Genomic DNA, 56091 nt, shown 5'->3' with positions numbered 1-56091 from the left:
CGGTCCGTACAGAGTCCATGCCCACTCCATGCCCAGGCCATAGACCTTGGTAGTGCCGCCTTCTACGACAGCAAGCTTCTTAGCGATGTCCAGCAACTTGTCGTAGGTGATCGGTTCGGTGTCGCTGAGGTATGGGACGTCGGCCTTATCGAAGAGCGCCGTGTTGTACCAGAGCGCGTTGTCCTGGCTCCAGTCCTTGACGATTCCGTAGATCGGTCCTTGGCCGCTCTTCTTGCCATCCCAGCGGAACGCATCGTTCACGGGCTGCAAATCGCCCTCGTGGAGAACGTCACTCTTCTTCAGGTACGGTGTCAGATCGGTGGCGAGCCCACGAGCGTTGAAGTTGGCGCTGCCGACGGCATTGCCAAAGGTGATGTCGGGCGGGTTCCCGGAGGCGAGCATCGTGTTCAGTCTCGCCTGGTCGTACAGGACGACGTTGATCTTGATCCCCGGGTTCTCCGCCTCGAACGCAGTGATCTGCTCTTTGCTGAGGTCGTTTGCCGAGACCATGACATCGAGCGTCGTCTTCCCCGAACCGTTGCCGGCGGCGCCGCCGGCGGTGCAACCGGCGAGCAGCGCAGACGCCCCGACAAAGGCGCCCAGGACGAGGGCACCTCGCCGGAGTCTCCGTGCGTGTGTGGACATGTCTACCTCCTTGTGAACATGGCGTGGCCACATGAAGCCACCCTTGGTGAAGGACACGATACATCCAATCCGGAACAGTTGCTACATTTTCATCAGGGACCATTTCAGATGAGGTGACGCGCCGGAGGCACCTCCAGATGGGTAGGATCGCGAACATGACTGGACCACGAAAAGCGGGGGTCCGAGGGCCGTATGCGAAGTCAGCACAGCGCTCTAGCGACATTCTCGACGCCGCGACGACCGTATTCGCCACGCACGGGTATCACGGCGGTTCCCTGCGTGACATCGCGCGCCAACTGGACGTGGGCCTGACCAGCATCGTTCATCACTTCGGAAGCAAGGATGAACTTCTTGTCGCCGTTCTCGAGCGGTCTGATCGAACGACGTCCGGCAACGAGGAGTTTGACTTCGATGCCGTATGTACGGCTCGCGGGGTCGTTCCAGCCACCCTCGAACGAGTGAGGTCTAGCGTAGAGCGACCTGAACTCCTCAGGCTCTTTGCGATCCTCGCCGCGGAGTCTTCTGCCCCCAGCCACCCGGCACATGAGTGGTTCGTGGACCGGTACCAACGCAAGGCGAAGGAGCTCGCGGAGGCATTCTCGTACGACCAGGCGACTGGCCGCATCGTTCCCGAACGGAACGCACAGCTACTGGCTCAACTCTTACTCGCGACATGGGACGGCGTTCAGCTGCAGTGGCTCATCAACCCGGCAGTCGACATGGAGCAGGCCATGAGGCTGTTCTTCGAGTCGGCGCTGCCGGAGGCAATGCCCGCTGTCGATGTCACCCCTGTGATGACAACCACGCGTGACGGGAACCACATCGACTGACGAGTCGATCACCAACGGAGGGCGCGAACCTGCAGGACTGCCGCCCTACCGCGCCACAGCGCGGCGGTTGTCGTCGACGGTGGTGGCGATTCGGTTGATCGGCTGCCGCCCCGCAGTGTTGCGCAACGCGTCATTTCACGATTTCGATGCGGCTGGCCGAGCTTGGATCCGCGGGCACTAGCAGGGCGTCCCGCCCGAGCTCGCGGCCGCAGCGAGCTTCTCGGGTATCTGCACATCGTCGGTCAGCCTCACGAACTCCATTTCACATCATGCGGCGATAGGTCAGCGCGCCTGGCGCACAGACTGCGCCTCTGCAGCCTCGCGTCCCGCTGTGATCGAAGTACACCGAGCCGCGGCAATCACCGGTGAAACCGGTACTCGGCCGTACGCGGATCCAAAAGCGATTCCGTTCGCGTCCCCGACGATGTCGGGAGATCTCGTCAAGATGAGTCCATGGCACGAACCCCGGCGATCCGCTTCGCCTTCCGCATCAGTTGTGGGGAGAACGCGGGCCTCGGCATCGGCCAGTACAGGGTGTGGTGTCACGCCGACGACACGTACATCGCGGACGCCGGGGTGACGTCGTGGAAAGTGTCGTTGCATGGTGACGTGGCATGGCGGATGGCAGAGACGAGCGAAAGCCACCGATCCGATCAGACTCGCCTTCCGCGCAGCACGGACCGAGCGCCGTGGAAGTTCACACCTACCGTTTTCGAGGACGGGCAGCGGCTCGCGTTCGTAGTGGCTGCTACGCGTGGATCCCTGCGCCGTCACGATGCGCCCGAACGGTACGAAACGATCGAGGTGCGGGACAGGTGGGACGAGCTGACAAAAGCCAATGTCTGGATGACACAACCAGGTGTATCCGTGCCGGCGTCAGACTTGCGCGTCGGACCAGTGCTTGACCTTGCCAACGGCAATCGCGTATGGGTCACACCCGGCCGCGAGCCGATCGAAGCGATCACCCCGGAGCCGCCCCCAACCAGCGGAATCGTCGAACCGCAGGTCCCCGAGAAGGATGGTGTCACGGCGCCCGGCGTGATCCTGCGCGGACTCAACGTGCGCTACTAGAGCCTGATCCACAACCGTGGTGGCGTCCCGTCCCAGTGGATCTTTCTCGAGGCCATGCGCGACCGGGACGCGCCCGGCGATATGTTGCTTATAAGCAACGGTAGCTCTACTGTTGTTCAGATGAGCGTGAATGCAGCTTCTCTGGTGTCAGAGATCCGAGCGCGCAGGGAGCTGTCGATGAACACCCTTGCGATGCTGGCTGGCGTGCCCGCTTCAACGATTAGTCGCATCGAGTCCGGGAAGATCGACCCCACACTCTCCATGCTCGATCGGATCGCCGATGCAGTTGGGTACTCGTTGGCGCCGGCTTTGGCCGAGTCGGGCGGCGATGAACCGTTCGCGAGGGCATTGCGGAAACTCGAAGAGGTCGATGCGAACGAGAGGCGCGCGCTGATCACACGCTTCCCGGCTGTCGCTCTTCTGGCTCCGGTGGCGCGCCGGACGGGAGCTGTTCGAGTCGACGTCCAGCGAGGGCTGAAGGAACTGCTGTCCCTCCTCGAGCACAGTGACCAAGAGGTCGTTGTGTCATCGCTGGAAGCGCTAAGCGACGAGACCGATGTCGCACGGTCATTCGTACCCGTGGTGTATGTGACCGACCCGTCAGCCGTTTCCGTGCTTTCCGCGGCGTCACCGTCATCTCCCCAAGTCGCGTTCCTCCTCCCAATCACTGACAACGTCCGGAGGTTTGCGCGGGTAACACCGAACGGTGCGATGGTTACACCGGAGTGGGGACTGCTCGACGCGCTGGCGTCACCAGGGCGTCAAGCAGACGTTGCGCGATCAGCGCTCGACGCTTTGATTGACGCTGCGGCGGCCGCATGAATATGAATCCGCCGCCACTGACACCGCGGTCCGTCGGTGATGCCCGGTATGGCGCCGCGGCCTCAAGACGACTGCTGATCGACACGATCCACGCACTGGCGGAGTTCGGGCCTTCTGTGACTGTCGTGGGCGCTCACGCGGTGCATGTGTGGGTGGAGCGTGCATGGGGTGCGGTAGAGATGGAGGCGACCCGGGATGGCGACGTCGTCCTCGACTCTGTGTTTGTCGCCGAGTCCCCGAAGCTGCTTGAGCTGATGGAGGGCATAGGCACCGCACCCGCCCTACCCGACCGACCCGGCGTGTACGGCTATGTGTCGGAGTCCGAACTTCCATTCGCCGAGCGTGTGACGATGGGCCTGATCGTCCCGGAAGCCTATGCCGGCGCAGGTCGACGCGCCGCACGGATACCGGGACAATCGGGCGCAGCGTCCCGTGCTGTCGGCCTGGAACTCGCGCTGTGGGACCGACACCTCACGACTTTCGCGACCGTCGATGACCCTCCACACAGCGCCGAGGCCTACGTCGCCGGTCCGGCAGCGTTGCTGATCGCGAAGGCGCACAAGGTCCACGAACGCGCACTCCAAGTCCACACGAGACCTGACCGGCTGCGCCCGAAAGACTCCGGCGACATCGCCCTCCTCATGATGGTCGCCTCACCCTTCGATGTCGCCGACACCCTCGCCACGAACATCGAGGACCACCCAGAGATCGAGCAAGCAGTGTCCGATGGCGCCCGCTACCTCATCGAGCGCTATCAGCCGAAAGACTCAATCGTCCGGTTCCATGCCGCCGACGCACTCGCCGCCAGATTCGACGAGGCCACGGTGCACGAGGCGGTCGACACGTGGATCACGGCCTTCTCACAAAGCTGGCTCGGTCGATGACACGACGAGACAGTCCCCAAGACGGTGCGGCATGAGCTCGCCAGTCCTCAGAGTTCGGTATCAGATCGCGGATCACGTTCCCGGAATCACGGTTGTCTGCCCGGGCTACGAACAGACAGCGTGGCGCGGAGAGGACCTGGCCTCCGACTTGCTGCAACGCCACCTCGCTTCTTTCGCTTTGAGCTACACCGAGTACGCAGCGATCGACGGTGATACCGCGGGCAGATCACTGAGTCGCGCCGCACGAATCGTGTACAACACCGACAAGTACCAGCGCCGCGGCGAGTTCGGCGAACTGATTCTGCACGCCATCGCACGCGACTTTTTCGGTGCGCAACCCGCGGTAAGCAAGATCTACTACAAAGACAGCGCGAACGACACGGTGAAGGGCTTCGACAGCGTGCACATCGTCGAGATCGAGGGCGAGGTGAGTCTCTGGCTGGGCGAGTCGAAGTACTACTCCGACCTCACCCGCGCAATACGCGACGTGACCGCCGAACTCACGCTCCACTTTGAGTCCGGCTTCTTGAAGCGCGAGTTCATCGCCATCACCAACAAGCTCGATCCGAACTGGCCGCACACCGCGACAGTCGCCCAGCTCCTCGACTCGGCGAACAGTCTGGACGAGATCATCGACTCGATCGTCGTCCCCGTGCTGGTGACATACGAGAGCCCCACTGTGAACGGACACGATGTCGTAGACGAGGAGTATCTTCGCGGACTGAGAGAAGAGGCGGATGACGCGTTGAAGCGGTTCGGCGAGCAGCTGAATCTACCCGTGCGGCTCACGATCCAACTAGTTCTCCTGCCCCTGAATGACAAAGCTGCATTGACGGAAATCTTCCACAGAAAGCTGAAGGCATGGCAGGAAGTGTGACGACCGCGACGGCGGGCGCCGGCGACGAGGTCTTCCACGAACTTCAAGAGATCGCTCGCCTCACGCGGTATCCGGATCAGGAGGGAGAGGGCCGCGACCGGCTCATCCGGTTCCTGGATCAGTATTCAGGTGTGTCCGCGGAACTTCCCATCGTCGACTCCCTCTGCGCACGCTTCGGTCTGTATCCCTACATGTCGCCTGTAGCGCTGCCCGACGAGGCAAGCGCGCTCGCGCTCGAATACCATTCCCCTCAGTCGCTTGCGAAGCTAGGTTTCACGTTCCACGCCCAGCAACAGCGCATCTACCAACGCCTCATGGACGGACATAGTGTCGTGCTTTCTGCGCCGACCTCCTTCGGCAAGTCCGTGATCGTCGACGCGCTCGTTGCCTCCCAGAAGTGGCAGAACATCGTCCTGCTCGTCCCGACGATCGCCCTCCTAGATGAGATCAGACGACGACTGTCGCACCTTGGCACCGGCTATACGATCGTGACCCACCCGGCGCAGGAGTGGGGTCAGCGGAATGTCTTCGTGATGACTCAGGAGCGATTCCTCGAGCTCCCCGAGTCCCCGCCAGTCGGATTGTTCGTCATTGACGAGTTCTACAAGCTCGGCTCTGCCGAGAAGGAAGGCACCCGCCGCTCACTTCTCAACATCGCCTGGAGCCAACTACGCGCCACCGGTGCGCAGTACTACCTCACGGGCCCCAACATCGACTCGCTGCATGAGGACGTGGACTCCGATCTGCGAGAGAACCTCGTCACGACCGATTTCAAGACCGTCGTCGTCGAACTCGAAGATCGCTCGCACATCGAAGAAGGCGTCGCACAGCTCGAGGATCTCAAGACGCTGCTCACCGCGGAAAGCGAAGAGCAGAACCTCGTCTTCGTCGGGAGTCCTCAGAAGGTGGCCAACCTCACCAGCGAGGTCGTCGGCGTGAAGCGCGGTGACCTGGTCGACCAGCTCGCGGTGTGGGTCGCGGAAAACTATCACCCCGATTGGTACGTCGTTCACGCTCTGCGCCGAGGGATCGGTGTACACACGGGTCTGCTTCCCCGCAGTCTGCAGCGAGCCACCGTGCGCCTGTTTCAGCGCGGGGACATCGGACTACTGATCTGCACGTCCACACTTATCGAGGGCGTGAACACGGTTGCCAAGAACGTCATAATCTTCGAGAAGGCGATCGATCGCAAACCCCTGGACTTCTTCACTTTCAGCAACATCCGTGGCCGCGCGGGAAGGATGTTCCAGCATTTCGTCGGCCACGTCATCACGTATTCCAAGCCACCGGACGACTCTGCAACCGAGGTGGACATACCCATCGAGACGCAGTCGTCTCTCGCAGCCCTCTCGACCTTGATCCAACTGCACGAAGACGATCTGAGCGAAGAGTCCCGTGAACGTCTGGCCGCTGTTCTCGAGCAGAAGGTATTGAGTCTCGACACTATTCGGAAGAACAAGGGCCTGGATCCCGAGCGTCTGGTCGAAACTGCATCTGAGATCGTCAGGATGAGCGCCGATCAGCGCGACCTGTTGGCGTGGACCGGTGTGCCGTCGGCGGCGCAAGCCCGCCAGGTGCTCGAGCTTGGATTCGACAGCCTGCTCCAGTCACACCAGCGTCGCGGTATGAACTTCAACATGCTCTGGGGAAGGCTCCAGGCAGCACGCGTCTCTGGAGGCGACATCCGCGAGATGGTCGAGCGTCAACTTCCCTATGCGCGTCCGGGGCAGACGCCTAGCGATGTTGTCGACGATGTCTTGAGATTCCAGAGAAACTGGATGGGCTTCACCATTCCCGCGATGCTCCGAGGGGTTCAATCCGTGCAGTCGGAAGTCCTGGGCGAGCATGGCCTCGCCCGTGGGAACTATGAGTACTTCTTGCGAGAGGTAGAGGGTCTCTACCTGCCAAACAACCTAGCTGACCTTGAAGAGTACGGGCTCCCACTTCCACTCGCGAAGAAGCTTGTCCAGTACGGGCTGAGGGGTGATGATCTACCCGCGATACTGGTATCGCTCCAGACCGTCGCCGCCAGTGAGGGCACACGTCGCGCACTGAGCGAAGTCGAGCTCTGGTTCCTCGATGATGTCGTGGGGGGCCTGCTTCAAGAAACACAGCCGCAGACATCTGGCAGCAATCCATAAGTAGCTCGATGCCGCCCTAGCGGGATGAAGGCATTTGCTACAGCCGTTTCGCTAGCGGTATGGCTACCACGGTTCGACACGATCAGCGGCCAGGACTGCGTGCACACGAAGACTCGATCCGCCTCCCGTTCGCTGAGCTCGTCTCGCAGCTGCGAGACATCCTCGGCGTGCGTGTGGTCGCCTACATCGGTGGTGTGAAGTCGTCGCGGTCGGTGTCGACGTGGGCCGAGGGCGCAAGCACGCCAGGCGAAGCGGACCAGCAGCGACTACGTAACGCGTTCTACGCCGCGTCCCTGCTACGCGAGAGCTATGACGCAAACCCCGCGCTGAACGACCAAGCGCCGGCGCAGGTGTTGCGCGAGGGCGACCAGATGAAGGCGGCACGCGATGTGATCACCGCGGCGAAGTCGTTCGCGCACATCGGATGACGCAACCCGATCTCGAGATCGAGCCCTCCGACGATCTGGGCGACGTCTGGCGGGTCGGCTTCGGTTCCAACATGTGGGCGTGGACGCCCTGGAATTACGCCGACGACGCTGGCCGCTTCAGTGGTCGGTGGGACGACCAGAGCGGCGAGTTCCGGACGCTCTACACCGCCGACAGCCTCCTGGGCTGCTTCCTCGAACTGCTGGCGCAGTTCCGGCCCAGTCGATCCCTGCTCAACGAGCTCGACCAGATCGAAGATGACGACGGCAGCGTGGCGAACTTCCACGAGGCCGCCATCGGGGCAGTGGGATACCGGTGGGTCGGTTCAGCTCGGCAGACCGGTCGCTACTGCTACATCACCCACTCGCGAACCATCGCAGCCCTCATCGCGCACTACCCGTTCGCTGATCACTGCCTCGCAGCAAGCGACGTCGACTCTGCCCTGCTAAAGGAAGCGCGTGACCGCGAGCTGACGCGTTCGATCGCACGATGGCTGTTCAACCTGGGTGCGTCTCTTAGCGTGGTGTCAATTCCCGCGGGGTCCTCGAGGTTGTTGACGTAGATGGGTCATCGTGGGAGACCCAGTCTGTTTCCGCCAAGAAGCAAAGAAGAGATCCCACGATGACCCACACCCAGTCTGCCCTGACGACCCTGATCGCAGAAGTTCTTGCCGACCCCAACGTTGCCCATTCGGACGTGTTCCGTCGGATGCTGCAGGCCGGGCTACAGGATTTGATCGACGCGGAAGCGACTGTGCGAATCGACGCTGCGCCGCATGAGCGTTCGCCGGAGCGGACCACGCGCCGCAACGGGACGCGCCCGAAGGTGCTCGCGACCCCGGCCGGGGAAGTCGACCTTCAGATCCCGAAGCTGCGGGAGGGGTCATTCTTCCCGAGCTTGCTCAACCCGCGCCGCCGGGTCGACAAGGCGCTCTACGCGGTGATCTGCCAAGCGTGATCGACGGGGTCTCCACGAGGAAGGTTGAGCAGCTGGTCCGGGCCCTGGGCAACGACACCGGCATCAGCCGGTCCACGGTCTCGCGGATCTGCGGCGAGATCGACGAGTCGGTACAGGAGTTCCTACACCGACGAATCGACCACACCTGGTTCCCCTATCTGTTCCTGGATGCCACCTACCTCGACGTCCGCGTCCGCGGCCACGTCGTCGTCTCCCAAGCCCTCGTGGTCGCCACCGGCGTCAGCGGTAAGGGACGTCGCGAGATCCTCGGGATGGCGCTCGGTGACGCCGAGACCACCGACTTCTGGACCGAGTTCCTCCGTAGCCTCCGTGAGCGAGGGCTGAAGGTCGCCACCGACGCCGACGCGTTGGGCGTAACCCTGGTCACCAGTGACGCGCACGCCGGCATCAAAGCCGCCGTCAAGGCGATCCTGCCTGGATCCGGGTGGCAGAGATGCCGCGTGCATTTCGCGCGGAACGTCACCCAGAAACTCGGTTCGGCCCGCTCGAAGCCGGTCAACGCGCTGATCTCCACGATCTGCGCGCAGACCAGTCCCGAAGCCGTGACCGCCCAGTATCACCAAGTCGCCGACAGCCTCCGCTCCTCGTTCCCCGAGATCACCACGATGCTCGAGGCCGCCGAGCCCGACCTGACGGGCTTCTCCGTGCTGCCACGGGAACACTGGCAGAAGGTCTGGTCCAACAACCCGATCGAGCGCCTCAACCGGGAGATCAAACGCCGCGCCGACGTCGTGCAGATCTTCCCCGACCGCGACAGCGTGACCCGACTCATCGGCGCCGTCCTCCAAGAGCAGCACGAGGAATGGCAATACGGCGAACGCCGCTACTTCTCCGACACGTCGATGCGCAAACTCGTGCACACCCTCAACGCGCACGCCGAACCCGCACGCCCCGACCTACTGCTCACCGCCTGAGTGACACCACGAGATGGGACTTGACCTTCAACCTCAGCGACAACGGAGATGACCTCGTCGACGGTGTGCGGTTCAACTCCCGTCACGGTGATGAGATCCGCGTGTGGGCAGTGTTCGAGCGCCCGAACGACCCGCCACGCAGCCCCAAACTCGAGCTCACCAGCGAGCCAACACGGGTGACCCCCAAACTCGCTGAGCTGCAGGAGGCGTTCCGCCGGTTCGGTCTGCATTGGGATGAGAGCTGACCGCGGACACCTTACGCCGAGATGCCGGCTGCCGACTCTGCACGAAGCTTCGCCCGGTTCGGACGTGGCGGAAACCCGTGATCTGCAAGGTCGGAACCGGACGTTGGAGATGGATCGAGGCCCCTACCGTGGGAAAGTGACTATTCGTCAAACAAGCAGATCAGCGCCTCTAAAATGAGACGCTGACCTGGGCTTCTGGCGGTGACGGTGGGATTTGAACCCACGGTAGGGGGTTACCCTACACAACTTTTCGAGAGTTGCACCTTCGGCCGCTCGGACACGTCACCGCCGTCAAGTGTACGTGACGATTCCGCACGCCGCCAACCGGACGCCCACGCGGCGACGGCCGACGCGGCACCGCCGTAACCAGTTGTTATAGGCAACTAAACATCGTAGACTCGAGACATGTCGGCATCGGCATCCACCGTCATCTTGACGGCGCTCACGCGATTGGCCACCCAGTGGTCGTCGCCGCAGGTGCAGGCGCAGTATGCGCGATCGGCCGGCATCCGCATCGATCCCGGCGACATCCCCACGCTGTACGTGCTCGGCATGCAGGGCAGCCGTCGCGCCGCATCGCTTGCCGACGAGCTCGGGCTGACCCGCCCCACGATGAGCAAGAAGCTGCAGCGCCTCGAAGCGGCCGGCTTCATCGCCCGCTCCCCCGATCCCGCCGACGGCCGCGCGGCCACCGTCTCGCTGTCCGAGTCGGGAGAGGCCGCATACGATGCGCTCGTCGCGCGAGGACTGGCCGCGACCGACGACGCGCTGCGCGAGTGGGCGCCGGCCGACCGCGCACTTTTGGCCGACCTGATCGACAGATTCGTCATCGACATGGGCGTCGAGGTTCCCGTCATCCGCAGAACCACTGCGGACGCACCACGCGGCGCACGCCGCTCCCACAAGGAGGAATGAGCCATGGCTCGCACCTACGTCGTCACCGGATCGGCTTCGGGCATCGGAGCCGCCACCGCCACGCTTCTGCGCGATCGCGGCGAGCGCGTCATCGGCATCGACCTGCGCAACGCAGACGTCGAAGCCGACCTGTCCACACGAGAAGGGCGGGTGGATGCCGCGGCCCGCGCCACAGAGCTCGCCGACGGAGCGATCGACGCGGTCATCGCCTGCGCGGGAATCGCCGCACCGATCGCCGCCACGATCTCTGTCAACTACTTCGGCGTCGTCGAACTGCTCGAGGCCCTGCTGCCGGCCCTGCAGAAATCCGACGCACCGCGTGCGGCCGTCGTCTCGTCGATGGCCTCGCTGCAGCAGAATTCACCCGAGATGGTCGAGGCTGCCCTCGCCGGCGACGAGCTCACAGCCCGTGAGATCGCGCAGAAGCTCGCCGATCAGGGCCCGCAGATCGGCTACCTGGTCTACCCGTCCAGCAAGCGGGCGCTCAGCCGGTGGGTGCGTCGCGCCTCGATCTCCGACGACTTCGCCGGCCACGGCATCCCATTGAACGCCGTCGCCCCCGGCACGGTGCTCACGCCCATGACCGCCAAGCTGCTGTCGACCCCGGAGGGGGTCAAGATGGTCGATGACAGCGTTCCGATGCCGCTGAACTCCCACCAGCCGCCGGAGTCGATCGCGAACCTGCTGATCTGGCTCACCAGCGTCGAGAACACGCACATGGCGGGCCAGGTCATCTACGACGACGGCGGCGCCGACGCAACGCTGCGCGGCGACGACATCTGGTCGTGGAACGACGGCAGGTAGGCGCCCGCCGCGCGGTCGAGGGCGGCCCCGACCCCCTCGCCCGCGCGATACGCTGACGCCGGAGGTCGATCGCATGGCGGCACGTGTTCTGATCGTGGGCGCCGGATTCGGCGGGCTCGAAGTGGCGGCGAGCCTGTCGGAGCGCTTCGGCGACGACATCGAAGTCACCCTCATCGACCGGTCCGAGCATTTCGTGTTCGGCTTCGCCAAGCTCGATGTGCTGTTCGGCAAACGCACCGTCGACAGTGTGACGCACCCGTACGGGCGCATCGCCAAGCCCGGCGTGCGGTTCGTGCGCACCGAGATCCGCGCCATCGACCCCGGGGCACGGCGGGTGACGACGGATGCCGGTGTCTTCGATGCCGATCACCTGGTCATCGCCCTCGGTGCCGACCTGGACCCGGCATCCACCCCCGGTCTCGCCGAGCACGGCCTCGAGTTCTACTCGAACGCCGGCGCTTTCGCCGCCCGCGACGCGCTGGCGGCGTTCACCGGCGGAAGAGTGGTCATCGGTGTGGCTGCGACCCCGTTCAAGTGTCCGCCGGCGCCGAGCGAGACCGCGCTGCTGCTGCACGAGTACCTGACCGCGCGCGGCCTGCGCGCGGCATCCGAGATCGACCTCGTGATGCCCCTGCCGTCGCCGGTGCCGCCGGTTCCCACCGCCTCTGATGCGCTGCTGCGCGAGTTCGCCGAGCGCGGCATCCGGTGGCACCCGAACCGGGCCATCTCGCGCGTCGATGCCCATGAGATCGTGTTCGAGGATGCCGCGACCCTGCCGTTCGACCTGTTCCTGGGCGTGCCGCGCCACGTCGCGCCGCCGGTGCTCGTCGAGGCTGGGCTGGCCGAGAACGGCTGGGTTGCCTCCGACCCGGTGACGCTGCAGACCGGCCACCCTGACGTGTACGCGATCGGCGATGCCGCCGATACCGGTTCCCCCAAGGCGGGCGCTTTCGCCGAGGGGCAGGCGGCGGTCGTCGCCGATCGGATCGCCGCGCGCATCGCTCACGCCGACAGCACCCGTGAATACGACGGCGGCGGCGCGTGCTACGTCGAGTTCGGCGGACATCGCGCGGCCCGCGTGGGAGTGACCTTCGCGGGCGGCACCTTCGACGACGCCAGTGAGAGCCTGGCCTCGGTGAAGGACGACTACCGCGTCTCGCGCATCCAACGCTGGATCGGGGACCCCGTTCCCGCATCGTGAGCGACCGCCGCCCGTCAAGGGATGTCGCAGCTCGGGCATAGCCTCGAAGCATGGTCACAAAGCGCTCCACCGCCTCCCCGTATCGCTGCACGGAGTGCGGGTGGACGACGCTGAAGTGGGTCGGCCGGTGCGGCGAGTGCCAACAGTGGGGCACGGTCGTCGAATCCACCGAGTCCACGGGCATCGCCGCGCGCAAGGTCTCGCCGCTGGCCCCGTCCGCCGGCCGCAGCGCGCAGCCCATCACGATGATCGACATCGCTGCGACGCCGCGGCGCACGAGCGGCATCGCCGAGTTCGATCGCGTGCTCGGCGGTGGTGTGGTCCCGGGCGCGGCGATCCTGCTGTCAGGCGAGCCGGGTGTGGGCAAGTCGACGCTGCTGCTCGAGGTGGCCGCGCAGTCGGCGCGGGCGGGCCGCCGCGTGCTCTATGCGAGCGGTGAAGAGTCCACAGCGCAGGTGCGCCTGCGCGCCGAGCGCACGGGCGCGCTGCACGACGAACTGTTCCTGGCCAGCGAGACCGACCTGGCCACGATCCTCGGTCACATCGACGAGGTCGAGCCCGACCTGCTGATCGTCGACTCGGTGCAGACGGTGTCTTCGGCGTTGTCCGACGGGCTGGCCGGGCACCCCAGCCAGGTGCGCGAGGTCGCGGCGACCCTGATCCGCGTCGCGAAGGAGCGGTCGCTGCCGGTGGTCATCGTGGGGCACGTCACGAAGGACGGGTCGATCGCGGGCCCCCGCATCCTCGAGCACCTCGTCGACGTCGTGTGCCACTTCGAGGGCGACCGGCAGACGTCGCTGCGCTTCCTGCGCACCCTGAAGAACCGCTTCGGTCCCACCGATGAGGTCGGATGCTTCGACATGACCGGAGCAGGGATCGAAGAGGTCCCCGACCCCAGCAGGCTGTTCCTCGGCAGCGGCAAGCCGGTCGCCGGCACGTGCATCACGATCGCCCTCGAGGGTCGGCGCGCCCTGCCGGTCGAGGTGCAGGCGCTGACCGTCGCCGCCTCCGGCCCCAACCCGCGCCGGGTGGTCAGCGGCGTCGACGCATCACGTGTGGCCATGATCCTGGCGCTGCTGGAGAAGCGCGCCGGCGTCGAACTGTCGAAGCAGGATGTCTACGTCTCCACGGTGGGCGGCGTGCGCCTGATCGAGCCCGGCGCCGACCTCGCGATCGCGATCGCCATCGCCACGGCCCGCACCGAGAAGGCCGTGCGCCACGACGTCGCCGCGATCGGCGAGCTGAGCCTGTCGGGCGAGATCCGCCCGGTCGCCCAGGCCGCACAGCGGCGGCACGAAGCGGCGCGCCTGGGCTACCGCACCGTCATCGACGAGCGGGCCGAGTCGATCAGCAGCGCGTTGCGCACCTTGAAGGCGACGGCGATGGCCGCGGCATCCACCGACGGCGTGCCGCAGTTCTGAGCCCGTTCTGCGTCTCAGGCGTCCAGCGCCGCGATGATGTCGGCCGGCGACGCCTGCATCGGGTGGGGGCCGGCGATGTCGAAGAACACGGTCGTGATCTGGTCGACATGCGCACCCAGGAACGCGCGCAGCCAGGCCGCCGAGTGCAGTCCGACCGCCGGCGGCAGCGTTTCGGGCTTGTGCACGGCGTCGCTGAACAGCAGCAGTGCGACATCCCCCGAGTCGGGGTCGCGATACGTCCACACCTCGCCCGCATCGCGCGGATCGTCACGGGCGCCTGCGCGCATGAGTGGCACCACGGTCGGGCCATGCCGCAGCGCGAACGCGACGGCGGCGATGTCCTGGGTCTGCAGCGCATCCGCCAGCTGGGTGTTGCGGAACTCGAGCTGCTTCTTCTTGGCGCGTTTCTTGCCGGATGCCACGTCTCCAGCGTAGTCGGCGCGCACGGCGCCACGAAGAGAGGACCCTCTCGAATCGCTCATTGGGGACTGGGCGACTCGAGAGGGTCCGAAGCGTCGTGCTCGCGGTTGGGGGCCTGCTGGGGACAGGACCACTGGCTGCTGGGGACAGCTTCACCGCGTAACCGCACGACGTGTACTTCAAGTGTACGAGCCATGGCGCCCTATCCGCTGTCCCCTCTTCGGGGGACATCAGACCACTTGTCATCCTGAAGGCTGCAGCGCGTCAGTGCAGCTGGAACAGCGCGTCGTCGACGGCATCGATGCCGCCCACCGACACGCTCAGGTGGTAGGTCGCTCCGCCGCCGGGCGCCTTCGGCCGGTCCTTCGCCTGACAGGTCGCCACGCTCGATCGCGAGCGGTCCCAGACGATCGGCTGGGCGCTTGCGACCTTCTGGCCGGCAGCGAGGATCACGTACATGTCGCTCGGTTCGCTCTGGCAGTCCGTCGAGCGCCACCACGTGTCGCTGCCACTGGTGATGGTGAACACCTGGGCGCTCGTGCCGACGTTGAGCATGCAGGCTGTCGAGCCGGTGTTGGTCAGCTGGACCGACAGTTTCGGGTCAGTGCCCGACGGGTAGCTGGTCTTGTCGGTCACGGCCTTCACCGCGATGTCGGCGGTGGCGCACGGCGCTGCCGACGCGCCGGGGCTGGGGGCCGCCGGGCTCGATGCTCCGGGCGTGGGCGACGCCGATGCGCCGGGCGTGGGCGATGTCGAGGCGTCGGGTGTGGCCACCGGCGTCTGCGGTGCGCTGGAGACCGCCGGCACGACCGGGTCGGCAGGCTTCTGCTGGCCGACCTGTGCGGCCGGCGTCGCGCCGGCCTGCCACGGGCGGGCGATCAGCAGCCAGACCACGGCGACCACGACCAGCAGCACGAGCAGCAGGGCGAGCCGACGCCGACGATAGACGGCGGGCGAATGGCGGCGTCCTGACGTACTCACCCTGTCAGGGTAGGTCGAGCGCTGTCTCCGTTCGCGTACGGCGCGCCAAGATCCAGCGCGGTCACAGGTGCTTGAGCATGCGGGTGTTGCCGAGCGTGTTGGGCTTGACGTGGGCGAGGTCGAGGAACTCGGCCATGCCGGCGTCGGGGCTGCGCAGCAGCTGCGTGTACACATCGGCATCGACCACGTGCTCGCCGATCGGGGCGAAACCGTGCCGACGGAAGAACGAGACCTCGAAGGTCAGGCAGAACAGGCGCGCGAGCCCCAGTTCGATCGCCCGCGCCTCGAGCACCTCGACGATCCGGCCGCCGATGCCCTGGTGCAGGCGATCGTCGCGCACCAGAAGCGTCCGGACCTCGCCGATGTCGCGCCAGATCACGTGCAGCGCACCGCATCCGATGACCTCGCCGTCCAGCTCTGCCACGACGAATTCCTGCACCGCTTCGTACAGCGCCACCGGCTCTTTGCCGAGCAGGATGCGACGATCCACGAGCGGCTCGAGCAGCTGCTGGATGGCTGCCACGTCGGCGGTGCGTGCGGAGCGGATCACGATGTCGGTCACCGCTCCAGACTACGACGCGGGATGCTGTGAACCGTCGATGCCCCGCCCCCAGGGATGGGGACGGGGCATCGGCACATCACGGCTGGATCAGCCGGCGATGATGTCGGGGGTGGCCGAGATCTCTCCCTGCGCCGTGACACCGACAGCGACCTTCTCGCCGCGCGGACCGTGTTCGAACACGAACTCGCCGCCCACGGCATCCACCTTCACGTGGTCGCCGGAATTGAGCTCGCCGTGCAGAATCCGCTCACTGAGCTGGTCTTCGATCTCGCGCTGCATGGCACGGCGCAGCGGCCGCGCGCCCAGCGTCGGATCGAAGCCGATCTCGATCAGCTTGTCCTTGGCCGAGTCGCTCAGCTCGACGGTCATGTCACGGTCGAGCAGGCGCTCGGCCAGACGCTTCGTGAACAGACCGACGATCTGACGCAGTTCGTCCTTGTTCAGCTGCGGGAAGACGATGATGTCGTCGACACGGTTGAGGAACTCGGGCTTGAAGTGGCGCTTGAGCTCTTCGTCGACCTTGCCCTTCATCCGCTCGTAGCTGGTGACCGAGTCACCCTCGACCTGGAAGCCGACCGGACCACCGGCGATCGCCGACGAACCGAGGTTGGTCGTCATGATGATCACGGTGTTCTTGAAGTCGACCAGGCGACCCTGACCGTCGGTCAGACGCCCTTCTTCGAGGATCTGCAGCAGCGAGTTGAAGATGTCGGGGTGGGCCTTCTCGATCTCGTCGAACAGCACGACCGAGAACGGCTTGCGGCGCACCTTCTCGGTGAGCTGGCCGCCCTCTTCGAACCCGACGAACCCGGGAGGGGCACCGAACAGTCGCGACACCGTGTGCTTCTCACCGAACTCGCTCATGTCGAGCGAGATCAGCGCACCCTCATCGTCGAACAGGAACTCGGCGAGCGCCTTGGCCAGCTCGGTCTTGCCGACGCCGGTGGGGCCGGCGAAGATGAACGAGCCCGACGGACGCTTGGGGTCCTTCAGACCCGCGCGCTGACGGCGGATCGTGCGGCTCAGGGCCGCGATCGCCTCGTCCTGGCCGATGACGCGCTGGTGCAGCGCCTTCTCCATGAAGACGAGTCGGCTGGACTCCTCTTCGGTGAGCTTGAAGACCGGGATGCCGGTGGCCTGCGCCAGCACTTCGGCGATCAGGCCTTCGTCCACGACGGCGGGGGTTGCGACATCCCCGCTGCGCCACTGCTTCTCCAGGCGCAGGCGCTCGGCCAGCAGCGACTTCTCCTCGTCGCGCAGCGAAGCGGCCTTCTCGAAGTCCTGCTCCTCGCTGGCGGCCTCCTTGCGCGTGCGCACGTCGGCGATCTTGTCGTCGAGCTCACGCAGCTCGGGGGGGCTCGACAGGATCGACAGGCGCAAGCGGGCGCCGGCCTCGTCGATCAGGTCGATGGCCTTGTCGGGAAGGAAGCGATCCGACACGTAACGGTCCGACAGGTTCGCCGCCGCGACGATCGCGCCGTCGGTGATCTGCACCTTGTGGTGCGCCTCGTAGCGGTCGCGCAGACCCTTCAGGATGTTGATGGCGTGCGGAAGGCTCGGCTCGGCCACCTGAATGGGCTGGAAACGACGCTCCAGCGCAGCATCCTTCTCGAAGTGCTTGCGGTACTCGTCCAGCGTCGTGGCGCCGATGGTCTGCAGCTCACCGCGGGCCAGCAGAGGCTTCAGGATGCTGGCGGCATCGATCGCGCCTTCGGCGGCACCCGCGCCCACCAGCGTGTGGATCTCGTCGATGAACACGATGATGTCGCCACGGGTGCGGATCTCTTTCGTCACCTTCTTCAGGCGCTCTTCGAAGTCACCGCGATAGCGGGACCCGGCGATGAGTGAGCCGAGGTCGAGCGAGTAGAGCTGCTTGTCCTTCAGCGTCTCGGGCACGTCGCCCTTGACGATCGCCTGGGCCAGGCCCTCGACGACCGCCGTCTTGCCGACGCCGGGCTCCCCGATCAGCACCGGGTTGTTCTTGGAGCGACGAGACAGGATCTGCATGACCCGCTCGATCTCTTTCTCGCGTCCGATGACCGGGTCGAGCTTGTTGTCGCGCGCAGCCTGTGTGAGGTTGCGACCGAACTGGTCGAGCACTTGGGAGCCTCCCTGTGCACCCACCGCGCTCTCGTGCGCGGCTCCCGACACCGCCGCCGGCTCCTTGCCCTGATAACCGGACAGAAGCTGGATGACCTGCTGACGCACCTTGTTGAGGTCTGCACCCAGCTTGACGAGCACCTGGGCTGCCACGCCCTCGCCCTCGCGGATGAGACCGAGCAGGATGTGCTCGGTGCCGATGTAGTTGTGTCCCAGCTGCAGCGCTTCACGCAGGCTCAGCTCGAGAACCTTCTTCGCGCGCGGCGTGAACGGAATGTGGCCGGTCGGCTGCTGCTGACCCTGACCGATGATGTCCTGCACCTGCTCGCGCACGGCATCCAAGGAGATGCCCAGCGACTCGAGGGCCTTCGCCGCGACGCCCTCACCCTCATGGATGAGACCCAGGAGGATGTGCTCCGTCCCGATGTAGTTGTGGTTGAGCATCTTCGCCTCTTCTTGGGCGAGGACGACCACGCGTCGAGCTCGGTCGGTGAATCTCTCGAACATCTCTGACTCCTCCGGGCGCACTTCTGGCGCTTGTTAGAAGCGTAACGAGCGTGCGGATGCCGCGAGCCGGTGTTCGCTGGCGGCATACGGCCCGACAGGGGCTTGACAGCGGATCACAGCATCCATATCGTTTGTCGATAACAACGAATATCGATAAGGAGAAGCAATGACCGCACTGCCCTGGCTGTTGGCGATCGTGCTCCTTGCGGCCGCCGTCTTGTTGCTGCTCCCACGCGGATGGCGGCGCAAGGGCATCGATGCGACCGTGGGAGTCGCCCTCTGGGCGATCGGCTCGGCGATCGGCTTCCTCGTCCCGGGAACGGTGGCAGGGCTCATCGCGATCACGTGCTTCCAGCTGGTGCGCGGCGCCGCATTCACGCAAGCCGCCGTACGCATGGCACTCACCACCGCAGTCGTCGTGCTCGCGGGAGGCATCGTCGGGTCTGTCCTGTCACAGTTCGGCGGAGCGATGGTGGCGCATGAGCTGCTGACCGTCACCGGGGCGCAAGGGCCGGCGCTCGCCGACGGACGGCTCGATCTGAGCCTGCTCCTGCCGCAGGCGGCGACATCGTTCACGATTCCGCTCTGGCCGATCGGAGCCGGCTTCGGCTTCGCCGCACTGGCCGCCGTGCTGAAATACGGCGCGGTCCTACAGCGCGACACGGAGGGGCTGGTGTGATGCGCTTCGTGCTGTTCGTTCTGCCGCCGCTGGTGACGCTGGTCGGCGTGATTCTGCTGATCATGGCGGTGTTCCGCGCGCGGCGCACCGCCGAGGCAACACCGATCGTGCGCATCGCGCTCGTGATCTCAGCGGCGTGGAGCGGAATCGCGCTGCTCTGGGGCATCGTGCGGACGGTTCTGTGGTTTCAACGCGATGTCGGTGTTCCGTTCGGCGTCCGCACGCTGGCGTTCTGGGCGGCCCCGCCCGACCCTGACATGTTCAACCTCAGCGGTGGCTTCACGACGGCGGAGCTCACGGCGATCAACCTTCTGTCGACGCCGACTCGCGGCATCCTTGCCGCAGGTGATCTGATCGGAACTCTCGTGACGGTCGCCCTTGCGGGGCTGATCGCGTTGGCGTGCTTCCGATTCATGCAGGGACGACCGTTCGCGCCCGAGCTCGCCCGGCTGAGCTTCGTCGCCGCGATCGTGGTGCTCGTCGGCGGGGTGGCGACTCAGTTGCTGGCACAGGCCGGCGGTATGCGCGCACTCAGCGAGCTCGTTGCCGCGGGCCTCGGCCCACGCAGCGTGCAGGCCACTGGAATCTGGGCGATCGACTGGTGGCCGGTGTGGCTGGCGATCGGGCTCGGCGCGTTCTCGGCGCTCATGCGCTACGGCATGCACCTACAGCGCGACACGGAGGGGCTGGTGTGAGTCCCGCCGAGGAGGACGAGGCATCCGGAATCCACTGCCGGCTCGATGAACTGCTCGCCGAGCGAGGGATGACCCTGACCGGGCTCAGCGGGATCGTGGGAGTGTCGATCGTGAACCTCTCGGTGCTCAAGAACGATCGCGCCAGGGCGATCCGGTACTCGACTTTGTCGGCGATCTGCCGGGCCCTGGACTGCGAGGTCGGCGACCTGCTCGTGCGAGCCGACTGAGGCCCGGCATCCCGAGCCCGGTGGGGAACCGCCGCCGAAACCGTCCTAGCATCGAAGGCGTGACCGGCCTGACCTTCAATCCGCGGCGCGACGACTCCGACGCCCCCACTCCGACCACGCGGCCACGCGACCTCGTCGACCGGCCCGACATGTTCGGGCGGTGGGGCAAACCGCAGCGGGCGGCCGCCGGTATCGAGCCGACCGACGCGCGGTTCATCGCCGCGAACCTGCAGCACTGGGTGGCCAACGCGGTGCGCGAAGAGGTGCTGATGCTGCGCAGCAACCTCGCCACAATCGTCCAGACGCTGAAGACCACGTCGCCCGAGATGACGCTGGAACGGATCTCACGCCTGCAGCACGGTGACGAGCCGATGCGTCTGGACGACCTGCTGATCTGGTCGCGCAGATTCGACAGTGTGCGCGACATCCTCACCTCGGCCTTCGGGGACGCGACACGCCCCGCCGTCGCGACCACTCCACCGGCCGAAGGCGGAATGGGACCGATCATCACCACCCGCCGCGGCAGCAGCACGCACTGAGTCTCACCGCGCTGCGCGCAGCGCGCGGGCAGCACGCACGCGCTCGACGATCGACTGCGGATCGGAGAAGAGGGCGTCCTTGGTGATTCGGATGACGAGCCACCCGTGGGCCGCGAGCAACTCGTAGCGGGCGATGTCCTTCGTCCACTGCGCCGAGTCACGGAGGTGATGCTGGCCCTCGTATTCGACGGCGATCTTCAACTCCGGGTAGGCGAGGTCGATGCAGGCGATCGTGTTGCCGTGTGCGTCGACGAGACTCCAATTGAGTCGGGGCTCCGGCAGCCCGGCGTCTACGAGCAGGAGCCGACATCGCGTCTCGGGGCGCGAGGCAGACCTCGTCCGGACGCGCGGCAGCGCCGTGCGCAACGCGGTGATGCCGGCCCGGCGCCCTTCCGCGATGGCTCTCGCGAGCTGCGCCGGTGTCGCAAGCGCGGGCGGGTCGCCCTCGAACATCGGCTCACGCACCGCCGCATCGCCGGCAGCGACCAGATCGTACGGGTCGCCGATCACCGACGCGAGTTGCGCCCAGGTGCTGGCAGGGCTGGCCAAGCGGACCCCGAGCGTCGGGTGGGTCACCACGTGCACGAACCGGCGCGGAGTCTGATGCCCTGCAACACCGGCGCGACGCGGATGTCGCGCCGGTGCGCAGACAGCGACGTCGAGTGCGGCGTGATCGCGCACCAGTGCAAACGGAAGCCACAGGTCCCACAGGATCGCGGCGGTCACATGCGAGAAGAACTCGTGCGGCAGCATGATGACGGCGAAGTGACGCGCCCGCTCGACCACGGCTTCGCGGGCGAGTTCGAACGCGGACTTCGGCTTGGCGGCGTGGTCAGTGGCAGGGTCGAGGTCAGGGGCGGGGTCGAGGGATGACGTGCCGACGTTAGGCGCTGTGCGCATCCCGCGGAAGGGCCGGCCCAGGTCGACGCGACGCAGCCGCGACGCGGGTACGCCGGCACGGAGGGCCTCGGCGACGGAGAAGGCCGACTCGAATTCGTCTGGAAGATCGATGGGCATGACTCCACCGTGGCCACCCGGACGCTCGCGGCGGTTGGCCTCCTGGTGATCTGTGCACAACTCGCGCCGCGGATCACCCTGGGGAGGAGGCGGCGCCGCGCGTGGACACGACCGGTCGCGGCATCCACCGACGACCGACGAAACGTGCCCGGTCGCGGCATCCAGGAGTCACTTGTAACCGGTGCGCCGCCCTGCCATCCGTCGAAACCGACTGCTGAAATTCGAGGGCGACGTTCAGCAGTCAGCTTTGACGAGCTGGGCGCCACGCGACCCGTCGAACCTGACTGCTGAATCGTGGGGCTCGGCGCCCGCCACCGGCGAACCGTGGGGCTCGGCGCCTGCCGCCGCCAGGCGCTACTGCAGCGCCGACGTGAGCCGCGCGAGGTTGTCGAGCACGGTCGAGCGCAGCGGCTGCTGGCTCCACTCATCGAGGGTGAGCTCGCGCGACAGACGACGGTATTTCTCTTCGATCTCGCGCATCTCGACGACGAATTCCTCGCCACGCACGAGCATCGAGATCTCGAGGTTCAGACCGAATGAGCGCATGTCCATGTTGCTCGAACCGATGATCGCGACCTCATCGTCGATCGTCATCGACTTGGAGTGCAGGATGTAGGGGGTCTTGTAGAGCCAGATCTTCACGCCGGCCTTCAGCAGCGCTTCGTAGTAGCTGCGCTGCGCGTGGTAGACCATGGCCTGGTCGCCCTCTTCAGAGACGAACAGCTCGACCTGCAGCCCCCGGTTGCACGCCGTGGTCACGGCGAGCAGCAACGCCTCATCGGGCACGAAGTATGGGCTGACCATGATGATCTTGCGCTGCGCGTAGTACAGCAGCCCGAGGAACAGTCGCAGGTTGTTCTCGAACCGGAACCCCGGCCCGCTCGGCACGATCTGGCAATCCAGATCGCCGGGACTCTCGGCCGCGACCTCGAAGAGCGAGACTTCGTCTTCGAGGGTCTCGTCGGTTTCGCTGTACCAGTCCGATAGGAACACCGCATTGATGGATGCCACGACCGGACCGGTGATGCGCACCATCAGGTCGACCCAGTGCAGGCCGCGACGGATGTTCTTGCGCAGGTTGTAGGTCGAGTCGGTCACGTTCTGCGAACCCATGAACGCCACATCGCCGTCCACGACCAGGAGCTTGCGGTGGTTGCGCAGGTCGGGGCGCTGGTACCTGCCGCGCAATGGCTGCACCGGAAGCATCAGCTGCCACCGCGCGCCCATGTCGGTGAGTCGCTTGAGAGTGCGGCGATAGAACGGCTTTCCCCGATTGGCCCAGTGGTCCAGCAGCACGCGGACGGTGACCCCGCGCGCCGAGACCTCTTCGAGCGCGCGGAAGAAGTTGTCGGTCGCGTCATCCGACTGCAGGATGTAGAACTCGACGTGCACGTAGCGCTCGGCGGTGCGGATCACCTCGGCCATGTTGTCGAGGCTCTGCTGATAGTCCGAGATCAGGTGCGCCTCGTTGTCGCCGGCAAGCGGCATGGCGCCCAGCGAGCGGTTCATCGTGACCATCGAGGTGAACCAGTCGGGGGCGTGCGGGCGCAGCGTGCCGAAGTCGAGGTGCGCGCTGGTCTCGCGGATGTAGTCGTTGATCGCATCCTGTTTGCGACGTCGCTTGCGCGGCAGGCGCGGGGTTCCGATCAGCAGGAACAGCAGCACCCCGATGACCGGGATGAAGTAGATCGCCAGCAGCCACGCCATCGCGGCCGTCGGCCGTCGATTGCGGGGCACGACGATGACCGCGGCGATACGGATCGCCACGTCGAATAAGAGGACGACCAGGGGCCACCATGTCGCGATGACAGTCATGCGCTCCCCCTCGCTCACGTCAGGCTTCAGCGTAACTGCTGGTGGCGACATCCCAGACATCAGGGTGGGATGCCACAGCCCGGGCGGGCGGAGTGCCGGATGCGGAGCGGGTGACCGGGTCAGCGCCCGGCGACAGGAGGTGCCGGCGGAAGACCGCGCTTCGCGCGCTCCTCGGCTTCGACCTTCGCGTAGGCGCGACGCTCATTGCGGTCCAGGTGGATGACCGAGCGCAGGATGAAGATGAACAGCCCGAGCACCACGACGGTCGGGATGAGACCCCAGAACGCGGCGACCCAGAAGTTGTCCATACCTTCTATGGTACCGGGGGGCGCAGCGCGCCGGGGCCCACCGTCTCCTCCCCAGTCCGGGCCGGCGCGCGGCGGGGACGAGTCATCCACAGACCGTGCCCCGGGCCCGCGCGTGGTCCGCATGTGCGGCCAGGCTCGAGGCATGTCCACGGTCATTCGCTCGGCGCAGTCCCTGCAGCTTCTGTCAGACATCCCGCGACTGCTGGGCCATCCGCCCCGGGTCGGGCTGGTGCTCGTGCCGTTCGCACGGAGCCGCACGATGGGTGCTCTGCGCCTCGACCTGCCCGCGGCCGCGGATCTGGAGCTGGCCGCGGCGGCGGCGATCGGGCTGGTGTGCCGGCTGCCCGACGCCGACCAGCTCGCTGTCGTCATCTACACCGACGATCCGATCGTGGACGGTCTGCCACATGACGATCTCGTGCAGGCGCTCGCCCGTCGATGTGAGGTCTGCGGGCTGTACCTGCGGGAGGCGCTGTGCGTGGGTGCGCGTGCCTGGGGCTCGTATCTCGACCCGGAGTGCCCACCCGGCGGCGTGCCGCTCGACTCGCCGGGCGTGGCGCCGGATGCCGCGGCCTGTGTGGGCGGAGCGTTGGACGAGGTGCGGGAGCAGACCGCCGTGGCGCTGTCGGCGATCGACACCGCCGTGTGCGCGGTCTGCGACGGCGATGCGCCACCGGACGGACGCATCGATCCGCGCGCACTGTGCGCGACGTGCCGGCTGGATGACCTGCCGGCACTGTTCGAAGAAGCCCTCGGCCTGGACCCCGAGCTGCTGGATCCGTTCACCGTCGCCCTCCTGGTGTGGGCGCTCGATCGCCCCGGGTCGCGCGACGTCGCACTGCTGCAGTGGTGCGGCGCCGTCGCCGACGGCGATGCGGCCGTCGAGGCACAGGCCCGATGGGAGGCGGGGGACGAGTATCCGCCCGACCTGGGCGAACGTCTGTGGGGCGACGGCGTCCAGGCCGATGTGCACAGGCTTTCGGCCGCTCGTGAACTCGTGCACGAGGTCGCCTCGCGGGCACCGGTAGAGCGGCGGGCGGGTTCCCTCGCCGCGTGCGCGTGGCTGTCGTGGGCCGTCGGCGATCTCGACGCTGCCGCCGACCAGGCTACGGGGGCGTGCGCGATCGAACCCGAGCACGGCCTGGCCGAACTCGTGCGATCGTTCCTGGCAGCCCAGCATCGGCCCGCGTGGGAACGGGAAGCTACTTCACGAGCGGGAACAGGATGGTCTCACGGATGCCGAGCCCGGTGATCGCCATCAGCAGTCGGTCGATGCCCATGCCCATGCCGCCCATCGGGGGCATGCCGTGCTCCATCGCGCGCAGGAACTCCTCGTCGATGCGCATGGCCTCGACGTCACCCGCGGCGCTGAGCTTGGCCTGCGCGACGAACCGCTCGCGCTGGATGATCGGGTCGATGAGCTCCGAGTATCCGGTTGCCAGCTCGAACCCGCGCACATACAGGTCCCACTTCTCGACGACGCCTGCGATCGAGCGGTGGTCGCGCACGAGCGGGCTCGTGTCGACGGGAAAGTCCATCACGAATGTCGGTCGGGTCAGGCCCCCCTTGACGAAGTGCTCCCAGAGCTCTTCGACCCACTTGCCGTGCGTCGGGTGCGGCGGCTCGTCCACACCCTCGCGCTCGGCGAGTGCCCGCATGTCGTCGACGGAGGTCTGCGGGGTGATCTGGACACCGGCCGCAGCCGACAGCGACTCGTACATCGAGATGCGGTCCCACTCGCCGCCGAGGTCATAGACGGTGCCGTCGGCCCAGGTGACCATCGTCGAACCCGCCACCGCGATGGCGGCGTTCTGCACGAGCGTCTGGGTGAGGTCGGCGATGCCGTTGTAGTCCGAGTACGCCTGGTAGGCCTCGAGCATCGCGAACTCGGGACTGTGCGTCGAGTCGGCGCCCTCGTTGCGGAAGTTGCGGTTGATCTCGTAGACCCGGTCGATGCCGCCGACCGCGGCGCGCTTCAGGTACAGTTCCGGGGCGATGCGCAGGTACAGCTCCGCGTCGAATGCGTTCGAATGCGTGACGAACGGGCGCGCCGAGGCGCCGCCGTGCTGAATCTGCAGCATCGGCGTCTCGACCTCGATGAAGTCGCGCTCCGCGAACGTGCGCCGCAGGCTCGCGTTGACCGCCGCACGTGCGCGCACCGTCGCGCGGGCCCGGTCGCGCACGATGAGGTCGAGGAACCGGCTGCGCACGCGGCTCTCTTCGCTCAGCTCGGTGTACATGTTCGGCAGCGGCAGCAACGCCTTCGAGGCGATCGCCCAGTCGGTCACCATGATCGACAGCTCACCGCGGCGGCTGGAGATGACCTCGCCGCCCACGTACACGTGGTCGCCCAGGTCGACGAGTTCCTTCCAGCGCTGCAGGGACTCCTCACCGACGGAGGCGAGCGAGACCATGGCCTGGATGCGGCTGCCGTCCCCCGACTGCAGAGACGCGAAGCACAGCTTGCCCGTGTTGCGGCTGAACACGACCCGGCCGGCGACGGCAGCGGTCACGCCGGTCTCCGCCCCCGCCTCGAGCTCGCCGAACCGCTCACGCAGGCTCGAGATCGTGTCGGTCACCGGCACCGACACCGGATACGCGCCACCCGCGGCATCCTCGCGCTCGGCGATCAGTCGCTCGCGCTTGGCCATGCGCACGGCCTTCTGCTCGACGATGTCCTCCGCGGAGGGCTGGTCGTTCGCGGGCGCGGCCGTCGCGGATGCAGCGGTGGCGGGTGCGGGGGTATCGGTCATGCGGCGGGCTCCTCGAAAAGTCGCGTCCCAGTCTATCGGCGGTGGCCAGGACGCCCGCGGGCACTGAGTCACTGGCCCGCCGAAGCGTGCGCAGCGTCAGACCGCCGGCGGCAGACCCGGAACATCCCCGGGAGCGCCCGGATCGGCCAGCGCCTCGTCGACACTGGAATGCACGATCGTGGACAGGAACGCCCGCGGGTTCTCAATACCTGCCGCAGCCAGCAGGTCCGAGGCCTGCCGCACGATCGAGCGCGAGAACTCGGTCGCCGTCGCGATGGCCTCGGCGTATGCCGGGCGGTCGGCATCCTGCACCACGACCGGCTCGCAGCCCAATTCCACGGCCAGCGCCTGGGCGATCGGCAGCACCGCGGCCGGTGCGGTCACCGCCGCGAACGCATCGGCGAGCTGGCGCAGGTCCATCGAGGTGCCCGTGAACGAGATCGCCGGATGGATCGCCAGCGGGATCGCACCGCGCGTGGCCGCAGGCAGCAGCACGTCCAGACCGAAGCCGGGATCGGTGTGCACCACGAGCTGGCCTATCTGCCACGCGCCGATGTCGGCGAGGCCGGCGACCACACCCGCCAGCTCGGCGTGCGGCACCGCGAGGACGACCAGCTCCGCGCGCCGCACGATCTCGGGCGCGTCCAAGAACGGCACGCCGGGAAGCACCGACTCGACACGATCGTCATCGGAACCCGACGTGATGCCGACCACGGCGTGACCGGCGCCGGCGAGCGCTGCACCGACCACGGGCCCCACGCGGCCGGCGCCGATGATGCCGACGCCCAGACGACCCTCACGACTCATGAATCCTCCCCCGCCCACCGATGCGTGTGGTCGGCGGCGCCGGCGGCGACCGCCGCGGCCTCGGCGCGCGCGAACAGCGCGGTCGCGGCATCCCGATCAACGGCACCGAGCGAACCCGACACGCGCCCCGAGATGGTGTGCGCGTGCACCTTCGCGACGTTCAGCGCCCGATCGAGCGGGCCCTGATGCAGCCCGACGCTCTGCAGACGTGCGAGCGGGAAGACCGCGAGATTGCGCCAGATGTATCCGCGGCGCAGGAACAAGGCGCGCTCGGCCAGCAGGAATCCGTTGCGCCGCCACGACAGCGGGCGCAGAATGCGCGCGCGGGCGGGCGTGTTCGTGTACGGGTCGCCACCGTCCGCGCCGTCGCCACCGCCCGCGCCCGCGCCCGCGCCCGCGCCCGCGCCGTCGCCACCGTCCGCGCCCGAGCGGGGCCCGAGGATGCCGTGCTCGAACACGAGCGGCCAGCCGTTCTCGGGCATGCCCGGCATGAGCAGGCGCAGCACCCGCTCGACATCGGCGCGGTCGCCGACCGGCAGCACCTCCGAGAACTGATCCTGCTCGTTCGCATCGGCGCGCCGGCCCGACATGCGGTTCACCCGCACTGCCCACCAGCCCGCCGGTCGCCACAGCAGCGGCTGACTGACTTCGATCGCGTGGATGCGCCCGGGCGGCAGCGTCTCGGTCACCGTCGTGAACAGGCCGTAAGTGATGCGCACGCCGTCGGGCGTCGGCGCGATCGAGTACCGCAGCGCCTTCGTCGTCGAACGCACCAGCACGGTGCCGAACCCCAGCACCATCGGGATGATCGTGAACAGGATCCACGGCGTGCCGACGATCGAGGCGATGACGGCCGCGGTGATCAGCACCACGATGATGATCATCCCGCGCCCGAACACGCGTGAGAGCAGCAGGCGCACGACGGGGATCTGGACGACCGACGCCGGCTCGGCCACCGGGTCTTCGGCCCCCAGCACCAGATCGTTCAGGGCTTCGGTGACGACGGATGCCGCAGCTGCGACACGCGAGCCGCCCGGTGTCGCAGCATCCTTCGCACGCGCCTCAGCCAGCCGTCTGCCCGACGCGAGACGCAGGATGTCGGCGCGCACCTCTTCGGCGTTCGACGTCGAGAGGTACTCGAGCTTGACGTTCGAATCCGAGCCCGCACCGACGACCTCGAGCTTGGCCATGCCCAGCAGGCGCGCGATCATCGGCCGGGTGAGATTGACCCCCTGCACGCGGTCGAGCGGTGCACGACGCTGGCTGCGGAACAGCACGCCGTGGCGCACCTCGACGTTGTCGCCGGTGATGCGAAAACTGTGGAAGCGCCAGGCCAGATAGAACAGCCCGACCAGCACCACGACGACCACGAGCACGGCCAGCAGCGCCCACAACACCAGGTTGTGTCGCAGGATGAAGTCGACCGGATCGCCCGGATTCTCGAAATCGGGCACCTCGGGCACGGATGTGCGCAGGAAGAAGTCGATGATCCGCTCGCGCAGGTTCGAGATCACGACACCGATGACGATCACCAGTACGAGCCCACCGCGAAACAGCGGCGTCAAGGGGTGCATGCGGTGCCACTCGGCGTCGCTGAGCGGCGAGCGGGCCCCCGGCAGCGGGGTCGGCCCGGCAGGGCGCGGTTCGGTCACAGGCCCGTCCTGCGCGTCTCGGCGACCTCGATCAGGGTGTCGCGCAGCGTCTCGGCGGCGGCCTGGGTGAGTCCCGGTATCTCCACGCCGGTGGATGCCGCGGCCGTCACGAGTTTGAGATGCGCTATGCCGAACGCCCGGTCCAGCGGCCCGTGCGTGATGTCCACGAGCTGCATGCGCCCGTAGGGCACTGCGACCATGCGCTGCCAGAGGATGCCGCGGCGGAACACCATGTCGTCGGCGCGCAGCTGGTAGCCGAACGAGCGTGCCTGACGCGGCGTGATGATCGCTGTCAGGGCGAACACCACGGCCGCGATGCCGCCCGGAACCCACGGCCACGGCTCGCCGACGAACGCGGTCAGCACGGCTGCAGCGACCAGGACCAGCACGAGCATCGCCGTCACCGAGATCAGGCGCACCCAGACGTAGGAGCGGGCCAGCTGATACCACGTGCCGTCACCGAGCGGCAGCCGGTTCTCGCTGCGCGGTTCGAGCACGCGCTCGAACGTGGCCACGCTGAGCACGGGGTCGGCGGGGCGATCGTGTGGTGTCGGAAGGCCGGCATCGGCCGGTAGCGGCTCAGCGGGCGGCGTGGCGCGTTCCGGGACCCGAGGGGTCGGAGTGCTCTCCTCCGCCGGCGTCGGGATGTTCGTCATCGTCGTCCTTCCGGATCGTGCACAGGTGCTCGGCGACCAGCCCTGCGGCAATGAGCACCGCGGCGCACAGCACGGTTGCGATCAACGCACTCACCGAGCCTACCGAGGGGTCGGCGGGCCGGGTCAGCACGAACAGCAGAAGCCCCAGCCCCAGCCCACCGAACACGGCGCCGACCAGGCTCGACGCTTTGGCGAGCATCGCGATGCGCACCGCATGGAACGGGTTGATCGGGGCCGAAGAACTGCCATGGGTGGCACGGTAGATCGGCACCGCCAGCAGCACAACGACCACACCGACTGCAGCCAGCAGCACCGGCAGCGACACCATCGGAGTGAACGACGATCGGCCGGCTGCCGTCAGCACCTGGTCCAGCACGAACCCGGCGCCCACGCCCAGCACGGCGGCGACGATCAGCGACGCCGGGTGCGTGCGCTTCATGAGTCCGGCCCCTGCAGTGCGGCCACGAGGGCGTTGACACGGCCGACACCGGGCAGAACCGCATCGGAATCGACGGCGAGCCACGGCTCGAGCACGAAGAGCCGCTCTGCCGCGCGCGGGTGCGGCAGCGTGAGGTCGGGGTCGTCGCTGCGCACGTCGCCGTACGCGACGATGTCGAGGTCGAGCGTGCGGTCGCCCCATCGCTCGAGCCGCACGCGCCCGTGCCGCTGTTCGATCTCGTGCAGAGCGTCCAGCAGCACCGACGGGGCCAGGCGCGTGGTGAGCACGGCGACGGTGTTCACATACTGCGGGGCGTCGACATCCGGGCCGTCGAGCTTGATCGCCACCGACGTGATGGGCTCCGCCACCCGCACGTCGGTCGTCAGCGGCAGCGCGCGCAGTTCGGCGATCGCGGCATCCATCGTCGCGTGTCGATCGCCGAGGTTCGCGCCCAGCGCGACGACAGCCGGGGCACCCGCGGCCGACGCCGGCGTGAACCCCTGCGCGAGGCGACGGCTCATCGTTCCCTCCGGCGACGGATCGTGACGGTCACGTCGTCGAAGGGCACCGTGATCGGGGCATCGGGCTTGTGCACGGTGACGGTCACGGCCACGACGCGGTCGAATGCGAGTACGGCATCGGCGATGCGCTGGCACAGCGTCTCGATGAGGTCGACGGGGTCGCCGGCGATGATCGCGGTGACCGCTTCGGACACCTCGCCGTAATGCACGGTCTGGGTGACGTCGTCGGATGCCGCGGCCGGACGGGTGTCGAGGTGCAGTGTGAGATCGGCGGAGAACTCCTGCCCGTCGCGCCGCTCGTGCTCGTAGACCCCGTGGTAGCCGTAGGCCCGAAGACCACGCAGCGCGATCTCGTCGAGGTCGTCCAGATCGCCGCTCACACCGTCCCCCAAGCCTGCGCGACCCGCAGCGCGTCGCGGGTGGCGGCGACATCGTGCACGCGCACGCCCCACGCCCCCACCTGCGCGGCCAGAACGCTGGCCACCGCGGTCGCCAGGTCACGGCGCTGCTCGGTCGCCTCTCCTGCGCCGTCTTTCTCGAGCAGGTCGGCGAGGAACCGCTTGCGGCTGGTTCCCACCAGCACGCGTGGGCCGATCGACACCAGCGCCGGCAGCCCGCGCAGCGCCTCCCAGTTCTGCTCGCCGTGCTTGGCGAACCCGATGCCCGGGTCGAGGATGACGCGCTCGGGTGCGATGCCCGCAGAGACGGCGACGTCCAGTCGCGCGGTGAGCTCGGATGCCACATCCCGCGCGACGTCGTCATACTGCGCATGGGCGTACATGTCGTCGGAATGACCCCGCCAGTGGCTGATCACGACGTCGACGCCGGCGTCGGCGGCCACGCGCAGGATGTCAGGGTCGGCAAGGCCGCCGGCCACATCGTTGATGATCGCCGCTCCTGCTTCGACCGCGGCGGCCGCCGTCGTGGCGTGCATGGTGTCGACGCTGATGACCGCGCCGGCGGCGGCGAGCTCGCGGATCACCGGGAGCACGCGCTCGCGCTCCACGGCAGGGTCGACGCGTTCGGCACCGGGCCGGGTGGACTCGCCCCCGATGTCGAGGATGTGCGCGCCGTCGGCGCGCAGCTGCAGCCCGTGCGCGATCGCATCGGCGGTGCGCACGTAGCGCCCGCCGTCGCTGAATGAGTCGGGAGTGACGTTGACCGCTCCCATGATGAGGGTCATGCGCCCTCCCTTCCGATCAAAGCGATCAACTCGGCACGAGCGGCGGGATCGGCCAGCGCGCCGCGCGCGGCGATCGTCACGGTCGCGGCATCCGGCTGGCGGCCGCCGCGCATCGTCACACACTGGTGCACGGCATCCATCACGACCAGCACGCCCCGACAGTCCAGCGCGCCCGCGATCGTGTCGGCGATCTGCTCACCCAGGCGCTCCTGCACCTGAGGGCGGGCGGCGAGGATGTCGACGACCTTCGGCAGCGCGCCGAGCCCGACGACCTGTTCGCCCGGCAGGTACGCGATGTGCGCGCGGCCGGCGAACGGCAGCAGATGGTGCTCGCACACGGAGCGGAAGCGGATGTCGCGCAGCAGCACCGCACCGGACGGCGTCGTGTCGGGCGCAGGACCGTGCACCACCGAGATCGTGCGACGCAGCGGGGCCGCGGCATCCTCTCCCAGCCCGGCGAAGAACTCGTCGGCGTAGAGGTCGGCGACCCGCTGCGGACTCATCCGCAGGCCCGGCCGATCCGGGTCCTCCCCGATCGCGACGAGGAGGTCCCGCACCAGCGCGCTCACACGCTCACGGTCGACGGCCACAGGCCTGAGCCTACGCGGTCGCCGGTCGCGCCTGGCTGCTCGGCCGGCGGCGCGGCGTCTTGCCCGCGGGTGTCTCGGCTGCTGTCGCAGCCGCGATCCCGACGGCGGCAGGCCGCGGCACGTCGACCGGCGGCAGTGCGGAGACCGGGCGGTCTTCGCTGGAGAGCCACTGCGGACGCTCGGGCAGCTTGGTCACATCCGTGAAGATCTCGGCAATCTCGTGGTGATCCAGCGTCTCCTTCTCGAGCAGGCGCAGCGCCAGTTCGTCGAGAATCGCACGGTTCGCATTGAGCACCTCATAGGCCTCGTTGTGCGCCTGCTCCATGAGTGCGCGCACCTGCTCGTCGACGGTCTCGGCCATCGTCTCGGAGAAGTCGCGGCCGTGGCCCATGTCGCGTCCCATGAACACCTCGCCCGACGACTGGCCGAGCTTGACGGGTCCGATCGCGGCGGTCATGCCGTATTCGGTGACCATCTTGCGGGCAATGCCGGTCGCCTTCTCAATGTCGTTGGAGGCGCCGCTGGTCGGGTCGTGGAAGACGATCTCCTCGGCCACCCGGCCGCCCATGGCCCACGCCAGCTGGTCCTGCAGCTCGTTGCGGGTGATGGAGTACTTGTCTTCCAGCGGCATGACCATGGTGTAACCCAGGGCCTTGCCGCGCGGCAGGATCGTGATCTTGGTGACCGGGTCGGAGTGGTTCAGCGCCGCAGCCGTCAGGGCGTGGCCGCCCTCGTGGTAGGCGGTGATGAGCTTCTCTTTGTCCTTCATCACGCGCGTGCGCCGCTGCGGGCCCGCGATCACGCGGTCGATGGCCTCATCCAGCGCACGGTTGTCGATCAGCTGCGCGTTCGAGCGTGCCGTCAGCAGCGCGGCCTCATTGAGCACGTTCGCCAGGTCGGCACCGGTGAAGCCGGGCGTCTTGCGGGCGACGACCTCGAGGTCGACGCTGTCGGCGAGCGGCTTGCCGCGGCCGTGCACCTGAAGGATCTTCAGGCGACCCTGCAGATCGGGCGCGTCCACACCGATCTGGCGGTCGAAGCGGCCCGGGCGCAGCAGCGCCGGGTCGAGGATGTCGGGACGGTTGGTAGCCGCGATGACGATCACGTTCGCCTTGGGGTCGAAGCCGTCCATCTCGACGAGCATCTGGTTCAGCGTCTGCTCGCGCTCGTCGTGGCCGCCGCCCATGCCGGCACCGCGGTGCCGGCCGACGGCGTCGATCTCGTCAATGAAGATGATGGCCGGCGCGCTCTCTTTCGCCTGATTGAACAGGTCGCGCACACGGCTCGCGCCGACGCCGACGAACATCTCGACGAAGTCCGAACCCGAGATCGAGTAGAAGGGCACGCCCGCCTCGCCGGCGACCGCGCGCGCGAGCAGCGTCTTGCCGGTTCCCGGAGGGCCGTACAGCAGCACGCCCTTGGGGATGCGCGCGCCCACCGCCTGGAACTTGGCCGGGTCCTTGAGGAAGTCTTTGATCTCTTCGAGCTCTTCGATCGCCTCGTCGGCTCCCGCCACGTCACCGAAGGTGACCTGCGGCATCTCTTTCGTCACGAGTTTCGCGCGCGACTTGCCGAACTGCATGACCTTGCTGCCGCCGCCCTGGGCCGAAGCAAGCAGGATCCAGAAGACGACGCCCAGCAGCAGCATCGGCAGCAGCAGCGAGAGGAAGCCGTCGAACCAGCTCGGCTTGGGCACCGAGTCGTTGAAGCCGTCCTTGGGATTGCTGTCGTTGATCGCGGTGACGACCTGCTCGGCGCGCGCCGAGACGTAATAGAACTGCACGTCGGTGGAGCCCTCGAACGCCGACGACAGCGTCATGTCCACGCGCTGGTCGCCGTCGGTGTTCAACACCTTCGTCACTGTCGTGCCCTTGAGCAGGTCAAGGCCCTGCTGCGTCGTGATCTGCTTGGCACCGCCGAGGCTTGAGATCAGCGAGAAGCCGACGATCAGCAGCAGCCCGATCAACACCACATAAAGCAGTGGATTGCGGGAGATCTTCTTGAAGTCCATGGTGCGGGGCAGCCCCCGGAGCCCTTTCGTCGCTGTCCGCGCGCGTGCGGACTGTCTGTTCAGGGTATCGCGGGCGCACTATGCGACGTCTGTGCATTCGCCGACGGCGTAAGGGGAATCCCCTTAGGAATAGACGTGCGGGGCGAGCACCGCGACGTCTCGCACGTTGCGGTACCGCTCGTCGTAATCCAGGCCGTACCCGATGACGAACTCGTTCGGAATGTCGAAGCCGATGTACTTGCAGTCCACGACGATCTTGGCGGCTTCGGGCTTGCGCAGCAGCGCGAACACTTCGACGGATGCCGCGCCCCGCGACGCGAAGTTCTCCAGCAGCCAGCTCAAGGTCAGGCCGGAGTCGATGATGTCCTCGACGATCAGGACGTGCTTGTCGTGGATGTCGGTGTCGAGGTCTTTGCGGATCTGCACGACACCGCTCGACTTCGTGCCGCTGCCGTAGGACGACACAGCCATCCAATCCATCGGCACCACGATCGGCAGCGCCCGCGAGAAATCGGCCATGACCATCACGGCGCCTTTGAGCACGCCCACCAGCAGCAGGTCCTTGCCGTCATAGTCGGCGGCGACCTGAGCGGCGATCTCAGCGAGCTTGTGCTGGATCTGCTCTTCGGTGACGAGGACTTTGGTGATCTGATCGGAGATGTCCGCCGCGTGCATGCGTCGAGTCTACGTGGGGCCCCCGCCGGAGGCGGAGAACTCGATGCGGCCACCGGCGCGGCGGGCGCGACAGCCGGGCAGATCGATCGGTCCTTGCCCCGACCAGTCCGTGACCAGCCGGCCGACCTCGAGCGTCTGCGCGCGGGTCAGGCTCTGCCCGAACTCGCTGGCCACGACGTGCCGGATGATGCGGTTCCGCAGCGCTGCAGGGTTCGCGGCGAGGGCTGCGACCGAGACCGAGATGCCGGCCTCGGCATGCTCCACGATGTCTTCGATCGTCTCGTCGATCATCTCGGCGAAGGCTGCGGCATCCTCTCTCAATTGGTCTGCCGTGCGCGCCAGCGCCTCGGCGATGCCGGGGCCGAGTTCGGTTTCGAGCACCGGCAGCACCTTCTCGCGCACGCGCACGCGGCTGAAGGTCGGATCGGTGTTCTGCGGATCGTCCCACACCTGCAGGCCCTGCGCATCGCACGCCGCACGGGTGATCTGTCGGGGAATGCCCAGCAGGGGGCGCAGCAGCGGGATGCCGCCCAGGTCGGCGACTGCCGCCATGCCCTGCAGACTCGCAGCTCCCGATCCCCGGGCCAGCCCCAGCAGCACCGTCTCGGCCTGGTCATCGAGGGTGTGGCCCACCAGGATCGCGGCGGCATCGGCCTCGGCCGCCAACCGAGACAGTGCCTCGTATCGTGCGCTGCGGGCGGCCGCCTCGGGCCCTGCGCCCAGCCCCACCTGCACACGTTCGACGCGCGCATCGAATCCCAGGTCTTCAGCCTGGAGTGCCGCGGCTTCGGCCACGTCGTCGCTGCCGGGCTGCAGCCCATGGTCGACGGTCACGCTGATCAGGGTCATGCCGCGCTTGGGCGCCTCGAACGCGGTCGCCGCCGCCAGCGCCAGGGAGTCGGCACCGCCAGACAGGGCGACCACGACCGCGCCCGGACGCACATCGGCGAGCGCGGCGCGCACCGCGAGGCGCGTCTGCGCGACGGCAGGATCCAGGCCGGGGCGATGCTCCACGACATCACCGTACGCCGGATGCGCGGGGTTCTGCCCGGTTGTCGGGCGAGCGCGGGCGAGACCAAACGCGGGGCGGCTTCGTCGTTTCGACGCGCTTCGCCCGGTCAGCGACCCGGACTAGGCTGATTTGCGGAATTCCCGTCATCGAAGGAGCACACCCATGGGCGCGTACGACGCCGTCATCGAGATCCCGCGCGGCAGCCGCGTGAAGTACGAGGTCGACCACGAGAGCGGCAACGTCCACCTTGACCGCATCCTGTTCACGGCGTTCGGCTACCCCGCCGAGTACGGCTTCTTCGACAAGACGCTCGGCGAGGACGGCGACCCGCTCGATGTGCTGGTGCTGCTGGACGAGACGCTGTTCCCGGGCGTGCACGTGACCGTGCGCCCGGTCGGCGTGCTGAAGATGACCGACGAGGCCGGCGGCGACGACAAGATCGTCGCGGTGCTCGCCAAGGATCCGCGGTGGGCGCACATCCAGGACGTCGCCGACATCCCCGCACACACCAAGGACGAGATCGCCCACTTCTTCGAGCACTACAAGGACCTCGAAGAGGGCAAGTGGGTCAAGGTCGACGACTGGGCCGACGCCGCCGAGGCCGAGCGCCTGGTCGGCGAAGCCTTCGCGCGCTACGAAGCGCACTGACGCTCAACGACTGACAGAACAGAGGGGGGGATGCCGCGGCATCCACCCCTCTGTTCTGTCAGTGTGCGATCAGACCGAGATTCCGCGCCGCGACATGAACGGCACCGGATTGACCGTCACGTCGTTCACATACACCTCGAAGTGCACGTGGCAGCCGAACGAGTTGCCGGTGTTGCCTTCGCTGGCGATGACGGCGCCGCCGCTCACACGCTGGCCATAGCGCACGAAGATGCCGCCATTGCGGATATGCCCGTAGCCGGTGGCGATGCCGTTGCCGTGGTCGATGCGAACGTAGTTGCCGTAGCCGCCGTTGGGGCCGGCGTAGACGACCCGGCCCGAGTGCGCGGCGTAGATGTTGGCGCCGCACACGTCGGCGAGGTCCACACCCTCGTGAAAGCTGGTCGCGCAGTACGAGGGACCGCACTGTGCGTAGCGCCAGCCGTAACCCGACGACTGGTGGCCGCGACTGGGCCGATACCACCCGGAGCTGCTTCCGCCGCCGCCACCGCCGCCACCGCCACCGCCACCGCCGCCGCCGCTGTTGTGAGCGGCCGCCGCAGCCGCCGCAGCCGCCGCCTTGCGCTGCTGTTCGAGCTTGCGCGCCCGTTCCAGCGCCGCCTTGCGCCGCACCTCGACGCCGACCTTGTACTGCTGGATGGTCTTCTTGGTGGTGTCTTGCAGGGCAGCGAGCTGCGCCTGCAGGTCATCCATGTGCGCGTTCTCGTTCGCAACGGCCTGGTCGGCAGCATCCGACGCCTGCTGCGCGGCGATCATCTTCTGCTCGGCGATCTTCTGCAGCCGGTCGCGCTCTTGGCGCTGCTTCTTGGCGAGGTCGCTCAGGTTCTGCGCGGAGTCACGGGCAGAGACCGCGTCCTGATACACCGCGTTGTTCGACTCCAGCAGCGCATCCATCGTGCCCAGGCGCGCCAGCAGGTCGTCGGCGCCCGCCGCCGAGCCCGACATGAACAGCTGCAGCGCGGTGTCGTCGCCGCCGTTGCGGTACAGCTGGGCCGCGACACGACCCGCCTTGTCTGAGGCATCCTTCGCCTTCGCCGCCTGCTTGTCGGCCTGGCTCTGCAGCTCATCGGCACGCCGAGCGGCATCGAGGAACTCCTGCTGCGCGGTGAAGTACTCGGCGCCGGCGGCCTCCGCCGCCTGCTGCGCACGGATCGCGGCGTTCTTGAGGTTCTGGATGAGCGTCCTGATGCGCGAGATCTGGGCGTTCTTGGCCGCCTCATTCGCTTTGGCCTTCTGCACGTCCGGCCACGAGGGATAGTCGGCCGCGAATGCCGGCGGCACGCGCGGTGCCACAGCGATGCCTGCGGCCGCGACACCGAGCACGCCCAGTGCGATCGCCCCACGACGGGACACGAGCGACGGCCAGAGCGCGCGCTTCTCACGGGCGGTGGGAGCGCAGTCGCACTCCTCGGCCGCTGTGGTCACTTCATCGTTCACCCGGCCTCCTCTCCCAGCCTTCGCGGCGGTTTCGTCGGGTGTTCTCACAGACACAACACGTCCCACAGTAACAACATCAGTCACAGATGCAACAGATCACGCGAACGGATGCCGCAGACGCCGGGATGGTATATCCACCTATGATGCTCTTCTCGCGCACGCTTGGCGAGAGGTCATCGGGCGGGTCGCGGCATCCACCGCTGTTTCGATTTGGGGAATCGACGAGCCATCTCTTATGCTTGAGCGTCGGCAAGCGTGAGCAGCGCCCGCAAGGGTGAGGCTTCACCGGGCCCCATCGTTTAGCGGCCTAGGACGCCGCCCTTTCACGGCGGTAGCACGGGTTCGAATCCCGTTGGGGTCACTCTTCCGATACAATTTCATAGTTCTGGCCCTGTAGCGCAGCTGGTTAGCGTGCCGCCCTGTCACGGCGGAGGTCGCGGGTTCAAGTCCCGTCAGGGTCGCTCTCAGCGACGGGCCCTTCTCGGAGGGCCTTTCGTCTAGGACGCGGCAGTTCTTCATGGATGCCGCGTGGCTCTGTAGCTCAGTTGGTAGAGCGCACGACTGAAAATCGTGAGGTCACGGGATCGACGCCCGTCGGAGCCACGGAGACCCTCGGGTGGCTTCTACGCCCGGGGGTTTCTTCATGCCCAACCCGGTCGTTGCGCGAGCGCAGCGAGCCGAAACGGGGGATCCTCGGTGAAACCAGGGACGACGTCATGAGTCTCACCAAGGATCCCCTGATTCAGCGAAGCTCGACCCCAGGCAGCGCGCGCGACGCCGTCAGTCCGTGAGGCCCTCCACCGCATAGCGGCGCTCGATGTGGGCAGTCAGACGGCCCCACGCGCTCGATGCCACGCGCTGCTGATGCGCGTCGAACGCGGCACGGTCGGCGAAGCACTCCTCGACTGACCACACCAACAGGTCGGTCGTACGCTCGACGGCGAAGTCGAGGCATCCCGGCTCTTGGCGGGTCAGGGCGATGTGCCGCGGCAGGTGCTCGACGATCAGGGCAGCCTCGTCCTCGTCATCACAGACGAGCAGGCCGTGCAGGCGCACTTCGGGCACAGGTGGTCAGCGCCGGCGCTGAAGCCGGTATTGCCAGTCGGCGGGCACCCGGTCTGCCGGGCCGGGCGTGGACTGATCGAGCGGGTGATGCTGCGGCGGGGGCAGAACGATGCCTTTCGTGTTCTCATCATCGACGAAGTCCCAGAACCATTCCTCCTCCGGCTCGAAGCTGCGGATGAAGCGATGACCCGTCTGCTCGAAGTGTCGCCGCGCATGCTGCCCGAGCGAGGAGTCGCAGCATCCGACGTGGCCGCATTCGACGCACCGTCTGAGCCGGAACCACCACCCGCCTGCGGCCTCGCACTCGACGCATACCGAACCGGAGGGAGCGGGACCATCGGTGACTCCAGCATCCTGAACATGTGCGACCATACCGCTCACTCTAGGGGTGAGTCAGGCTGCCGACCTCAGGTGCTGGGCGAGGAACAGCGCCGCGCGGTCCAGGGCCTGCAGAAGGAGCGGCGGGTGCCCGGTGAGGTCTGCGGCCACCGCGGGGCTGACGAGCGCCTGGTCCGGATTCTGTCCCGCGAGGTACAGCGCGTTGATCGCCTGCAGGCTCTCACGAGTGAAGATCGGGTCGATGCCGGCCTTATCGTCCATGCTGGCCCCGGAGAAGGCGCCGTCCAGAGTGGGCGAGAACGCGACGCCGGCCGCCCACCCAGCGTCGTGTCGGAGATCCGCGCATCGCTGCTGATCCTCATCGCGGCCATCATGGCGGCGAAGCCCGCGCGCATCTGCTCGACCGGTTGCGGGCCGGTGACCTGCGGGGCCCCTCGCCGCAGCGCGTCGACGGCGCGGCGTTGATCAGGTCTTCGACGATCTGGTGCGATTCGAGACCGTGCTGTGGGAGACGATCGACGCCCGGCTGCGCGCAGCGGCGCAGGTCACGCTCGCCACGGTCAACCTGCTCCTGGTCACCCAGTCACAGCCGGCGTGCCGCGTGCAAGACATCGCCATGGCGCTCGAGATCACCGTGGGCGGCACCAGCCAGGCCGTTCTCGCCGGTGCCGATGCCGACCGCGGTTCGCACACGTGGGGCGCGTATCTGGCGCAGCGCGGGGCGGCGCCGTCGGTCGTCGCCCCGCGTGACATCCGGACCGTCAGGGGGCGGGCAGCGGGATGACGCGGCGGAACTTGCCACCCGGCTCGGGCTGAGGCGGCTCGTCGGCCCGGACGACGGTGACCCACGGCATCCCGTTCACGGCGAGCAGTCGCGCCAGCGCAGCGTGCGCGCGCAGCCAGACCTGCTCGCCGTCGTCGCCGTCGTTCACGAGCAGGCGCAGCCGCAGCGTGGTCGGCGAGTCCTGGACGAGCTGGAACTGCGCGACGCCGGGGATCGCGTCGAGGAGGGTGCCCAGCAGCATCGGTGACAGCGTCGCGGTGCGCTGCGCATCGGCGGGAAAGGTCAGCAGATCGGCGGCGCGGCCCTGCACCCGGATCGCGGGGAACGGGCTGCCGCACGGGCAGACGTCGGCACGCTGCGCGACGCTGTCGTCGAGGTCGTAGCGGATGATCGGCTGCGTGCGACTGGCCAGGTTCGTCAGCAGCGTCGTGTGCGAGGGCCGCCCGGGCGGCGTGGGCGTGAGATCGGCTTCGACCGGCTCGAGGATCGCCCAGTCGCTGTTGACGTGGTACCAGCCTTCGCGGCATCCCACGGCGAGAAAGCTGCATTCGGTCGCGGCGTAGGCCGCGCGCACGGGCGCGTGGAAGACCGTGGTGAGGCGCTGCTCGAGTTCGGGTGTCAGCGTCTCGCCGCCGGGAACGACGAGCACGGGCGAGATGTGCAGCCGGGCCGCCTCCTGCTCGGCGGCGAGCAGCGTGAGCATGCCGAGAAAGCCGCTGAGCACGGCCGGATGGAACTGGTTCAGCTGATTCACCAGCGCAGGCAGCGGCATCCGCGCCGAGAACACGCGCATCGCACGCCCCAGACGCGGGTGATCCAGGCGGAACCTCGCTGCCGTGGCGATCGTGCTGAAGTGACCACCGGGCGCGGTCACGATGGCCGTCCGGCCGCGGCGCAGGATCATGCGCACCGTGCCGCCGAAGCTGGTCATGCCGGCCGCCCGCGAGCTCAGCGCGGCCTCCATGCCGGCACTGCGCTCGTCTTGCACGAACAGGCCGCGCACGCCGCTCGTTCCCGAGGTCGTCGTGACCAGATATTCGTCGAGAAAACGGTGTCCGGCAAGCGCGGGATCGGCGACGAACGCCTCGACCTCCGCACGCGTGATGGCGGGGTCGGTCACCCAGTCGTCGAACGCCACCATGAGCGGGCGCTTGGACGTGACCGGCAGCGCCGTGATGTCATCGATGCCATCGGGCAGAGCCCGGTACAGGTCACGGAAGTGGGGCGAGTGGGCGCGGGCGTATGCGACGAGTTCGCGCAGGCGCTGCCGCTGACGACGCTCGATTCCGGCCGGCCCCTCTTTCGCCGCGGCGCGGGCATCCCGGGCGATCTTTCGCGATTGCCGCACGATGCCGACCGTACCGTCATTTCGACGGGTCGATCAATCCGGCGGTGAGCTCGCGCACCATCGGCAGGTCGGGATCCGCCCAGTCCAGGGCGGCGAGCTCTGTCGGGCGCACCCACTCCAGGCGATCGTGATCGGTGGACGCGACCGGGCGCCCACCCGCCAACGTCGCCGCGAAGCACAGCAGCCGGATGCCGCGGCCGCCGACCTGCGTCTGGTCGGCGCGCAGCATCCTGCCCACGACGACCTCCACCGACAGCTCTTCGCGGATCTCACGCGCAAGCGCCGCCTCGGCCGACTCCCCCGGTTCGATCTTGCCGCCGGGAAACTCCCACTTGCCGCCCGCCGATCGCTCGGGCAGCCGCCGGCACGCCAGCACGCGGTCGCCGTCGGCGATCACCGCCGCGACGACATCGAGCGCGCTCATAGCTCTCCGGGCGACGCAGCCTGCGCGTCGATCTCATCGACGACGTCGCGCATCACCGACTTCTTGCCGGCCTTGCGCGGCGCGTACACGACGAGCGAGTGGAACATGAAGCGCACGACGAACGCGACGGCCAGCGTGATGGCGGCGGCGATCACACTGGAAAGGTGCCACGTGTTCACCAGCAGCGCGATCACCGGGATGCGCACGAGCGCCTCGACGTTGTTGAATCCGAACGACTTGGCGAACCGTGTCCACAGGCCCGAGGCATCCGACCGCATGTCTTGGAAGACGAAGCGCTCCTGCAGCACGAAGTTGCCGATGATCGTCACTTCGGCGCCGATGATCGCGGCCGGAATGTAATGCATGCCGAGCGCGATCAACGCCCACATGATCGCGAGGTTGGCGACGGCGCCGAACCCGCCGATGATCGCGAACAGCGACATCTTGCCGAACCGCAGCGCGGTCAGCTGCACGAGAAAGCGCAGCCCCTGGCGCACCGAGGCCTTCGACTGTCCGGCGAAGCGGTCGGCGAAGCGGAACGGCACCTCGGCCACGCGCAGATTCCTGCGCGCCAGGATCTCGAGCAGGATCTTGAACCCTCTCGGCTTCAGACCGGCGAGATCCATGGCGGCGCGGTCGATCACGAAGAACCCGGTCATCGGGTCGGTCACCTCACGCAGCCGGATCGGGAACATCGCCCGGGTCAGCGCGTTGGACACCCGCGAGATCAGCACGCGAGTGCGGTCTGCCAGACCTTGAGCAGATCCCTCGCCGACATAGCGGGATGCCACGACCATGTCGACATCGCCGCGCACGAAGCGCGCGAACAGCGTGGGAATGTCCTCGGGTGGGTGCTGCAGGTCGCCGTCCATCACCAGGCAGGTGTCGGAGGCGGCGGCCCGCATGCCCTCGACCACCGCGCCGCCCAGCCCCCCGGTGGGCGCGTCGCGGTGGATGAGGCGCACCGGCAGGGGTGCGGATGCCGCAGCCGCGCGCACGGCGTCGGGTGTGGCATCCGTGCTGTCGTCCACGAAGATGATCTCGGCCTCGACGCCCTGCACGGCGATCGCCACCCGCTGCACGAGGGCTGCCACATTGGGCTCCTCGTTGAAGGTCGGGACGATGATCGACAGCTGCATGGCTTCTTCCGGTCGGGCTCTCTTGTGCGCGGTCGGGCGCGCAGGCTCCACCATCGTCCCATGCACGCCTGTCCATCCCCAGGGTGATGGACGAATCCACACCCCGCACACGCGCGATCGCCAGCCTTCTCTCGATTCGCCGAGCATCGCCGCGCACAGGACCCGACCAGCCACGGGCGAGGACAATGGAGACATGACGACTTCTCAGAACACCATCAAGATGTTCGGCGCCGAGTGGTGCCGCGACTGCCGCCGCACCAAGAAGCAGCTCGACGAGCTCGGCATCGACTACGAGTACATCGACCTGGAGGCCGACCCGGCCGCCGCCGATGTGGCGAAGGAGATCTCGGGGCGCACGAACATCCCCGTGGTGGTCTACCCCGACGCATCGCACCACGTCGAGCCCACGAACGCCGAGGTCGAGACCAAGCTGCGAGAACTGTCGCTGATCTGATCGGTCGATAAGCTGAGTGGCGTGGACAAGGGAGTCGAGCGCAACACTCGAACGATCGAAGAGACGGTGGTCACCGACTTCGCCGATCGGATGACCTACAGCGGATACCTCGAACTGCGCACGCTGCTGTCGGCACAGCATCCGCTCAGTTCGCCGGAGCATCACGATGAGCTGCTGTTCATCGTGCAGCACCAGACGACCGAGTTGTGGCTCAAGCTGATCCTGCACGAGCTGGGTGCTGCGTGCGCACATCTGCGTGCTGACGAGCTGGCCCAGGCGCTGAAGTGCGTCGCACGGGTCAAACACATCCAGAAGCAGATCACCGATCAGTGGTCGGTGCTGGCGACGCTGACGCCGGCCGAATACGCGCAGTTCCGCGGAGTGCTCGGCAACGCGAGCGGATTCCAATCCGCGCAGTATCGCGCCGTGGAGTTCACGCTCGGCAACAAGCACCGCGGCATGCTCAAAGTGTTCGAGTCCGATCCGGTCAACCACGCGCTGGTGAAGGCGGCGCTGGAGGCCCCGAGCCTGTATGACGAGTTCCTGCGCCATCTTGCGCGTCGGGGATTCGAGGTTCCGGCATCCGTCCTCGAGCGTGACGTGACCACCGCGTGGGTCTATGCCCCCGAGCTCGTGCCCACGTTCATCGGGATCTACGCCGACCCCGATGCCCACTGGGATGCCTACGAGACGTGCGAGGAGCTGGTCGACCTCGAGGACAACTTCCAGCTGTGGCGGTTCCGGCACCTGAAGACCGTCGAGCGCATCATCGGACACAAGCGCGGCACGGGTGGATCCAGCGGTGTCTCGTTCTTGCAGCGCGCGCTGGATCTGACGTTCTTCCCCGAGCTGTACGCGGTGCGCACCGAGATCGGGGCGTGACGATGTCCCCGCACAGTGCCGAACGCGGTGCCCCGCACAGTGCCGAAGAGCTCGCGGCGCTGCTCGGGCCGACCGCGCGCCGCTGCCGGCTCGGGATCGCCGGCGACGAGGGCATCGCCCTGGCCCCGCTGACCGACCACCACCTGCACCTGCACCTCGTCGACGAGCACGCGCTGCCCGCCCACGGGATCGCTGCGGCCGTCGACCTGGGCGGCGACCCCGCACACTTCGCGCGGCGCCCGAAGCAGAGCATGCCGCATCTGGAATATGCCGGGGCCTTCTTGACCGTGCCGGGCGGGTACCCGTCGTTCCGGTCGTGGGCGCCGGCCCAGATCGTCGACCTCGTCACGAACCCCTCGTCCGCGCCCGGAGTGCCCGGTGGAGCGCGCACGTGCGTGGACGAGATGGCCGACGCGGGAGCCGCCGTCATCAAGATCGCGCTGAACGCGGCCGAGGGCAGAGTGTTCGACGCCGAGACCCTGCAAGCGGTGGTGGATGCCGCGCACCGGCGCGGTCTGCCGGCGGTGGCGCACGTGGAAGGCGACGGGATGACCGTGTTCGCCCTCGACGCCGGCGTCGATGTGCTCGCGCACGCCCCGTTCACCGAACGGCTGGATGACGCGCTCATCACGCGATGCGTGCGGGCCGGGCAGATCTGGATCTCGACGCTGGACATCAACGACGACCCGGCGACCGCTGTCGCCAACGTCACCGCGTTCGTGGCCGCGGGCGGACGGATCCTGTACGGCACCGACCTCGGCAACGGCGACCGGCCCAGCGGCCTGCTCATCGACGAGCTGGTCCTCCTGCACGAGGCGGGGGTGCGCGGGCCTGCGCTGATCGCGTCGCTGACCGATCCGTGGCCGCGGGCGGCATCCGACACGGGGGTGGCCACATTCGTTGTGGGCACACCGCCCGAGTCCCCCGAGGCTGTTCCCGAATGGCTGCGCGGTGCGCGGGTGGTGCCGGCGGAGGAGCTGATCACGGATGAGTACTGAGGGCGCATCGGCGCCAACCCTCGACGAGGTGCGGGCCGAGGCATCCGCCCTCGATGCGGCCGACCCGCTGCGCGCGCATCGCGACGCGTTCGTCGGGTCTGAGACACCCCTCGTCTACTTCGACGGCAATTCGCTCGGCCGACCGCTGCGAGTCACCGCCGAGCACGCCGCCGCCTTCGTGCGCGAGGATTGGGGCGCGCGTCTGATCCGCGGATGGGACGAGCAGTGGATGGCGGCGCCGTTCGCTGTCGGCGACGACATCGCGCGCATCGCGCTGGGCGCCGCACCCGGACAGACCGTGGTCGGCGACTCGACGACCGTGCTGCTGTACAAGCTCGTGCGCGCGGCGTTCGATTTCGCGCACGCTGCCGACCCGGATCGTGTGGAGATCGTGGTCGATCGCGACAACTTTCCCACCGACCGGTATGTGGTCGAGGGCATCGCCGCGGAGCGCGGCGGCGTCGTGCGGTGGATCGCGGCCGACCTCGCCGCCGGGGTGACTGCCGACGCACTGCGGGCAGCCGTCGGGCCGCGGACGGCGGTCGTGCTGCTCAGCCACATCGCCTACCGGTCGGGATATCTGGCGAATGCTGCAGCATTGACGGCGATCGCGCACGAGGCCGGCGCCCTCATCGTCTGGGACCTCTGCCACTCGATCGGAGCCGTGCCCATCTCGGCTGACGCGTGGGGATTCGACCTCGCGGTCGGCTGCACCTACAAGTACCTCAACGGCGGGCCCGGCTCGCCGGCGTTCGCGTACGTCGCCGCACGGCACCAGAGCGCGCTGCATCAGCCCGTGCAGGGATGGATGGGCGCCGCCGACGTGTTCGCGATGGGCCCGGAGTATGCGTCCGGACCCGGGATGCGGCGCTTTCTGTCGGGCACGCCGCCGATCACGGCGATGCTCGGCATGCGCGACATGCTGGCGCTGATCGAGTCGGTCGGGATGGACGCCGTGCGCGAGAAGTCGGTCGCGCTCACCGAGTTCGCGATCCGGCTCACCGACGCATGGCTCGCACCGCTCGGGGTCACGGTGGCTTCGCCGCGGGATGCCGCTCAGCGCGGTGGACATGTGACCCTGTCGCACCCCGCGATGCGCGCGGTGACCGCACGTCTGTGGGAGCAGGACGTGATCCCCGACTACCGCGACCCGGGCGGGCTGCGGATCGGGCTGTCGCCGCTGTCGACGTCGTTCGCCGAGGTCGCCGACGGCCTGGTGAAGGTCGCCGCCGCGCTCCGCGCGCTCGACTGAGCCGCGGTGCGGTGAGGCGGGCCGATCCGGGCCCCCGCAGCGTGTGCCAGAGCGACGGGGTCGCAGTGGCGGTGGTACGCCGTGCCACGCGTAGACTGAGATCCCGCCCGAAGGAGAGCGACGTGCCCGCACCCGCGAACAGTCCCCAGCCGTCCGAGAGCGAGAAGGCGAGCGCGAGCGGCAAGCGTCCCGCGGCAGCCGCCAAGAAGGCCCCCGCGAACAAGGCGCCCGCGAAGACAGCCCCAGCAAAGAAGGCCCCAGTAGACGGGGCTTCGAACAGGAAGGCTCCTGCGAAGACCGCAGTCGGGCAGGCCGCGGCATCCATCGACTCCGACGTACGGCAGGCGCTCGATGCCGCCGTCGAGGCGGTGCGCACCGGCGCCCGGTCGTGGACGCACTTGACGCTCGAGCAGCGCGCGCGGCTGTTCGAGCGCGTGCGCGCGACCGTCGTCGCGTGCGCCGAAGAATGGGCCATGACCGCGGCCCGCAGCAAGGGCCTGAACGCCCATCACCCGTTGGTCGGCGAGGAGTGGCTCTCAGGCCCGTATGCCGTGCTCGGGGCCATCGACGGATACATCGCGACCCTGCGCACGCTGGCCGACGGCGCGAGCCCCCTCGACGGCGTCAAGACCGACATCGCCCCCGGGGGCCGGGTGCGCGCACACGTCTTCCCGACCCACGCGCTGGACAACGTGCTGCTGTCGGGCTTCACCGGCGAGATCTGGCTCGAGCCGGGCGCGACCCTCGCCGAGGCGAAGGATGCCGCAGGCCTCGCGCAACGGCACGGGCCGCGGCATCCCACCCCCGACACGACGGTCGGACTCGTGCTGGGCGCCGGCAACATCACCGCGATTCCCGTGCTCGACGTGTTCTATGAGCTGCTGGCGGGCAACCGCGTCAGCGTCCTGAAGGTCAACCCGACACAGGACCCGCTGGTACCGGTGTTCGAGCGGGCGCTGGCGCCGTTGATCGAGCCGGGGTTCCTGCGCATCGTCCGCGGCGGCGGGGATGTCGGGGCGTACCTGACTGAGCATCCGGCGATCGAGCACATCCACATCACGGGGTCGGCGACGACGTTCGACGCGATCGTGTGGGGCACCGGCGCCGAGGCGAAGCGGCGCAAGAAGGCCGACGACCCGAAACTGACCACGCCCATCACGGCGGAGCTGGGCGGCGTCTCGCCGATCATCGTGGTGCCCGGCGACTGGAGCGACGCAGACCTCGCGTATCAGGCATCCCACATCGCGACCATGCGGCTGCACAACAGCGGCCACAACTGCATCGCGGGCCAGGTCGTGATCGTCAGCCGCGACTGGCCGCAGCGCGACGCTTTTCTGCAGGCGCTGCGCACCGCCTACGCCGACGCCCCGCGGCGCCCGGTCTGGTACCCCAACAGCGAACGGAAGATGGATGCCGCAGCCGCGGATTATCCGGACGCCACATGGTCGGCCGACCGCACGCGGGCGCTGGTCGAGGTGGACGCCACGGGCGCGGGCCCGGGCGTGGCGACAGCTCTGGAGACCACCGAGTACTTCGCACCGGTGCTGGGTGTGGTCGAACTGGGCGGCAACGGCCAGGAGTTCCTCGATGCCGCGGTCGCGCACGCGAACGACAGACTCGCGGGGACCCTCGGCGCGAACGTGCTGATCGACCCGGCCACCCAGCGTGCGCTCGGCGACGGGTTCGAGCGTGCCATCGCCGACCTGCGCTACGGCGGCATCGCGATCAACGCTTGGACCGGCATCGTGTTCGCCACCCCCGTCCTGTCGTGGGGTGCGTTCCCCGGAGCCACGCTCGAGGACGTCTCCAGCGGCATCGGCGTCGTGCACAACACGCTGCTGCTGGACCGGGTGGAGCGTTCGGTCATGCGCGGGCCGTTCCGTCCGTTCCCCCGTTCGGTGGGCGCTGGCAACCGCTTCTCGGCACTGCCCAAGCCGCCGTGGTTCGTCGATTCGCGCACGGGCACGGCGGTGGCCGAGGGCCTGACCCGCTGGCACATGGACCACAGCGTGCGGGGCCTTGCCGCCACGCTCGCGAAGGCGATGCGGTCATGAGCCGGTCGTTCCGCTCCGCCGGCTCGGGGACCGGATCGGGCGCAGGCGCCGGGGCGCTCGAGGCCGACTACGTCATCGTGGGGGCCGGGTCGGCAGGCGCCGCCCTGGCCGCGCGCCTGACCGAGGATCCCCACGCGACCGTGCTGCTGCTCGAAGCCGGCGGGCCCGACAAGGCCATGGAGCTGCACGTGCCGGCCGCGTTCTCGAAGCTGTTCCGCGGCCGGTACGACTGGAACTACGACACCGTTCCGCAGCCGCACCTGGACGGCCGCACGGTCTTCTGGCCGCGTGGCAAGACGCTGGGCGGCTCGTCGTCGCTGAACGCGATGATGTGGGTGCGCGGCTTCGCCGCCGACTACGACGGATGGGCCCGCGAGGCGGGGTCGGCATGGTCGTGGCAGGCGCTGGTGCCGTACTTCCGCCGGGTGGAGAAGACGCAGGATGCCGCGGACCCCACGCAGGGCACCACCGGCGCGCAGCCGGTCGAGCATCAGCGCGATCCGCGCCCGCACACGGCGGCATTCCTCGATGCGGCGCGCGAGGCGGGCTACCCGGTCACCCCGCCGAACCTGCCCGACGGCCAGGGCTTCTCGCAGACCATGGTGACCCACCATCGCGGGGCACGGGCATCCACCGCCGACGCCTACCTGCGACCGGCACGGGGCCGACGCAACCTGCGGGTCGTGACCGGAGCGCTCGTGCGCCGGGTGACTTTCGCGGGTCGGCGCGCGACGGGGGTGTACGTCGAGATCGACGGCATCACGCGACATGCACTCGCGCGGCGTGAAGTGATCCTGTGCGGCGGGGCGGTGAACACCCCGCAGCTGCTGCAGCTTTCGGGCATCGGCCCGGCCGCACACCTGTCCGAACACGGCATCGCGATCGTCGTGGATGCATCCGAAGTCGGCGCGAATCTGCAGGATCACCTGGTCTCCGGTCTCGCTCCGGCCGCGCGCGGCGGCACGCTGTTCGGTGCCCAGACGCCCGCGCAGCTGATCGCGTATCTCACACGCAGACGCGGGATGCTGACCTCCAACGTGGCCGAGGCCTACGGGTTCGTGCGCACCGAGGTGGCAGACGAGGCCGGGATGGCCGCGCCGCTCCCCGACATCGAGATCATCTTCGCCACGGCGCCCTATGTCGGGGAGGGTCTCGTGCCGCTGCCCGCCGAAGGGCTCACGGTCGGGGCGATCCTCCAGCAGCCGCGCAGCCGCGGCACCGTGCGGCTGGCATCGACAGACCCCACTGCTGCGCCGCTGATCGACCCGGCGTATCTGTCCGACCCCGACGGCGTGGACGAGCGGACGATGCTCGCCGGACTCGCCGTGTGCGAACGGCTGATCGACACCGCCGCGCTGCGGGCGGTGACCACCGGCGGCTGGGTGCTGCCCGCCGGCGGCGAGGCGATGTCGCCCGACGAGCGGGCACGCGTCTCGCTGCACGGCTACTCGCACACGCTGTACCACCCGGTCGGAACGGCACGCATGGGGCAGGATGCGGCATCCGTCGTCGACCCTCAGCTGCGCGTGCGCGGCGTCGAGGCCCTGCGTGTGGCGGACGCCTCGGTCATGCCGAGGATCATCCGCGGCCACACGAATGCGCCGTCGATCGTGATCGGCGAGGTCGCCGCCGACCTCGTGCGCGCCGGCCGCGGCCGCTGAGCGGGTTCGGCGGGTTGCGGGTGCCCCGGCCGCGGGCGCGGGGCCTCGCGCACCGACCGCCCGACTGCCCGACCGCCGACCGACCCCCCAACCACCGACCGACCCCCCAACCGTCGAGCCAGGGGATTATTGGTGAGACCGGGGACGAGGTCATGGGTTTCACCAAGAATGCCCTGTCTCGCCGAAATTCCGGGGTCGCGGGGGCGAACGCGTGGCCGAGCGCGAGGCCGAGGCGAGGGGATGTCGAGGTGTCAGGCGTCGCGGGCGAACAGGTCGGTCGCGTCACGCAGCGCGCGGGCGATACCGGGCTCGGACGCCGAATGGCCCGCATCGGGCACGATCACGAGCTCGGACTGCGGCCACGCGCGATGCAGATCCCACGCCGTCATGATCGGCGTGCACATGTCATAGCGTCCCTGCACGATGACCCCGGGTATGTCGCGCAGCGCGGTCGCACCATCGATGAGCTGTCCCTCGCGGAACCAGCCGCTCTGCATGAAGTAATGGTTCTCGATGCGCGCGAAGGCGACCGCGTGCTCGGGCTCGACGGCATCCGCCACTCGATCCGGATCGGGCCGCAGCGTGACGGTCTCGGCTTCCCACCGGGTCCAGGCGACCGCGGCCGGCACATGCACGGCCGGATCCGGGTCGATGAGCCGCCGGTGATACGCCTCGATCATCCGCGAGCGTTCGAGCAGCGGGATAGGAGCGATGAACTCCTCCCACAGGTCGGGGAACACGACACTCGCCCCGCCCTCGTAGAACCACTCCAGCTCGTGGCGGCGCAGTGTGAAGACGCCGCGCAGCACGAGTTCGCTCACCGAGGCGGGGTGCGCCTGCGCATACGCGAGGGCGAGGGCGCTCCCCCATGAGCCGCCGAACACCTGCCACCTCTCGATGCCCAGGTTGCGCCGCAGCAGCTCGAGATCGGCGACGAGATGCCAGGTCGTGTTGAATCGCAGCGAGGTCCCGGGCTCGGAGGCGTGCGGCGTCGACTTGCCGCACCCGCGCTGGTCGACCAGCACGATGCGGTACTTCTCCGGGTCGAAGAAGCGGCGCTGCCACGCACTCGTGCCGCCGCCCGGTCCCCCGTGCAGAAAGACGACGGGCTTGCCGCTCGGATTGCCGCTCTGCTCCCAGTACACGCGGTTGCCGTCGCCGACGAGCAGCATGCCGGTCTCGTACGGCTCGATCGACGGGTAGAGGATGCCGTCGAAGTGGTCGGATGCGCTCACAGGTCACCTCCCGCGACGGAGAACGTGTCGCACGCGTTCACCCCGTCGCGATAGCCGGCGGTGAACCAGCGCACACGCTGTGCGCTCGATCCGTGCGTCCACGATTCGGGGTTGACCCGGCCCGTCGCCTCTTTCTGGATGTGGTCGTCACCGACCGAGGCTGCAGCATTCAACGCATCGTCGATCTGCGCCTGGGTCGGCTCTTTGATATAGGCCACCCCAGCGGCGTCCTTCTGACCTGCGGCATCCTGGACCCATGCGCCGGCGAAGCAGTCTGCCTGCAGCTCCGTGCGCACCCCGTTGCTCGCGGGTCCGGTGCCGTTGTTCGGATACTTCTGCATGATGCCGGTGATGTCTTGCACGTGATGCCCGTATTCGTGGGCGAGCACATACATCTGCGCGAGGTTGCCGCTTGTGGCGCCGAACTGCTGGTGCAGCACCGAGAAGAACGCCGGGTCGATGTACACGGTGGCATCCCCCGGGCAATAGAACGGCCCGGTGGCGTTGGATGCCGTACCGCACGGCGTCGGGGTGGACCCGTCCACGATCACCAGACCGGCATCCTGATATCCCTTGATGTAGGTGCCCCAGTATTCATCGAGCATCGTGGATGTCGCGGCCAGCCGGCATGTGTCGTCGCGGTTGGCATCGGCTCCGGTGCGGCAGCCCTCGACCGCCCCCTCATCCGAGCCGCCCCCGGTCTGGACCTGCGTACCGTCTCCGAGCAGGCCCGACAGATCGCCGCCGGTGAGAAGGTTCAACAGCAGCACGACGACAACACCGAGACCGGCCACACCTCCCCCGGCCACGGCGATCCCGGCGCCACGGCGACGAGCTTTGCTCCCCCCGACGTTCGCATTTTCATTGAACGTCATGTGGACTACGGTATCGCGGCGATGCACTCTGGGCGATATCCCGGCCTGCGCGCCGTCACCGACAGCGAATAGGCTCGGCACGGACATGCCTCCATCGGCATGCTCGAACCGTGGCGCAGACGGGCCGTGGCCGGTCCGGATCCCGACGCGAAAGGACAGGTGCGCACATGGACCGAACGCTGCTCGTGCTGCTGGTCGCGGTCGCGGCAGTGCTGGTGATCGCCGTCGTCACCGCCCTCGCCGAGCGATGGGGAGTGGCCGGGCCCCTGGTGCTGGTCGCGATCGGTCTGGTGATCTCGTTGATCCCGGCGGTGCACATCCCGCCGATCCCTCCGGAGTGGATTCTCGTCGGAGTGCTGCCTCCTCTGCTGTACTCCGCTGCGGTGAATGTGCCCGCCATCGAGTTCCGGCGCGATTTTCGGGCCATTTCGGGTCTGGCCGTGCTGCTGGTGGTCGTCAGCGCCCTGGCGCTGGGCGGCTTCTTCTGGCTCGTGGGCATTCCGCTGCCGGTCGGCATCGCGCTGGGCGCCATCCTGAGCCCGACCGACGCGGTGGCGACCTCGATCGCCAAACGTCTGGGCATCACGCCACGGGTCGTGACGATGCTCGAGGGCGAGAGTCTGCTCAACGACGCGACGGCCCTCGTGCTGCTGCGCACGGCGATCGTGGCGATCGCCGGCAGCTTCTCGATCTGGGGCGCGATCGGCTCTTTCGTCTGGGCGGTGGTGTGCGCGCTCGTGCTGGGGGCCGTGGTGGGGCTGCTCGCCGTGAAGCTGCGCGGCTGGGTGGGCGGGTCGGCGGCCAACACGGCGATCAGCTTCGCGGTGCCGTTCCTCGTGTATGTGCCCACCGAAGAGCTCGGCGGATCGGGCCTGGTGGCCGCGGTCGTCGCCGGCATCGTCGCCGGCCAGGGCGCGCAGCGTCTGCTCACGCCCGAGCAGCGCCTGAGCGACCGGATGAACTGGCGCACCGTCGAGCTCGTGCTCGAAGGCGCCGTGTTCTTGGTGATGGGTCTCGAGCTGCGCGAGATCGTGACGGCCAACATCACCGAATCGGGTGGACTGTGGCACGGCATCTGGCTGGCGCTGGTGGCTCTGCTGATCGTGATCGTCGTGCGGGCGGCATATGTCAGCTTCTTGGTGTGGGCGTCGGGCCGCCGCGCGGCACGGCTCGACCCGGAACGACTCCAGGCGTTCAACGGGCGCCTGGATGCGATCGCCAACGGCGACGAGCCGATGCCGCACGGCCCAGCACCGCTCGGCGCCGGCAAGCGCGGGTTGGGCACGTTCGGCCGGGTGCTCACTCCGGCGCAGGCACAGCGCTGGGTCGGCACGATGCGCGCCCGGGTCACCCAGCTGCTGGGCGACATCGACTACTACCGCAAGAGCCCGCTGAACTGGCGCCACGGCACGGTGCTGGTGTGGGCCGGCATGCGCGGCGTCGTGACGCTGGCCGCCGCGCAGACCCTGCCGCGCGAGGGCATCGACCATCGCGCGCTGCTCGTGTTCATCGCGTTCCTGGTCGCGCTGATCAGCCTCATGCTGCAGGGGTTCACGCTGCCGACGCTCGTGCGCGTGCTCCATCTGGCCGAAACCCCGGCCGCGTCCGGTGCCACGCAAGAGCAGCGAGAGCTGGACGAACAGCTGCGGCAGGCCTCGGCATCCTCTCTGCACGACGGCAGTCTCGAGCGTCGTGACGGCAGCGCGTTCCCGCCCGAGTTCGTCACCGGCGTGGCCGCACGGTTCGCCGATGCCGCCGAGCTCCCGTCCACCATCGACACCGGAGAACTGCTCGAACTGCGACTGGCGGCGATCCGCGCACAGCGGCAGCGACTCAGCGAGCTCAGCCACGGCGGCACCTACAGAACCGAGACGCTGCGCCGTGCCCTCGCCCAGCTCGACGCCGACGAGCTGAGTCTGCAATTGCGGCTGGACGACCACTGACAGATCGGTCGCCTGCGCCACGGTCGCGAGGTGCGGATGACGCAGCCGGCGCCGACGGGAGACAATAGAGAGGAGGGGGAGAAGAAGGATGCACGACCAGACCAGCCCGATGCCGCACACGCACGTCGCGGCCGAGTGCCCTGAGTGCTTCGTCGAGCTGCAGCGGGACCGGAACTTCTGGCAGGCTCGTCCGGCCGGATCGCGCCTGGTGGGACTCGTCGTGGCACGCCCCGACATGCCGAGCATCAAAGAGCAGCGCGACGATCTGGCGCGCTTCGGCGTGCCCATCGCGGGCTTTCGCCACCCCGCCCCCGAGACCCTGGAGTCGTGGGAAGAGCGTCTCGTGCGACTGTTCGGCACGCTCGAGCGCGGTGACGTGCTCGTGGTGACCAGCATCCACGCCCTGGGGCGCGACATCGACGAAGAGACCCGCACGGTCGCCGCCCTGCGCACGCGCGGCGTCGTGGTCAAGGTGCTCAGTCACGACGGGCGGCATCTGTTCGACACCGGGCGCTGAGCCTCAGTCGTCGTCGGTGCCGGCGGACTCGGCTGCCGCAGCGGCCTCGGCATCCAGCAGCGGCAGATCCATCCGCGTCACCAGACGCGCAGCGACCGCGTGCTCGACCAGTCGCACCCTGCGGTTGGTCGCGTAGGAGCGGACACCTCCGCGCATGCCCGGCACCCCGATGCGGTCGAGCTTGTCGCATACGTTGTCGAGCTTGCGGTTGAAGCGCGTGAGCGTCCATCCCAGACGCTCCGCCGCCTGCGTCGAGGTCGGCAGCTCGCTCATGCCGGCGCCTTCCCGGCGCAGCACCGGCTCGGCAAGCGCCAGGATCATCACCTTCTGGCTCGGTGTCAGCGGCACTTCGCCGATCGTGCTCTGTCCGTCGCTCTCGTCGAAGCGCATCATCTCGCGGAACGCGGGTTCGGCGGCATGCACGACCAGCTCGTACGTGGTCGGACCGGCCGAGAAGATGACCGTCGTGGTCTCGAACACCAGCGGCAGGCGCGCACCCGGTGCGAGCCAGGCCTGCACGCGGCTGCCCGAGTCGGTGACGGTCGCGGCCAGCCGGGACCCGACGTTGGAGAGGATCCACAGCCCGTCGGAGCATTGGATCGTCAAGAAATGCCGGTGCAGGAACAGGTTGTCTTCGATGGCCAGATCGCCCTCACGGCCGACGGTGAACACCTCACCGGCGGCCACCGGGTAGA

57 protein-coding genes, 4 tRNA genes and 2 pseudogenes (2 of these 63 only partly in view) are annotated in these 56091 nt (G+C 68.0%); 32 read left to right on the top strand and 31 right to left on the bottom strand.

Going from position 1 to position 56091, the window contains the following annotated elements:
* On the bottom strand, nucleotides 1-645 hold the beginning of the coding sequence (locus QU603_RS01295; protein ID WP_308492697.1) for an ABC transporter substrate-binding protein. The gene continues 690 nt to the left of window position 1, outside the view; the window shows 645 of its 1335 coding nt (coding positions 1-645); it begins with the start codon at nucleotides 643-645; the stop codon falls past the left edge of the window.
* 155 nt (nucleotides 646-800) lie between these two features.
* On the opposite strand from QU603_RS01295, the gene QU603_RS01290 reads away from it, so the two are divergent.
* The 10 genes and pseudogenes from QU603_RS01290 (at nucleotide 801) to QU603_RS01245 (ending at nucleotide 9833) form a co-directional block, all read left to right on the top strand.
* Nucleotides 801-1475: a TetR/AcrR family transcriptional regulator gene (locus QU603_RS01290; protein WP_308492696.1), complete on the top strand. Its 675-nt coding sequence runs from the start codon at nucleotides 801-803 to the stop codon at nucleotides 1473-1475.
* A gap of 453 nt (nucleotides 1476-1928) precedes the next feature.
* A complete protein-coding gene (locus QU603_RS01285; RefSeq protein WP_308492695.1) occupies nucleotides 1929-2546 on the top strand; it encodes a hypothetical protein in 618 nt (205 codons plus the stop codon).
* Between the two features lie 120 nt (nucleotides 2547-2666).
* On the top strand, nucleotides 2667-3368 hold the full coding sequence (locus QU603_RS01280; protein ID WP_308492694.1) for a helix-turn-helix transcriptional regulator: 702 nt from the start codon (nucleotides 2667-2669) through the stop codon (nucleotides 3366-3368).
* Nucleotides 3369-3493: 125 nt separating this feature from the next.
* Complete coding sequence (locus tag QU603_RS01275; protein WP_308492693.1) at nucleotides 3494-4252, top strand: hypothetical protein; 759 nt, start codon at nucleotides 3494-3496, stop codon at nucleotides 4250-4252.
* A gap of 31 nt (nucleotides 4253-4283) precedes the next feature.
* Entirely contained in the window at nucleotides 4284-5129 is an 846-nt protein-coding gene (locus QU603_RS01270) for a HamA C-terminal domain-containing protein (RefSeq protein WP_308492692.1), read from the top strand.
* Complete coding sequence (locus QU603_RS01265) at nucleotides 5114-7270, top strand: DEAD/DEAH box helicase (protein WP_308492691.1); 2157 nt, start codon at nucleotides 5114-5116, stop codon at nucleotides 7268-7270. Before QU603_RS01270 ends, QU603_RS01265 begins: the two co-directional genes overlap by 16 nt.
* Before the next feature lie 59 nt (nucleotides 7271-7329).
* Nucleotides 7330-7698 (top strand): hypothetical protein, encoded by a 369-nt coding sequence (locus QU603_RS01260; RefSeq protein WP_308492690.1) that lies wholly within the window; start codon nucleotides 7330-7332, stop codon nucleotides 7696-7698.
* Nucleotides 7695-8258, top strand: coding sequence for an RES domain-containing protein (locus tag QU603_RS01255; protein ID WP_308492689.1), 564 nt, complete (start codon nucleotides 7695-7697; stop codon nucleotides 8256-8258). The genes QU603_RS01260 and QU603_RS01255 overlap by 4 nt, the downstream gene beginning before the upstream one ends.
* A 59-nt stretch (nucleotides 8259-8317) precedes the next feature.
* Nucleotides 8318-9588 (top strand): annotated as a pseudogene (locus QU603_RS01250) (IS256 family transposase).
* 20 nt (nucleotides 9589-9608) lie between these two features.
* A complete protein-coding gene (locus QU603_RS01245; RefSeq protein ID WP_308492688.1) occupies nucleotides 9609-9833 on the top strand; it encodes a hypothetical protein in 225 nt (74 codons plus the stop codon).
* 196 nt (nucleotides 9834-10029) lie between these two features.
* Here QU603_RS01245 and QU603_RS01240 read toward each other — a convergent pair.
* Nucleotides 10030-10120, bottom strand: a tRNA-Ser gene (locus QU603_RS01240).
* A 118-nt stretch (nucleotides 10121-10238) separates the two neighbouring features.
* Here QU603_RS01240 and QU603_RS01235 point away from each other — a divergent pair.
* The 4 genes from QU603_RS01235 to radA all read left to right on the top strand — a co-directional run bounded on the left by QU603_RS01235 (nucleotide 10239) and on the right by radA (nucleotide 14174).
* Nucleotides 10239-10748, top strand: coding sequence for a MarR family winged helix-turn-helix transcriptional regulator (locus QU603_RS01235; RefSeq protein WP_308492687.1), 510 nt, complete (start codon nucleotides 10239-10241; stop codon nucleotides 10746-10748).
* 3 nt (nucleotides 10749-10751) lie between these two features.
* Entirely contained in the window at nucleotides 10752-11552 is an 801-nt protein-coding gene (locus QU603_RS01230; protein WP_308492686.1) for an SDR family oxidoreductase, read from the top strand.
* 73 nt (nucleotides 11553-11625) lie between these two features.
* The gene (locus QU603_RS01225) at nucleotides 11626-12753 is read left to right on the top strand and encodes an NAD(P)/FAD-dependent oxidoreductase (RefSeq protein WP_308492685.1); all 1128 of its coding nucleotides are present in this window, start codon (nucleotides 11626-11628) and stop codon (nucleotides 12751-12753) included.
* A gap of 50 nt (nucleotides 12754-12803) precedes the next feature.
* The gene (gene radA / locus QU603_RS01220; protein ID WP_308492683.1) at nucleotides 12804-14174 is read left to right on the top strand and encodes a DNA repair protein RadA; all 1371 of its coding nucleotides are present in this window, start codon (nucleotides 12804-12806) and stop codon (nucleotides 14172-14174) included.
* Between the two features lie 14 nt (nucleotides 14175-14188).
* Here radA and QU603_RS01215 read toward each other — a convergent pair whose 3' ends face one another.
* From QU603_RS01215 to QU603_RS01200, 4 genes are all read right to left on the bottom strand, one after another.
* Nucleotides 14189-14596, bottom strand: a complete 408-nt coding sequence (locus QU603_RS01215) for a dehydrogenase (protein WP_308492682.1) — start codon at nucleotides 14594-14596, stop codon at nucleotides 14189-14191.
* A gap of 262 nt (nucleotides 14597-14858) precedes the next feature.
* Nucleotides 14859-15575 (bottom strand): hypothetical protein, encoded by a 717-nt coding sequence (locus QU603_RS01210; protein WP_308492681.1) that lies wholly within the window; start codon nucleotides 15573-15575, stop codon nucleotides 14859-14861.
* 61 nt (nucleotides 15576-15636) lie between these two features.
* Nucleotides 15637-16137 (bottom strand): amino-acid N-acetyltransferase, encoded by a 501-nt coding sequence (locus QU603_RS01205; RefSeq protein WP_308492680.1) that lies wholly within the window; start codon nucleotides 16135-16137, stop codon nucleotides 15637-15639.
* 87 nt (nucleotides 16138-16224) lie between these two features.
* Nucleotides 16225-18744, bottom strand: a complete 2520-nt coding sequence (locus QU603_RS01200) for an ATP-dependent Clp protease ATP-binding subunit (protein ID WP_308492678.1) — start codon at nucleotides 18742-18744, stop codon at nucleotides 16225-16227.
* A gap of 166 nt (nucleotides 18745-18910) precedes the next feature.
* Between QU603_RS01200 and QU603_RS01195 the strand changes: the two genes are divergently transcribed.
* Genes QU603_RS01195 through QU603_RS01180 form a run of 4 tightly spaced genes read left to right on the top strand, consistent with a single transcriptional unit; the run spans nucleotide 18911 to nucleotide 20884 of the window.
* Nucleotides 18911-19423, top strand: coding sequence for a hypothetical protein (locus QU603_RS01195; RefSeq protein ID WP_308492677.1), 513 nt, complete (start codon nucleotides 18911-18913; stop codon nucleotides 19421-19423).
* Nucleotides 19423-20118 carry a hypothetical protein gene (locus tag QU603_RS01190; protein WP_308492676.1) on the top strand — a complete coding sequence of 232 codons (696 nt, stop codon included), beginning with the start codon at nucleotides 19423-19425 and terminating at the stop codon, nucleotides 20116-20118. Before QU603_RS01195 ends, QU603_RS01190 begins: the two co-directional genes overlap by 1 nt.
* Nucleotides 20115-20345, top strand: a complete 231-nt coding sequence (locus tag QU603_RS01185; RefSeq protein WP_308492675.1) for a helix-turn-helix domain-containing protein — start codon at nucleotides 20115-20117, stop codon at nucleotides 20343-20345. Before QU603_RS01190 ends, QU603_RS01185 begins: the two co-directional genes overlap by 4 nt.
* Nucleotides 20346-20404: 59 nt before the next feature.
* Nucleotides 20405-20884, top strand: a complete 480-nt coding sequence (locus QU603_RS01180; RefSeq protein WP_308492674.1) for a hypothetical protein — start codon at nucleotides 20405-20407, stop codon at nucleotides 20882-20884.
* Nucleotides 20885-20887: 3 nt separating this feature from the next.
* On the opposite strand, the gene QU603_RS01175 is transcribed toward QU603_RS01180, so the two are convergent.
* From QU603_RS01175 to QU603_RS01165, 3 genes are all read right to left on the bottom strand, one after another.
* Complete coding sequence (locus tag QU603_RS01175) at nucleotides 20888-21901, bottom strand: endonuclease domain-containing protein (protein WP_308492673.1); 1014 nt, start codon at nucleotides 21899-21901, stop codon at nucleotides 20888-20890.
* Nucleotides 21902-22255: 354 nt separating this feature from the next.
* On the bottom strand, nucleotides 22256-23716 hold the full coding sequence (gene cls / locus QU603_RS01170; RefSeq protein ID WP_308492672.1) for a cardiolipin synthase: 1461 nt from the start codon (nucleotides 23714-23716) through the stop codon (nucleotides 22256-22258).
* 119 nt (nucleotides 23717-23835) lie between these two features.
* A complete protein-coding gene (locus QU603_RS01165; protein ID WP_308492671.1) occupies nucleotides 23836-24024 on the bottom strand; it encodes a hypothetical protein in 189 nt (62 codons plus the stop codon).
* A gap of 142 nt (nucleotides 24025-24166) precedes the next feature.
* On the opposite strand from QU603_RS01165, the gene QU603_RS01160 reads away from it, so the two are divergent.
* On the top strand, nucleotides 24167-25276 hold the full coding sequence (locus QU603_RS01160; RefSeq protein ID WP_308492670.1) for a DUF4192 family protein: 1110 nt from the start codon (nucleotides 24167-24169) through the stop codon (nucleotides 25274-25276).
* On the opposite strand, the gene lysS is transcribed toward QU603_RS01160, so the two are convergent.
* The 12 genes from lysS to tilS all read right to left on the bottom strand — a co-directional run bounded on the left by lysS (nucleotide 25227) and on the right by tilS (nucleotide 36325).
* Entirely contained in the window at nucleotides 25227-26777 is a 1551-nt protein-coding gene (gene lysS / locus QU603_RS01155; RefSeq protein ID WP_308492669.1) for a lysine--tRNA ligase, read from the bottom strand. The genes QU603_RS01160 and lysS overlap by 50 nt on opposite strands.
* A 96-nt stretch (nucleotides 26778-26873) precedes the next feature.
* Nucleotides 26874-27584 (bottom strand): DUF2520 domain-containing protein, encoded by a 711-nt coding sequence (locus QU603_RS01150; RefSeq protein ID WP_308492668.1) that lies wholly within the window; start codon nucleotides 27582-27584, stop codon nucleotides 26874-26876.
* On the bottom strand, nucleotides 27581-29236 hold the full coding sequence (locus QU603_RS01145) for a PH domain-containing protein (protein ID WP_308492667.1): 1656 nt from the start codon (nucleotides 29234-29236) through the stop codon (nucleotides 27581-27583). Before QU603_RS01145 ends, QU603_RS01150 begins: the two co-directional genes overlap by 4 nt.
* Entirely contained in the window at nucleotides 29233-29883 is a 651-nt protein-coding gene (locus QU603_RS01140; protein ID WP_370655339.1) for a PH domain-containing protein, read from the bottom strand. The genes QU603_RS01145 and QU603_RS01140 overlap by 4 nt, the downstream gene beginning before the upstream one ends.
* Complete coding sequence (locus tag QU603_RS01135; protein ID WP_308492665.1) at nucleotides 29816-30331, bottom strand: DUF3180 family protein; 516 nt, start codon at nucleotides 30329-30331, stop codon at nucleotides 29816-29818. The genes QU603_RS01140 and QU603_RS01135 overlap by 68 nt, the downstream gene beginning before the upstream one ends.
* Nucleotides 30328-30852: a 2-amino-4-hydroxy-6-hydroxymethyldihydropteridine diphosphokinase gene (gene folK / locus QU603_RS01130; RefSeq protein WP_308492664.1), complete on the bottom strand. Its 525-nt coding sequence runs from the start codon at nucleotides 30850-30852 to the stop codon at nucleotides 30328-30330. The genes QU603_RS01135 and folK overlap by 4 nt, the downstream gene beginning before the upstream one ends.
* Complete coding sequence (gene folB / locus QU603_RS01125) at nucleotides 30849-31232, bottom strand: dihydroneopterin aldolase (protein WP_308492663.1); 384 nt, start codon at nucleotides 31230-31232, stop codon at nucleotides 30849-30851. The genes folK and folB overlap by 4 nt, the downstream gene beginning before the upstream one ends.
* Nucleotides 31229-32035, bottom strand: coding sequence for a dihydropteroate synthase (gene folP / locus QU603_RS01120; RefSeq protein WP_308492662.1), 807 nt, complete (start codon nucleotides 32033-32035; stop codon nucleotides 31229-31231). Before folP ends, folB begins: the two co-directional genes overlap by 4 nt.
* Nucleotides 32032-32625, bottom strand: coding sequence for a GTP cyclohydrolase I (gene folE / locus QU603_RS01115; protein WP_308492661.1), 594 nt, complete (start codon nucleotides 32623-32625; stop codon nucleotides 32032-32034). Before folE ends, folP begins: the two co-directional genes overlap by 4 nt.
* Nucleotides 32626-32635: 10 nt before the next feature.
* The gene (gene ftsH / locus QU603_RS01110) at nucleotides 32636-34636 is read right to left on the bottom strand and encodes an ATP-dependent zinc metalloprotease FtsH (RefSeq protein WP_308492660.1); all 2001 of its coding nucleotides are present in this window, start codon (nucleotides 34634-34636) and stop codon (nucleotides 32636-32638) included.
* A gap of 123 nt (nucleotides 34637-34759) precedes the next feature.
* Nucleotides 34760-35311 carry a hypoxanthine phosphoribosyltransferase gene (gene hpt / locus QU603_RS01105; protein ID WP_308492659.1) on the bottom strand — a complete coding sequence of 184 codons (552 nt, stop codon included), beginning with the start codon at nucleotides 35309-35311 and terminating at the stop codon, nucleotides 34760-34762.
* 9 nt (nucleotides 35312-35320) lie between these two features.
* Nucleotides 35321-36325: a tRNA lysidine(34) synthetase TilS gene (gene tilS / locus QU603_RS01100; RefSeq protein WP_308492658.1), complete on the bottom strand. Its 1005-nt coding sequence runs from the start codon at nucleotides 36323-36325 to the stop codon at nucleotides 35321-35323.
* A 160-nt stretch (nucleotides 36326-36485) separates the two neighbouring features.
* On the opposite strand from tilS, the gene QU603_RS01095 reads away from it, so the two are divergent.
* Nucleotides 36486-36971: an inorganic diphosphatase gene (locus tag QU603_RS01095; protein WP_308492657.1), complete on the top strand. Its 486-nt coding sequence runs from the start codon at nucleotides 36486-36488 to the stop codon at nucleotides 36969-36971.
* 69 nt (nucleotides 36972-37040) lie between these two features.
* On the opposite strand, the gene QU603_RS01090 is transcribed toward QU603_RS01095, so the two are convergent.
* Nucleotides 37041-38426: a M23 family metallopeptidase gene (locus QU603_RS01090; RefSeq protein WP_308492656.1), complete on the bottom strand. Its 1386-nt coding sequence runs from the start codon at nucleotides 38424-38426 to the stop codon at nucleotides 37041-37043.
* A gap of 288 nt (nucleotides 38427-38714) precedes the next feature.
* Here QU603_RS01090 and QU603_RS01085 point away from each other — a divergent pair.
* The 3 genes from QU603_RS01085 (at nucleotide 38715) to QU603_RS01075 (ending at nucleotide 39029) form a co-directional block, all read left to right on the top strand.
* A tRNA-Glu gene (locus QU603_RS01085) sits at nucleotides 38715-38787 on the top strand.
* A 26-nt stretch (nucleotides 38788-38813) separates the two neighbouring features.
* Nucleotides 38814-38887 (top strand) — tRNA-Asp (locus QU603_RS01080).
* Nucleotides 38888-38956: 69 nt separating this feature from the next.
* Nucleotides 38957-39029 (top strand) — tRNA-Phe (locus tag QU603_RS01075).
* A 177-nt stretch (nucleotides 39030-39206) separates the two neighbouring features.
* On the opposite strand, the gene QU603_RS01070 is transcribed toward QU603_RS01075, so the two are convergent.
* From QU603_RS01070 to QU603_RS01060, 3 genes and pseudogenes are all read right to left on the bottom strand, one after another.
* Nucleotides 39207-39491: a putative quinol monooxygenase gene (locus tag QU603_RS01070; RefSeq protein ID WP_308492655.1), complete on the bottom strand. Its 285-nt coding sequence runs from the start codon at nucleotides 39489-39491 to the stop codon at nucleotides 39207-39209.
* A gap of 6 nt (nucleotides 39492-39497) precedes the next feature.
* Entirely contained in the window at nucleotides 39498-39863 is a 366-nt protein-coding gene (locus QU603_RS01065) for a UBP-type zinc finger domain-containing protein (RefSeq protein WP_308492653.1), read from the bottom strand.
* 21 nt (nucleotides 39864-39884) lie between these two features.
* A pseudogene (locus QU603_RS01060) lies at nucleotides 39885-40136 on the bottom strand (alpha/beta hydrolase fold domain-containing protein); the annotation flags it as partial.
* A 178-nt stretch (nucleotides 40137-40314) separates the two neighbouring features.
* Between QU603_RS01060 and QU603_RS01055 the strand changes: the two are divergent.
* Nucleotides 40315-40614 (top strand): hypothetical protein, encoded by a 300-nt coding sequence (locus QU603_RS01055; protein ID WP_308492651.1) that lies wholly within the window; start codon nucleotides 40315-40317, stop codon nucleotides 40612-40614.
* On the opposite strand, the gene QU603_RS01050 is transcribed toward QU603_RS01055, so the two are convergent.
* The 3 genes from QU603_RS01050 to QU603_RS01040 are packed head-to-tail and all read right to left on the bottom strand — an operon-like array spanning nucleotide 40592 to nucleotide 43525.
* Nucleotides 40592-41962 carry a phenylacetate--CoA ligase family protein gene (locus QU603_RS01050; RefSeq protein ID WP_308492650.1) on the bottom strand — a complete coding sequence of 457 codons (1371 nt, stop codon included), beginning with the start codon at nucleotides 41960-41962 and terminating at the stop codon, nucleotides 40592-40594. The genes QU603_RS01055 and QU603_RS01050 overlap by 23 nt on opposite strands.
* Nucleotides 41963-41978: 16 nt before the next feature.
* A complete protein-coding gene (locus QU603_RS01045; protein ID WP_308492648.1) occupies nucleotides 41979-42386 on the bottom strand; it encodes a (deoxy)nucleoside triphosphate pyrophosphohydrolase in 408 nt (135 codons plus the stop codon).
* Nucleotides 42383-43525, bottom strand: coding sequence for a glycosyltransferase (locus QU603_RS01040; protein ID WP_308492647.1), 1143 nt, complete (start codon nucleotides 43523-43525; stop codon nucleotides 42383-42385). Before QU603_RS01040 ends, QU603_RS01045 begins: the two co-directional genes overlap by 4 nt.
* A 193-nt stretch (nucleotides 43526-43718) precedes the next feature.
* On the opposite strand from QU603_RS01040, the gene QU603_RS01035 reads away from it, so the two are divergent.
* The 6 genes from QU603_RS01035 (at nucleotide 43719) to QU603_RS01010 (ending at nucleotide 50826) form a co-directional block, all read left to right on the top strand.
* The gene (locus QU603_RS01035; protein WP_308492646.1) at nucleotides 43719-43979 is read left to right on the top strand and encodes a glutaredoxin family protein; all 261 of its coding nucleotides are present in this window, start codon (nucleotides 43719-43721) and stop codon (nucleotides 43977-43979) included.
* Between the two features lie 21 nt (nucleotides 43980-44000).
* Entirely contained in the window at nucleotides 44001-44861 is an 861-nt protein-coding gene (gene kynA / locus QU603_RS01030) for a tryptophan 2,3-dioxygenase (protein WP_308492645.1), read from the top strand.
* Between the two features lie 2 nt (nucleotides 44862-44863).
* Nucleotides 44864-45859, top strand: coding sequence for an amidohydrolase family protein (locus QU603_RS01025; RefSeq protein WP_308493909.1), 996 nt, complete (start codon nucleotides 44864-44866; stop codon nucleotides 45857-45859).
* Nucleotides 45849-47111 (top strand): kynureninase, encoded by a 1263-nt coding sequence (locus QU603_RS01020; protein ID WP_308492644.1) that lies wholly within the window; start codon nucleotides 45849-45851, stop codon nucleotides 47109-47111. The genes QU603_RS01025 and QU603_RS01020 overlap by 11 nt, the downstream gene beginning before the upstream one ends.
* A gap of 323 nt (nucleotides 47112-47434) precedes the next feature.
* Nucleotides 47435-49165 (top strand): aldehyde dehydrogenase family protein, encoded by a 1731-nt coding sequence (locus QU603_RS01015; protein ID WP_370655338.1) that lies wholly within the window; start codon nucleotides 47435-47437, stop codon nucleotides 49163-49165.
* Nucleotides 49162-50826 (top strand): GMC family oxidoreductase, encoded by a 1665-nt coding sequence (locus QU603_RS01010; protein ID WP_308492642.1) that lies wholly within the window; start codon nucleotides 49162-49164, stop codon nucleotides 50824-50826. The genes QU603_RS01015 and QU603_RS01010 overlap by 4 nt, the downstream gene beginning before the upstream one ends.
* Before the next feature lie 251 nt (nucleotides 50827-51077).
* On the opposite strand, the gene pip is transcribed toward QU603_RS01010, so the two are convergent.
* Together pip and ypfJ are read right to left on the bottom strand one after the other, a co-directional pair.
* Nucleotides 51078-52061, bottom strand: a complete 984-nt coding sequence (gene pip / locus QU603_RS01005; protein ID WP_308492641.1) for a prolyl aminopeptidase — start codon at nucleotides 52059-52061, stop codon at nucleotides 51078-51080.
* Nucleotides 52058-52936 (bottom strand): KPN_02809 family neutral zinc metallopeptidase, encoded by an 879-nt coding sequence (ypfJ, locus tag QU603_RS01000; RefSeq protein ID WP_308492640.1) that lies wholly within the window; start codon nucleotides 52934-52936, stop codon nucleotides 52058-52060. The genes pip and ypfJ overlap by 4 nt, the downstream gene beginning before the upstream one ends.
* Before the next feature lie 167 nt (nucleotides 52937-53103).
* Here ypfJ and QU603_RS00995 point away from each other — a divergent pair, with 167 nt between their 5' ends.
* Nucleotides 53104-54879, top strand: coding sequence for a cation:proton antiporter (locus tag QU603_RS00995; protein ID WP_308492639.1), 1776 nt, complete (start codon nucleotides 53104-53106; stop codon nucleotides 54877-54879).
* 88 nt (nucleotides 54880-54967) lie between these two features.
* Nucleotides 54968-55396, top strand: coding sequence for a recombinase family protein (locus QU603_RS00990; RefSeq protein WP_308492638.1), 429 nt, complete (start codon nucleotides 54968-54970; stop codon nucleotides 55394-55396).
* A 3-nt stretch (nucleotides 55397-55399) separates the two neighbouring features.
* On the opposite strand, the gene QU603_RS00985 is transcribed toward QU603_RS00990, so the two are convergent.
* On the bottom strand, nucleotides 55400-56091 hold the 3' portion of the coding sequence (locus QU603_RS00985; protein WP_308492637.1) for a hypothetical protein. 43 nt of this gene lie beyond the right edge of the window; 692 of the gene's 735 nt are visible here — the last part of the coding sequence; its start codon lies off the right edge, out of view; its stop codon occupies nucleotides 55400-55402.

The organism is Microbacterium terrisoli, assembly GCF_030866805.1.
In the GTDB taxonomy this organism is placed as follows: domain Bacteria; phylum Actinomycetota; class Actinomycetes; order Actinomycetales; family Microbacteriaceae; genus Microbacterium; species Microbacterium terrisoli.
Note: the sequence above shows the minus strand (reverse complement) of the source record. Positions and strands in the feature narration are given on the sequence as shown.

Bases quoted from the DNA above. Each gene is read 5' to 3' on its own strand.
- QU603_RS01290 (WP_308492696.1), top strand. From the start codon at position 801: ATGACTGGACCACGAAAAGCGGGGGTCCGAGGGCCGTATGCGAAGTCA.
- QU603_RS01285 (WP_308492695.1), top strand. From the start codon at position 1,929: ATGGCACGAACCCCGGCGATCCGCTTCGCCTTCCGCATCAGTTGTGGG.
- QU603_RS01280 (WP_308492694.1), top strand. From the start codon at position 2,667: ATGAGCGTGAATGCAGCTTCTCTGGTGTCAGAGATCCGAGCGCGCAGG.
- QU603_RS01270 (WP_308492692.1), top strand. From the start codon at position 4,284: ATGAGCTCGCCAGTCCTCAGAGTTCGGTATCAGATCGCGGATCACGTT.
- QU603_RS01265 (WP_308492691.1), top strand. From the start codon at position 5,114: ATGGCAGGAAGTGTGACGACCGCGACGGCGGGCGCCGGCGACGAGGTC.
- QU603_RS01260 (WP_308492690.1), top strand. From the start codon at position 7,330: ATGGCTACCACGGTTCGACACGATCAGCGGCCAGGACTGCGTGCACAC.
- QU603_RS01255 (WP_308492689.1), top strand. From the start codon at position 7,695: ATGACGCAACCCGATCTCGAGATCGAGCCCTCCGACGATCTGGGCGAC.
- QU603_RS01235 (WP_308492687.1), top strand. From the start codon at position 10,239: ATGTCGGCATCGGCATCCACCGTCATCTTGACGGCGCTCACGCGATTG.
- QU603_RS01230 (WP_308492686.1), top strand. From the start codon at position 10,752: ATGGCTCGCACCTACGTCGTCACCGGATCGGCTTCGGGCATCGGAGCC.
- QU603_RS01225 (WP_308492685.1), top strand. From the start codon at position 11,626: ATGGCGGCACGTGTTCTGATCGTGGGCGCCGGATTCGGCGGGCTCGAA.
- radA (WP_308492683.1), top strand. From the start codon at position 12,804: ATGGTCACAAAGCGCTCCACCGCCTCCCCGTATCGCTGCACGGAGTGC.
- QU603_RS01200 (WP_308492678.1), bottom strand. From the start codon at position 18,744: ATGTTCGAGAGATTCACCGACCGAGCTCGACGCGTGGTCGTCCTCGCC.
- QU603_RS01195 (WP_308492677.1), top strand. From the start codon at position 18,911: ATGACCGCACTGCCCTGGCTGTTGGCGATCGTGCTCCTTGCGGCCGCC.
- QU603_RS01190 (WP_308492676.1), top strand. From the start codon at position 19,423: ATGCGCTTCGTGCTGTTCGTTCTGCCGCCGCTGGTGACGCTGGTCGGC.
- QU603_RS01175 (WP_308492673.1), bottom strand. From the start codon at position 21,901: ATGCCCATCGATCTTCCAGACGAATTCGAGTCGGCCTTCTCCGTCGCC.
- cls (WP_308492672.1), bottom strand. From the start codon at position 23,716: ATGACTGTCATCGCGACATGGTGGCCCCTGGTCGTCCTCTTATTCGAC.
- QU603_RS01165 (WP_308492671.1), bottom strand. From the start codon at position 24,024: ATGGACAACTTCTGGGTCGCCGCGTTCTGGGGTCTCATCCCGACCGTC.
- QU603_RS01160 (WP_308492670.1), top strand. From the start codon at position 24,167: ATGTCCACGGTCATTCGCTCGGCGCAGTCCCTGCAGCTTCTGTCAGAC.
- lysS (WP_308492669.1), bottom strand. From the start codon at position 26,777: ATGACCGATACCCCCGCACCCGCCACCGCTGCATCCGCGACGGCCGCG.
- QU603_RS01150 (WP_308492668.1), bottom strand. From the start codon at position 27,584: ATGAGTCGTGAGGGTCGTCTGGGCGTCGGCATCATCGGCGCCGGCCGC.
- QU603_RS01135 (WP_308492665.1), bottom strand. From the start codon at position 30,331: ATGAAGCGCACGCACCCGGCGTCGCTGATCGTCGCCGCCGTGCTGGGC.
- folK (WP_308492664.1), bottom strand. From the start codon at position 30,852: ATGAGCCGTCGCCTCGCGCAGGGGTTCACGCCGGCGTCGGCCGCGGGT.
- folP (WP_308492662.1), bottom strand. From the start codon at position 32,035: ATGACCCTCATCATGGGAGCGGTCAACGTCACTCCCGACTCATTCAGC.
- ftsH (WP_308492660.1), bottom strand. From the start codon at position 34,636: ATGGACTTCAAGAAGATCTCCCGCAATCCACTGCTTTATGTGGTGTTG.
- hpt (WP_308492659.1), bottom strand. From the start codon at position 35,311: ATGCACGCGGCGGACATCTCCGATCAGATCACCAAAGTCCTCGTCACC.
- QU603_RS01095 (WP_308492657.1), top strand. From the start codon at position 36,486: ATGGGCGCGTACGACGCCGTCATCGAGATCCCGCGCGGCAGCCGCGTG.
- QU603_RS01065 (WP_308492653.1), bottom strand. From the start codon at position 39,863: ATGGTCGCACATGTTCAGGATGCTGGAGTCACCGATGGTCCCGCTCCC.
- QU603_RS01045 (WP_308492648.1), bottom strand. From the start codon at position 42,386: ATGAGCGCGCTCGATGTCGTCGCGGCGGTGATCGCCGACGGCGACCGC.
- QU603_RS01040 (WP_308492647.1), bottom strand. From the start codon at position 43,525: ATGCAGCTGTCGATCATCGTCCCGACCTTCAACGAGGAGCCCAATGTG.
- QU603_RS01035 (WP_308492646.1), top strand. From the start codon at position 43,719: ATGACGACTTCTCAGAACACCATCAAGATGTTCGGCGCCGAGTGGTGC.
- QU603_RS01025 (WP_308493909.1), top strand. From the start codon at position 44,864: ATGTCCCCGCACAGTGCCGAACGCGGTGCCCCGCACAGTGCCGAAGAG.
- QU603_RS01020 (WP_308492644.1), top strand. From the start codon at position 45,849: ATGAGTACTGAGGGCGCATCGGCGCCAACCCTCGACGAGGTGCGGGCC.
- QU603_RS01010 (WP_308492642.1), top strand. From the start codon at position 49,162: ATGAGCCGGTCGTTCCGCTCCGCCGGCTCGGGGACCGGATCGGGCGCA.
- ypfJ (WP_308492640.1), bottom strand. From the start codon at position 52,936: ATGACGTTCAATGAAAATGCGAACGTCGGGGGGAGCAAAGCTCGTCGC.
- QU603_RS00995 (WP_308492639.1), top strand. From the start codon at position 53,104: ATGGACCGAACGCTGCTCGTGCTGCTGGTCGCGGTCGCGGCAGTGCTG.
- QU603_RS00990 (WP_308492638.1), top strand. From the start codon at position 54,968: ATGCACGACCAGACCAGCCCGATGCCGCACACGCACGTCGCGGCCGAG.